Below are 57,160 nucleotides of genomic sequence, written 5' to 3' on the forward strand. Positions count from 1 at the left end.
ACCGAGGACGAGCTGATCGGCACCTGCGTCCTGCTACTCAACGCCGGTCACGAGGCCACGGTCAACTCCACCGGCAATGGCTGGTGGTCGCTGTTCCGCAACCCCGGCGAACTGGACCGGCTCAGGGCGGACCCGTCCCTCGTTCCCACGGCCGTCGAGGAACTCCTGCGCTACGACACCTCGTCACCGATGTTCGAGCGCTGGGTCCTGGAGGACATCACCATCGGGGGCGTCGACATCCCCCGCGGATCCGAGGTCGCGCTGCAGTTCGCGTCCGCCAACCGCGACCCGGAGGTGTTCGCCGACCCCGACAGACTCGACCTGTCGCGCACCCCGAACCCGCACATCACCTTCGGCCTGGGAATCCACTACTGCCTCGGCGCCCCGCTGGGCCGTATAGAACTCGCAGAGTCGTATGGAGCGCTCCTGCGCCGCGTCCCCGACCTCCGACTCTCCGCCGAACCCAAATGGAAACCCGGCTTCGTCCTCCGCGGCCTACAGGCCCTGTACGTAGAAAGCTGACACATCCCAAGCCCAAACCCCAAGAACGAAGCCCCCAACTTTCTCTCGCGGCGGCGCCTACCTAGCCGAAACACCTGGGTAGGCGCCGCCGCACCACCCCACGGCCCCTGACCCAGAACGCCGATGTCGTTGAAGCGCGCAGCTTCGAGGATGGGGCCCGCAATCTTCTCCCCTCAAGTCGCCTGCCTGCCCTGGAGACCGCTGAGCAGGTGTGGCCGTGTATGCCTGCGGCTCTGTGTAGAGCGCTGGCGTTGTTGAAGGGTGCTGCTGCTTGGGGGCGTGGACGTCTCAGACAACGCTGCGCAGGTGCGGTCGTGGATGCCTGCGGCTGCGTGTAGAGCGCTGGCGTTGTTGGGGGTGCTGCTTGGGGAGGGCGGGGTAGTGCTCTGTGGGCTGCCTGGTTTGATGGCGTGCTTCTTAGGCGGAGGTTAGGGCGGATGGGATTGGGATCTGGACTGTTTGGGTCAGCCAGCCGAAGCTGCCCAGGCCGGAGGGGTCGGTTAGTTCCGCGTCTTCGCCTGCGCGGCAGAGGGCCGTGACGTAGGCGCGGGGGTCGCTGTGGGCCAGGGTTATTGGGGGGCGGGAGCCGGAGAGGCCCAGGGCGCGTAGGGCGTCGCGTTGGGTTGTGAGGAGGGTGGATGTGGCGCCTGCGCGTTCACCCGCCGTGGTGCAGGCGTCCAGTGCGACGTGGGCGGTGACGTCGCAGGAGCCGTCTGGGACGGCGGGGACGGTCAGGCCGTCGCGGTAGCCGGTCAGGGTTCCGTACACCGGGCGGGACACGCGGGAGTGCGAATAGTCGACGGCGAGCGCGAGGCCGCGGGACAGGCGTCCGACCACGGAGGCCCAGGCGGCGCAGCGGGGGTGGCCGATCTCGGCGCGGTCGCCGGGTTCGCGGAGGGGCCACCAACGGTCGAGCCAGTCTTGGTCTTCGGGGGACGGGGCGGGTCCGGGACGCTCGCTGCCGGTGGACGGGTGGACCAGGACGGTGCGGATGCCGTCTGGGGTGCGTTCGACGACGTCCAGGGGCACGTTGTCGAGCCATTCGTTCGCAACGGCTAGGCCCGTGATGGTGTCGGGCAGGTCGGGGCGCCAGGTGATCCGGTCGGGGCAGTCGGGTGGACGTGGCGCGATCTCCACGGCGGTCGGTGCGAGCCGGGGCGCCAGGTCGGCGGGGACGCAGGCCAGGATGTTGGTCAGCAACCCTCCCGAGCCGGCGCCGATGTCGACGACGTCCAGGTGGTCGGGGTGGCCGAGTAGGGCGTCCACCTCGACGAGTAGGCGGGCGATGGCGGCGGCGAACCGGGGTGAGGCGTTCACGGAGGTGCGGAAGTGTTCGGCGGGGCGTTCCCCACGCCGGTAGAAGCCGTTATCGCCGTACAACGCCCGCTCCATCGCGCTGCGCCATGGCAGCCACTCCGTAACCAACGCCTCCACGACAGTGACGTTACCGTGAGCGATGGTGTCCGGACGGCCATCCTTGAGGTGGACGGGCGTCCGACCTGCGGCTGATCCTGTGATGTGGTGTGGGTCCGTACGCTGGCCGCATGGTCGTGAAGGCGTGGGACTGGCTGCGGCGTCGAAAACCGCTGGTCGACGCCTTCTTCGTCGCGCCGATCATGCTGTTCTCCATCACCGAACTGTGGTCGGACGCCTTCGACATCGGCAGAGGCGCGTTCTTCGCGGTGACGGTCGGGCTGACCGGGCCGATGATCCTGCGCCGCACGTACCCACGCACCATGTTCGCCGCGGTCGCCATGGTCTCGTGCGTCCAGTGTTTGTTGAGCGTGAACCCGGTACCGGCGAATATGACCGTCCTGATGGGTCTCTACACGGTCACGGCGGGCTATTCGTTCCGCTGGGGCTTGGCCGCGCTGACTTGCTCGGTACTGGGCGCCGGCATGTTGACCTGGCGTTACCCGTCCGGCGCGGAGGACAGGGAGTCGACGTTCTTCACGCTGGCGGTGATCGTGGCGGGAGTGTGGCTTCTCGGCCTGCACATGCGGACGCGCCGCGCGTACCTGCGCTCGGTGGAGGAGCGGGCCGAACGGCTGGAACGTGAACGCGACAATGAGGTCAAGGTGGCCATGGCCGCCGAACGCGCGCGTATCGCCCGCGAGCTGCACGATGTCGTGGCGCACAACGTCAGTGTGATCGTGGTGCAGGCCGACGGCGCGTCCTACGCCATCGACACCGATGTGGGACGCGCCAGGCAGGCCCTTGAGGCGATCTCCACGACGGGACGTCTCGCGCTGGCGGAGATGCGGCGGCTCCTGGGCGTCCTGCGTGAGACCGACGACGTGAGTGCGTTCGCGCCACAGCCCGGCGTGGCGCAGCTCGATGACCTGGTGGAACAGGTCCGTTCGTCCGGGCTGGCGGTGACGTTCGAGGTGGACGGCACGCCCGCCGCCATGTCGGAGGGACGCCAGCTCACGGTCTATCGGATCGTCCAGGAGGCGCTGACCAACACGCTCAAGCACGGCGGTCCGCGTGTGGCCGTGTCGGTCCGGCTGCGCTACTCGGAGGAGGCCCTGGAGATCAGGGTGGACGATGACGGACGCGGCGCCGCGGCCATCGACGACGGCCGTGGCCATGGTCTCGCCGGGATGCGGGAGCGTGTCGCCGTGTACGGGGGCAGCATCCGAGCGGGGCCGTGCTCCGGAGGTGGCTTCCAGGTGGTCGCGCAGATTCCCGTACGTGAGGAAGTAGGAGCGGCATGAGCGACATGGGGTCCGACGACGCGGCGCCCATCCGGGTGGTGCTGGTCGACGACCAGGAACTGGTGCGGGCCGGGTTCACGATGGTCCTGGACGCCCAGCCGGACATCGAGGTCGTCGGGGAGGCGGGGGACGGGGTGCAGGCGCTGGAAGTGCTCCGCGGCACGCGGGCGGACGTCGTGCTCATGGACGTGCGGATGCCGCGCATGGACGGCATCGAGGCGACCCGGCGGGTGATGGGCCTCGCGGGGCCGAAGGTCGTCATCCTGACCACGTTCGACCTGGACGAGTACGCCTTCGCGGCGATCAAGGTGGGCGCGGGCGGGTTCCTGCTGAAGGACGCGGGCCCGGCCCAGCTGATCGAGGCGATCAAGGCCGTCCACTCGGGGGACGCCGTGGTCGCGCCGAGCACGACGAAACGGCTGCTCGACCGGTTCGCCGTGCATCTGCCGGAGGCCGAGGAGAAGGCGAACGACGCGCTGGAGAGCCTCACCGAGCGGGAGGGCGAGGTGCTCCGGCTCGTCGCGCGGGGGATGTCGAACGCGGAGATCGCGGATCGGCTGTACGTCTCGGAGGCGACGGTCAAGACGCACATGGGCCGGATCCTGATGAAACTCGGTTTGCGCGACCGGGTCCAGGCCGTCGTCTTCGCCTACGAGACAGGGCTGGTCAAGAGCGGCCAACGAGACGAATCACCGTGACCTCCATGGTCACTTCGTGATCATCATTTGCCGCCCCCGTGGAGATTTCGCTAGCTCCAACTGAAAGTTACCGGGTAGCTACCGTACGCGACGCCGCCTTGTCGTGCGACGTCGGCAGTTGTCCCATCGGGCCTGCTCATCCACGTACGGGAGGATTTCTCGTGTTCAAGAAGCTTGCCGCCACCGGCATCCTCGGCTTCGCCGTCGTCGGCGCCACCCTGGCCTCGACGCCCGCGTACGCCAGCGCTTACGGCGGTGGCCATGACCACCACGGCCACCACGGTCACGGCCACCACGGGCATGGCCACGGCTCGTTCAGCAACAACGAGACCAGTGGCAACTTCTCGATCCTGGGCGGCAACCAGGTGTTCGCGCCGATCTCGGTCCCCGTGAACGTCTGCGGCAACGCGATCGCCGTCCTCGGCGCGGCGCAGGCTGCCTGCAAGGGTGGCGCGTCCGTCGACAACTGAGCCCGTCCCGTCGTGCGGAAGCAAAGACGCTTCTGCGCGACAGCGACGAGGAGGGCTCACTGATCCTCAAACGGGCGTTCACGCCCATGCCGAAGCGCCGGAACCCACGCGGTCTCCGGCGCTTCCGCATGGGGTTGGTCAGTTCGAGGACGGACTGGCCCGTACGACTTTGGTCGTACGAACCGTCGAGCGGTAGCCGCGAGGTGGACGAAGACCGTGGACGCCGGGCTGATGGCGGGGAGAACGCGGATTCCTAGCGTGGTCTGCGACCAGTCCAAGCCACGAAGGAGCCACCGTGATCAGCGCGCATACCGGTCCGCCTGGAGCAGTCCCGACCGCCAGGGCCGTTCCGGCCATCACCGCAGATGGCGTGTCGAAGGTGTACGGGTCCGGCGACGCGGCCGTGCACGCGCTGCGCGGCGTCAGCGTCGGGTTCGCCAGGGGGGCGTTCACAGCGATCATGGGACCGTCCGGGTCGGGGAAGTCGACGCTGATGCACTGCCTGGCCGGGCTGGACACCGTTACGTCCGGCCGGATCATCCTCGGCGACGCGGAGATCACCGGGATGGGCGACCGGCAGTTGACGATGCTGCGCCGCGACCGCGTCGGGTTCGTGTTCCAGTCGTTCAACCTGGTCCCGACGCTGACCGCCGAGCAGAACATCCTGCTGCCGCTGGAACTCGCCGGTCGCAAACCGGACCGGGCGTGGTTCGACCATGTCGTGGACGTGCTGGGCCTGCGCGACCGGCTCCGGCACCGTCCGAGCGAGCTGTCGGGCGGGCAGCAGCAGCGGGTGGCGTGCGCCCGCGCGATCGTCGCCCGTCCCGACGTGATCTTCGCGGACGAGCCCACCGGCAACCTCGACTCGCGGGTGGGCGGCGAGGTCCTGGCGTTCCTGCGCACGTCGGTCCGGGAGATGGGCCAGACGATCGTGATGGTCACCCATGACCCGGTGGCCGCGTCCTACGCCGACCGGGTGATATTCCTGCGCGACGGCGCGATCATGTCGGAGATCGTCGAGCCGACCTCGGACTCCGTGCACGACCGGCTCAAGAGCCTGGGGTCGTGATGCTGCGAACCACGCTGGCGGGTTTGCGAGCCCACAAACTACGGCTGTTGCTAACGGCGGTGGCCATCACGCTCGGAGTCGGCTTCATTTCCGGGACGTTCGTTCTCACCGACACGATGGACAAGGGTGTCGCAAAGACGTGGGAGCGTTCGGCCGACAAAGTCGACTTCGCCGTACTGCCCGGCCTTGACTCCACCGAAGACGAAGTCAGTGCGGACACGCTCGGCAGGGTTCGCGCGGTGCCCGGCGTTACGGACGTGCACGGCATGGTCAAGGGCGATGCCCCTCTCGTGGGTAAAAACGGTAAGCCCGTTGGCGACATCTCCACGATTGGGATGTCGGTGCCTTCCGGACGGTTGCTGCGCTACGACATCGACAAGGGACGTCCACCGTCTGGTGGGCACGAGACCGTCCTCGACAAGGACGTCGCCAAGCGGGAGGGCTTCACCGTCGGAAACACGGTGACGATCCTGGACCACAAGAACAACCCGCACCGGTTCAGGGTGGTCGGCCTGGTCGATTTCGGTATCGACGAGGATGCGAGCTTCCGCGGCGCCGTGGGGTTCGACACCCCGACCACAATGGCGATGACCGGTAAGAAGGGCTTCGAGGAGATCGACGTCGCGGGCGGGAGTGGGACGGCCATCGACGCGGCGGCTGGCCCGTCCAACCTCACGGTCTCCAGCAAGGAACTGGCCGCGAAGATGGCGCGGCAGTCGGGCGGCGACACCGAGGTCATCCGGGCCGGGCTGCTGATCTTCGGATTCGTGGCGATGCTGGTGTCCGCCCTGGTCATCTACAACACGTTCTCGATCCTGATCGCGCAGCGGATGCGGGAGATGGCGCTGCTGCGCTGCGTCGGCGCGACCCGGCGGCAGGTCTTCGGCGGCGTCGTGGTGGAGTCGGCGGTGGTCGGGCTGGTCGGCTCGCTGCTCGGCCTGCTCGCCGGGGTCGGCCTCGGCGCGGCCGCGCTCGTCGCGATCCGCGCGCTGGCCGACGAGATCGCCGGGGCGGACGCGACCGGCGCCTATCTCACCGTCCGGACGATCATCATCGGGCTGGTGATCGGCGTCGCCGTGACCGTCCTGTCCGCCCTGCTGCCCGCGCGTGCCGCGACGCGGGTCGCACCCGTCGCGGCGCTGCGCTCGGAGCTGGAGCCGGGCAGCGGACGGTTCCGCCTCGGCGTGCCGCGCACCATGATCGCCGTGCTGCTCGGCGCCGCCGGGCTCGCGATCGGGGCGCTCGGCTCGGTCGCGATGGAGAAGGGTCAGGCCGCGATGTTCGTCGTGGCGTTCGCGGGCGGCGTGTTCTTCCTCGCGGTCCTCGCGGTGATGCCCGCGCTCGTCCGGCCGCTCGGACGGTTCGCGGGCGCGGTCCCGGCGCGGCTCGGCGGGGTGCCGGGACGGCTGGCGGTCGCGAACGCGCAGCGCTCCCCGCGCCGCACCGCGACCACGACGATCGCGCTGACCATCGGCGTTGGGCTGATGAGCCTGTTCGCGGTGGTCGCGGCGAGCGGTAAGGCGACCGCTACGCACACCATCGAGGAACAGTTCCCCATCGACTTCCAGATCCAGACGCAGAACGGCGATGGGACCGTCCCGCGCGCGCTTGCCGAGACGCTGAGAAAGCGTCCCGAAATCGCCAACGTCATCGAACTGAATGAGCACGAGACCCAGATCGCTGGACAGGACGAGGACATCTCCACTGTCACCGCGTCCGCCCTGGGCACGATCGTGAAACCCACGATGCGGGACGGTTCGTTGGACGCGGCGCAGAAACCGGGCACCGCCATGGTGGACGTGGACACCGCCAAAACGCCCACCATGGGTATGGGGCGGACCGTCCAGGTGAAGACCGCGCACGGCACCGTCCCGGTGAAGATCACCGGTGTGTACGAGCCGATCGCCGGGCTGGAGGGAATCGTCGTCCCAGAAACGGATTTCACCCGCTATTTCGGTGCCCAGGACCCGAGCATGATCTACGTCAAGACCCGCGCGAGCGCCTCGCCGACCGCCGCCCGCCAGGCCGTGGAGAACGCCGCGAGCCCCTACCCGTCCGCGAAGGTGGCCTCGACCGCCGAGTACAAGGAGTCGATGACCAAGGCGGTCGACATGATGCTGATGATCTTCGGCGGGCTGCTCGGCCTGGCGATCGTCATCGCACTGTTCGGCATCGCCAACACGCTGACCCTGTCCGTCGTGGAACGCACCCGGGAGTCGGCGCTGCTGCGGGCCCTCGGCATCACCAGACGCCAGCTCCGCCGGATGCTGTCCATCGAGGCCCTGGTCATGGCCGTGATCGGCGCGCTCACCGGCGTCGTGCTCGGGGTCGCGTTCGGCTGGGCCGCGACGAACGCGATGGCTCCCGACTCGGTGTTCTCGCTGCCCTACCTGCAAGTTCTCGCGTTCGTCGTCCTCGCGGGACTGTCCGGGACGGCCGCCGCCGTGCTGCCCGCGCGGCGCGCCGCGAGGACGTCCATCGTGGAGTCCCTGTCGTATGACTGAATGGGTGCGGGGCGGTGGTGGCCGCCCCGCACCCGCCCGCCGGGCGGCGCGCCCCAGGCCCGCGGGTACCCTGGGTCGCGCACGTCCGGTACCTACAAGGACTGGAACGAACCGATGGATCCACATGTCACGCCCCCCTCCGGCACGCCCGGAAACGGGCTCCCCGCCGGTGAGACGACCCCGGAGGACAGGCCCGCGCGGCTCACGGTCGGCGTCGTCGGCGCCGGCCGCGTCGGGACCGCGCTCGGGGCCGCGTTGTCCCGCGCGGGCCACCGCGTGGTGGCCGCGGCCGCCGTGTCCGAACGATCGCTGGCGCGCGTCGCGGAACGATTGCCCGGTGCCGACATCGTGGCGCCGCCGGACGTCGTGACTGCCGCCGACCTGGTGTTGCTGACCGTCCCGGACGACGAACTGCCCGAACTGGCTTCCGGACTGGTTTCCGCAGGTGTTCCGGTCACCGGGAAACTCGTCCTGCACACCAGCGGACGCTACGGGGCGGCCGTCCTCGATCCGCTGACCCGTGCTGGAGCGCTCCCCCTGGCCGTGCACCCGGTGATGACGTTCACCGGACGTCCGGACGACGTGAACCGGCTCGCGGGCATCTCCTTCGGCGTGACCGCGCCCGACCCGCTCCGTCCGGTCGCGGAGGCGCTCGTCGTCGAGATGGGCGGCGAACCCGTCTGGATCACAGAGGAGATGCGCCCGCTCTACCACGCGGCACTCGCCGGGGGCGCGAACCACCTGGTCACCCTGGTCGTCGAGTCGATGGACCTGCTGCGCGCTGCGGGAGTCGCCGAACCCGGCCGGATGCTCGGCCCGCTCCTCGGCGCCGCGCTCGACAACGGCCTGCGCCTCGGCATCGACGGCCTCACCGGCCCCGTCGCCCGCGGCGACGCCGGAACCGTCACCGACCACGTCGGCGAACTCGGCAAGGTGTCGCCCCAGAGCCGCAGCGCCTACATCGCGCTGGCCCGCCTCACCGCCGACCGGGCGCTCGCCGCCGGAATGCTCAAGCCCGAGGACGCCGAGCGCCTCCTCGAAGCCCTGGCCGACTGACCGCGAGAACCCCCCGAGCGAACGAAAGGACGTGTCGTGCCCCCGATCATCGCGCGGACGCGGGACGAACTGGCCGAGGCCCGATCCCAGGTCGGGGGGACGCTGGCGCTCGTCCCGACCATGGGCGCACTGCACGAGGGCCACCGCTCCCTGATCCGGCGGGCCCGGCGGAGCGCGGACACGGTCGCCGTCAGCATCTTCGTCAACCCGCTCCAGTTCGGACCGGACGAGGACTTCGACCGCTATCCCCGGACGCTCGACGCCGACCTCGACATCTGCGCCGACGAGGGCGTCAACCTCGTATTCGTGCCGCCCCGCTCGGTCATGTACCCGGACGAACCGCAGGTCACGGTGCGATCGGGGCCCATCGGCGAGGTCGTGGAGGGCGCCAGCAGGCCGGGCCACTTCGACGGGATGCTCACCGTCGTGCTGAAGCTGCTCAACCTCGTCCGCCCCGACCTGGCGATCTTCGGGGAGAAGGACGCGCAGCAACTCGCGGTGATCCGCCGGATGGTCGCCGACCTGAACGTCCCCGTGGAGATCGTCGGCGCCCCAACGATCCGGGAACCGGACGGCCTCGCCCTTTCCAGCCGCAACCGCTACCTCTCCGCCGACGAGCGCCAGACCGCCCTCGCCCTCTCCCTCGCCCTCCACGCCGGGTCGGACGCCGTCACCAAAGGACCTGACACGGTCCTCGCCGCGGCGGCCACCGTCCTGGACAAGGCCGCCACCGCCAACCCACCCCTCCTGCTCGACTACGTCGTCCTCGTCGACCCCGCGACGTTCCTGCCGGTCACGCCCGTGTACACCGGGCCCGCCGTCCTGGCCGTCGCGGGCCGCGTCGGCGCCACTCATCTGATCGACAACGTCCCCCTCCAGTTTTCCGAGGAGCCCTGATGTTCCGGACGATGTTCAAGTCGAAGATCCACCGCGCCACCGTGACGCAGGCGGACCTGCACTACGTCGGCTCGCTGACCGTCGACCAGGACCTGATGGACGCCGCCGACCTGCTGCCGGGCGAGCAGGTCTCGATCGTGGACATCGACAACGGCGCCCGCCTGGAGACCTACCTGATCGCGGGTGAACGCGGCTCCGGCGTCATCGGCATCAACGGCGCCGCGGCCCGCCTCGTCCAGCCGGGCGACCTGGTCATCATCATCAGCTACGCCCTGCTCCCCGACGCCGAGGCCCGCGAGTTCGTTCCCCGCGTCGTCCACGTGGACCGCACCAACAAGATCATCTCCCTCGGCTCCGACCCCGCGTCCCCCGTCCCCGGCACCCCCACCACCCCCGGCAACCTCACCCACCCCCACTAACCCCCACCCGCGGGGTGGCGGGGGTTTGTGGGGTGGGGGTTTGTGCGGAATGTGGGGGGCGGGCGTTCGAGCACTCCGGGGTTAGGGTCATAATGACGAGAACCGATTTCCCCTGGAGGGCTCATGATCCCTTCCGTTCTCACCGCCCCCGCGCCCGGCTGGACGACCGAGACCGACGTCGTCGTCGTCGGCTCCGGGATCGCCGGGCTTGTCACCGCGTTGCGCTGCCGCCCGCAGGGGCGGGTGCTGCTCGTCACCAAGGCCCTCCTGGACGCGGGGTCGACCCGCTGGGCGCAGGGCGGGATCGCCGCGGCGCTCGCCCCTGACGACACGCCTGAGGAGCACCTCGCCGACACGCTCACCGCCGGGGTCGGCCTGTGCGACGAGGACGCCGTCCGGGCGCTCGTCACCGAAGGGCCGGACGCCGTCCGCGGCCTCATCGAACTCGGTGCCGCATTCGACCATTCCAACGCCGGGGACATCGAGTTGACGCGCGAGGGCGGCCACCATCGGCGCCGCATCGCCCACGCGGGCGGGGACGCGACCGGCGCGGAGATCAGCCGCGCGCTCCTCGCCGCGCTGAAGGACTCCGGCGTCGAGGTCATCGAGCACGCCCTGGTCCTCGACCTGCTGAAGGACGCCACCGGACGCGCCGCGGGCGTCACCCTCCACGTCATGGGCGAGGGCCAGCCGGGCGGCGTCGGCGCCGTCCGCGCCCGCGCCGTCGTGCTCGCCACCGGCGGACTCGGCCAGGTCTTCTCGGCCACCACGAACCCCGAGGTCTCCACGGGTGACGGCGTCGCGCTCGCGCTACGCGCCGGAGCCGACGTCGCCGACCTGGAGTTCGTCCAGTTCCACCCGACCGTGTTCTGGCTCGGCGAGGGCGCGCGCGGCCAGCAGCCGCTGATCTCCGAGGCCGTCCGAGGGGAGGGCGCGCACCTCGTCGACCACACGGGCGAACGCTTCATGGTCGGACGCCACGAACTGGCCGAACTCGCCCCGCGCGACGTCGTCGCCAAGGGCATCATGAACCGGATGCGCGAGACCGGCGCGTCCCACATGCTGTTGGACGGACGCCACTTCGGCGCGGAGATGTGGGAGAACCGCTTTCCGACCATCCTCGCCGCGTGCAGGCACCACAACATCGACCCGGTGACCCAACCCATCCCGGTCATCCCCGCCGCCCATTACTCGAGCGGGGGCGTCCGCACAGACCTGCATGGACGGACGTCCGTCCCCGGCCTCTACGCCTGCGGTGAGGTCGCCTGCACGGGCGTCCACGGTGCCAATCGCCTGGCATCAAACTCCCTCCTGGAAGGCCTTGTCTTCGCCGAACGCATAGCCACCGCCCTCCAAACCGACCTGACCACCCCGACCACACCCGCCGCCCAGACGTCCGCGCCGCCCGCCGGGTCGGACGGCGAGTTGCCTGGTGCTCCGCTCGCTGGGTCGGATGTTGTGTCGAGCGCCGTGCCGAAGGAGACGGCGAGCGTTGTGGCGGATGGCGAGGGTGGGGTGGTTGTGGGCGTGGCTGACGCCGCGAGCGTGTTGGTTGGGCCTGGGGACGAGGCGGTCGGGGCGGTTGTGCGGGGGGAGGTGCAACGGGTTATGACGGCCTATGCCGGGGTGTTCCGGGGGAAGGACGGGCTGGAGGTCGCCGCTCGTGAGTTGGCCGGGCTGGCGGGGGCCAGCTCGGGCTCCGGGGTTGGGGCGTGGGAGGCCACGAATCTGCACACCGTGGCGTCCGCGATCGTCGCGGCGGCGCGGCGGCGGGAGGAGACGCGGGGTAGCCACTGGCGGGAGGACTTCCCCGACCCGCGTGACGAGGAATGGCGAGGCCATCTCGTCACGCGGCTGGAGGGGAACGTCCTGACGACCACGTACGAATCTCGGGAAGGAAAGCGCTCATGACTCCTGAACTCTCGCAGCTGCTCAGCGACGCCGGGCTCGATCCACAGGTTGTGGATAACCTCGTCCGGACGGCGCTGGCCGAGGACGGCGAGGTCGACGTGACCAGCATGCCGATCTTCGCGCCCGAGGACGTCGCGGCCGGGGACCTCAAGGCCCGCGAGGACGGCGTCGTCGCGGGCGTGCCCGTGGCGTGCGTCGTGTTCGAGGCGCTGGACGTGGCCTATGAGGCGAAGGTCGAGGACGGCGACAGGGTCGTCCCAGGGCAGGTCCTCATCTCGGTGAGCGGGCCCACCCGGGCCGTCCTGCGCGCTGAGAGGACGGCCTTGAACCTGCTCACGCACCTGTCCGGCATAGCCACGGCCACTCGGAAGTGGATGGACGCGATGTCCGGCACCAAGGCCAAGGTCCGAGACACTAGGAAAACCCTCCCCGGCCTTCGTGCCCTACAGAAGTACGCCGTGAAGTGTGGCGGCGGGGTCAACCATCGCATGGGCCTGTACGACGCAGCCCTCATCAAGGACAACCACGTCGCGGCCGCTGGAAGCATCACCAAGGCCTACGAAGCGATACGCGCGGTATACCCGTCGCTCCACATCCAGGTGGAGTGCGACACCCTCGCGCAGGTCGAAGAAGCCATCGCGGTGGGTGCGCGGAGCATCCTGCTCGATAACATGACCGACGCCGAAATGACCGAGGCGGTCCGGTTCGTGGACGGGCGGGCGGAGCTCGAGGCCAGCGGTGGGCTTACCCTGGACCGGGCTCGAGACGTCGCCGTGACCGGGGTGGACTACCTTGCGGTCGGTGCGCTGAGTCACTCGGCCCGCGTGTTCGACATCGGCCTTGACTTCACCTGATCAGCGGGGACCTGATGCTGCTTTCCATCGACGTCGGCAACACCCAGACCGTCCTCGGCCTGTTCGAGGGCGACGAGGTGATCGAGCACTGGCGGATCAACACCGATCCCCGGCGCACCGCCGACGAGATCGCGGTGGTCCTGCAGGGCCTCGTCCAGCAGAGCCCGTTGCTGGCCGAGACCGACATCAGCGGCATCGCACTGTGCTCCACGGTTCCATCAGTCCTGCACGAGATGCGCGAGATGTGCCGCCGGTACTACGGCGACGTGTCCGCGGTGATCGTGGAGCCCGGTGTCAAGACCGGCGTTCCCGTCCGGATGGACAACCCGAAAGAGGTGGGCGCCGACCGCATCGTGAACGCGCTGGCGGCCGTCCACACGCACGGCGGTCCCGCGATCGTCGTCGACTTCGGTACGGCGACCACGTTCGACGCCGTCTCCGCCAAGGGCGAGTACGTCGGCGGCGCGATCGCGCCCGGCATCGAGATCTCGATCGACGCGCTGTCCTTGCGCGGCGCGCAGCTGCACAAGATCGAGCTGGTCAGGCCGCGCAGCGTGGTCGCGAAGAACACCGTCGAGGCGCTCCAGTCCGGGATCATCTTCGGTTTCGCCGGGCAGGTGGACGGGATCGTCGAGCGGATGGCGCGGGAACTGGCGCCCGACCCCAGTGAGGTCACCGTCATCGCGACGGGCGGCCTCGCACCCCTCGTCTTGGAAGAGTCGCGTTGCATCGACGTTTTCGAACCGTGGCTCACCCTCATTGGCCTGCGCCTCATCTACGAACGCAACACCGTGTAGGCAAGGCCATCCGGCGATCCTGGGTAAGTCGTTCGCGGTGCATCGGACGGGCTGGATAGCCTTTGGGCGTGAGTGACGACACCTTCGACGAGCTCCCGGAGCAGATGCGCGTGCGCCGGGAGAAGCTCGACCGGCTCCGTGCGAACGGGATCGACCCCTACCCGGTGACCTTTCCCCGGACGGCGACGATCGCCGACGTCCGCGCGAAACATCCGGACCTGGAGCCGGGCACCGAGACGGGCGAGAAGGTCGGCGTCACGGGGCGCGTCATGCTGGTCCGAAACACCGGGAAACTGTGTTTCGCGACCGTCAAGGACGGCACCGGCGAGATCCAGATCATGCTCTCGCTCGCCAAGGTGGGGCAGGATCAGCTCGACGCCTGGAAGCGCGATGTCGACCTCGGCGACCACGTCGGCGTCGAGGGCGAGGTCATCACGTCCCGCCGCGGCGAGCTGTCGATCATGGCGGACCGGTTCGCGATCACGTCCAAGTGCCTGCGTCCCCTGCCGGAGAAGCACGCGGGTCTGACCGACCCGGAGGCGCGGGTCCGGCAGCGATACGTCGACCTGATCGTGAACGACGAGGCCAGGAGGATGGCCCGGCTCCGCAGCGACACCGTCCGCGCGGTACGGGACTTCTGGCACGAGGAGGGCTACCTCGAGGTCGAGACGCCCATGTTGCAGCCGATCCATGGCGGCGCGACGGCCCGTCCGTTCAGGACGCACATCAACGCCTACGACATGGACCTGTATCTGCGCATCGCGATCGAGCTGTACCTGAAGCGGCTCGTCGTCGGCGGCATCGAGAAGGTCTTCGAAATCAACCGGAACTTCCGCAACGAGGGCGCGGATTCCACGCACAACCCCGAGTTCACGATGCTTGAGGCCTACGGCACGTATCTCGACTACAACGACATGGCCGTTCTGACCCAGCGGATGTACCAGAAGGCGGTTGTCGCGGCTCTGGGCACGACGGTGGTCGTCCATGACGGTGTCGAGGTCGATCTGGGCGTTCCGGAGTGGCCGCGGATCACGTTGTACGGTGCGGTTTCGGACGCGCTGGGCGAGGAGGTCACCCCGCACACGCCGCTGGAGGACGTCCGCAAGCATGCCGACGCTCGCGACATCTCCTGGGACCCGAAATGGGGCCAGGGCAAGCTCGTCCAGGAACTGTTCGAAGAACTCGTCGAACACACCCTCGTGGCGCCCACGTTCGTCATGGACTACCCAGTCGAAACGTCGCCACTGACCCGTCAGCACCGCGCGGAACCACTTCTGACCGAAAAGTGGGACCTCATCGGCTTCGGGACGGAGCTGGGTACCGCCTACTCCGAACTCGTCGACCCGGTCGAGCAGCGCCGCCGTCTCACCGAGCAGTCGCTGCTGGCAGCGGGCGGCGACCCCGAGGCCATGCAACTCGACGAGGACTTCCTGCGCGCACTGGAGTACGCGATGCCGCCCACCGGCGGGATGGGCGCCGGGATCGACCGGATGATCATGGCGTTCACCGGCAAGGGGATCCGCGAGACCATCCTGTTCCCGCTGGTCAAGCCCGAACAGTAACCGGACGGCCGCGCGGGGTCAGGCGCTCTCGCGGATCACCAGGTCGGGTCGCAGGACGACCTGGCGGTGCTGGTGCGACTTGCCCTCGCGGATCTCGGCCAGCGCCAGTTCGGCGGCCTCCCAGCCCAGCTCGCGGCGCGGTTGCCGGATCGTGGTGAGCGGGACGGCGGCGCTCGCGGCCAGCTCGATGTCGTCGTAGCCGATCACGGCGATGTCCTCGGGGACGCGGGCGCCGAGCCGGATCAGTTCGTTGATCAGGCCGATGGCGAGCAGGTCGTTGGCGCAGAACACGCCGTCCGGCCGCGGCGACATCGCCAGGATCTCATGGGCCGCTGCCTGCCCCTCGATGGGGCTGAGCGCGTCCTGGACGAGCGTTGGCGGCTTTCCGAAGCCCGCTTCGACAATTGTGCGGGCGGCGCCCTCACGGCGCTCCACGCACGGCTGAGGTTCGGGGACGCCGGTCACGAAGGCGATCCGCTCACGGTCGATGCCGAGCAGGCGCGCGGCCGCGATCTCGCCGCCCGCGACATGGTCGACCTGGGCGGAGCACACATCGGACGCGTCCCGGTCGATCAGCACCACGCTCATTCCGGCGGCGCGGAGGCGGGAGATGTCCCGGGAGCCGAGCCCGACCGGGATGATCAGGACGCCGGCGGCGTTCTGCTCCTCCAGCAGATCCACCGAGCGCCGCTCCTTGGCGGGCGAGTGGTCGCTGGACAGCCAGAGCGCGTCGTGGCCCGCCGCGTTGAGCGCGGCCTCGGCCCCGCTGACGACGGCGGTCGCGTACGGGTCGGCGAGGTCTTCGACGACGACGCCGAACGCGCGTCGCGGCTCGTTGCCGAACTCTCCGGCGGTGCGTTCCGGACGCTTGCGGAGCCGCCGAGCGGACTCGTTCCGGACGAATCCGAGCTCCTCGATCGCTGCTCGAACACGATTACGGGTAGCTTCGGCCACGAGGTCTGGCCGGTTTAGGACATTCGAAACGGTCCCAACTGAGACTCCAGCACGCCTCGCGACCTCACGAATACTGGTCTGTGGCAACTCGCTCCTCGTCCCGTCCCAGGCGTGTTTCCCCAGGTAGTGGCGTTTTGCATCGTGCATCCGCGAATGGTCGGTCACGTACCGCGACCAATCGGGTGCAGATTGCACTGAACCGGAGCTTGACGGGCCGGATCCGGCCGCCTAGCGTTCCGAGCCGAAGCGTAGCTTGAAACGATTCACGATCTTCGACCACGGCGAGATCTGGCGAGTTCAAGGAGAAGGGGCGGGTGCGGATGGCTGGCGATCTCATCCCGTCTCCCTCTGCTTGCCAACGTGTGAATCGTCACCCGGAGTTCCCCCTGACACCCCCGCAATCGGCCCAACGGCCACCTCCGGCCAAGCGCGTGAGACATAAAAAGGAACCCAACCGATGATCTGAGTCCGGAGGGGCTCCGGACCCGGCAACCCAACGCGCGTACAGATCGAGGCCAACCCGTGCCTGTGCAGCGGACGGCTGCATCCCCGCGGTCATCACCACGGACGAGGGAGGACGGAGTGGAACAGGCCACACTCGCACGTCGTGGCACCGACGATTATGGACTGAACGAGGAGGAGATTCGGCTCCTCGCTCAGATCGCCAGCGGTGTCACCGCCGATGTGGCGGCACGAAAGCTGGAACTGAGCGCCCGGACCTTGCGGCGCCGGTTGCGGACCATCTGCGACCGGCTGGAGGTCAACACCCCTATCGAGGCCGTGGTGTGGGCGGCCCGAAGGCAGCTCATCTAGCAGCAGTACCAATGACGCTCGTCCGGGGACGGCGGGCGTCACCGGAATCCAGGCGGCGAACTCTTCTGAACCTCCGTCCGACCCCGCGGCGGCGGCGCCCACGTCCCGGCAGGTAGGTCCCTGCGGGAGGCGTCGCCGCTGGACGGCGTTCAGAAGACCCTGGTTCTTTCGAATGTGCCCGGAATGTCGTGAACGGGCCCTGGATCCTGTGAAGATTGCCCGGGATCTCTCGAATATGCCCGGGAAATCTCGAATGTGTCCGGAATCGCCTCGGCACTCGTTTCTGTGCTCGCGGCACGCCACAGCGACCTGCCACGGCGACCTGAGGTCGACAAACTCTCAGAAAGACAGACCAGGCGCGCGTTTCCACCGATCCTGAGCCCGGCCGCGCCCGGTCGAAGTCGACGCTGTCAGGCGACCCGGACGCCGCCCGCGAAGGGACGTCCCGACATGGAGGCGATCTTCACGACGTCACCGGTGTGGGGGGCGTGGATCATCTTGCCGCCGCCGATGTACATCCCCATGTGGTGCAGGTCGGAGTAGAAGAACACGAGGTCGCCCGGCTGGAGCTGGCTGCGCGACACGTGCGTGCCCGCGTTGAACTGGCTGCCGGTGTAGTGCGGCAGGTTGATGCCGACCTGCCGGTAGGCCCACATCGTCAGGCCCGAGCAGTCGAAGGTGCTGGGACCCGCGGCGCCCCAGACGTACGGGTCGCCGAGCTTGCCCATCGCGTACCGCAGCGCCTGTGCGGCCTTGCCGGTGCCGATGACGGGAAGCTTGGCGAGCATGCTGGGGTCGCGCTCGACGAGCTTGCCGCGGGTCTTCTCGTAGGCGTCCGTGACCTTCTTGCGCTGCGAGTCGAGTTGTGTCCGCAATTCCTTGACCTGCGTGGAGCGGGCCTCGGCGGACTTGCGCGCGCGCTGTGCGGCCTGCATGGCCTGCATCAGGATGAGGACTTTGCTGCTGTCCCGCTTGGCGAAGTAGCGAAGCGTGGACGCCTGGTCGAGGACGGCCTGCGGGTCCTGCGAGGCGACGAACGAGACTGTGGGGTCGGAGCCGCCCTGCATATAACTGGTCGCGGCCAGAGAGCCGACCTTTTCGCGAAGGCCCTGGAGAGTCTTCTCCTGCCGCTCGGCGTTGTCGGTGGCGACCTTGGCGGCGCGTTGCGACTGCGCGAGCTTGACCTTCAGCCCGTTGTACTGCTCGGTGAGCTGCTCCAGCTGGTCGGCGAGCTTGAACGCCTTCGTCCTGAGTTCCTTGGTGGACGGCTCAGGATCGGCGTTGGCCGTGCCGACCGTCTGCGGTACGACCGAAAGGCCCGCCACTAGGGCGCCGACCACGGTGATCGTCCGGCCACGGAACCATGCCGCGCGACCTGATGACGAGTGCCGGGAGCGTGACCGAGCAGATCGTGAAAAGGAAGCAGGGCGCGATGGCTCCACGAATTCTCCTCTCCTCGTCCGCCTACCGAGTTAGCTGACGGGTTAGGGCTGGAGTAGCCCGTCCACGGGTGGCGCGCGGATCGATTCCACGCGGTCGCGGATTCACCCCTCACGGCGTCAGCCCGGGGGAGGTCCCCGAAGGCTCCGGAAGTGGGTCCCCGGCTCCTCGGGGCACTGGTTGCGACCCGGGGACTCGGCGGTGCGGCCTCCGTCCTGCGGAAGGCCGACGTCAGCGCAGGACACTAACGGAACCGGCAGGGAATGCCAACCAGAACATGCGAAAACGCACGTGGCACGGCCTGTCGGTGGGAAGGAGAGGGCGTGTCGCCGTTCCGAAAGGTGTGGCCCGTCTCACTTTTCGACGGGTCATGGCCCCGCGTGGTCGCTTATAACTAGTTACTTGGTGTGGACGGCGCCTCATGCAAGACCTTGCCAAGCCTCCGTTAAGCCCCTGCCGGAAGTCGGGCAACGCCGCGCGTTCGATAATCTCGCCTGTTTGTGGAGGTCGTGATCCGGCGAGCCCGTACCGCCGACGTTCAAGAGATCCGCAGGCTGGTCGACCTGTACGCGGGTTCGGGACGACGCCTGCTGAAGAAGTCCACGGTGAAGCTGTATGAGGACGTCCAGGAGTTCTGGGTCGCCGAGGACATCCAGGACGGCACTCCTGGGCCGATCGTGGGCTGCGGCGCGCTGCACGTGATGTGGGAGGACCTCGCGGAGGTCCGCTCCGTCGCCGTGGACAAGGAGTACGGCGGACGTGGCATCGGGCACCGGATCGTCGTCCGTCTGCTGGAGACCGCGCGGGAACTCGGCGTGCGGAGGGTGTTCTGCCTTACCTTCGAAGTGGAGTTCTTCACGCGGCATGGCTTCGAGCAGATCCTCGGGACTCCGGTGGCGCCAGAGGTGTACGAGGAGCTTCTCCGCTCTTACGACGAAGGCGTTGCGGAGTTCTTGAACCTCGATCGGGTCAAGCCCAATACGTTGGGGAACACCCGGATGTTGCTTCGCCTGGAGGGCTGACCGAATGAGCGATTTCCCCGACCGTGGGCGGCGACACCAGCCGCAGCAGGGGCAGGGGTCGTACGGCCCGCCGCCCCCGTATCGAGGACCCCAGCAGCAACCGCAACCCCAGTCGCAGCCCCGCCAACCCCAGCCGCAGCATCAACGCCAGCAACAGCCTCAACGCCAGCAACAGCCTCAGCCACGAACCCAACAGTGGCAGCAACAGCAGTGGGGGGACCAGCCCGGGCATGACGAGGCGTACGACTCGTCCTATGACCAGTACGGCGGTTCCAACGGCGGCGACCAGCCGCTGGCTCCGATACTCCGCCGGGCCGCCGCGCGGATCCTCGACAACGCGCTTGTGGCGGTTTTCGGTTTCGCGCTCGTCCTGCCCATCACGATCGGTGCGTTCGGGTTGGGCAAGCCCGGCAGCAAGACAGAGGACGAGGGCGGTGTGTGGAACTGGCCCATCATCTTCACTCTGTTCTGTGTTCTGTCGGTGCTGCCGTTGCTGTACGAGGCCGTCCAACTGACCATGTCGGGACGGACTCTCGGCAAGCGGGTCATGGGTCTCGGCATCGTCCAGGCACCTGGCGGAGAACCACTGACCACCACGCAGGCCATCTGGCGCGCAGGGATCGTCCATGTGGGCTATCAGGTCGGTGTCTTCTTCTTCCTCGTCGTCGCGGTGATGGTCTGGGACTACGCCGCATACGGGATGGTGCTCGTCTGGGCGGGTGCGTTGATGGCCTACCTGTGGGCGATCTGGGACCAGCCTCTGCACCAGTCTCTTCACGACCGCTTCGCCGGCACGCTCGTCATTGACGAGCGGGTCGGATACGACGAGTACGACGAGTACGCGGAATAGACCCGTGACGGAGGCACCGCTCGCCGAACCGGGGCAGCGTCTCCTGGCGCGCATCATCGACACGCTCATCGTTGGTGTGCCGGTCATTGTCGTCGTCCGCGCTGTAGTGGCAGCGCATGCGGTGGACGTGGTCGCTCCGCCCGCCGTGGCCGGGTGCATGCTGCTGTACGAGTCGATTCAGCTGGCGCTCTGGGGACGGACACTCGGCAAGCGCGTCGCCGGTATAGAGGTCGTCGTCGGCGTTCCCGGCGCGAATTCAGTGACCGATTCAGCGATCGCCGTGACTCGCGACGGTGAGGCGGCCGAGCTGGCGCCCCCATCGTCGTGGACCTCGGACGCTGACGCGGGCTCAGCAGCCGCCACAGCGCCGCCCACGGCCGATTCGGACGAGAAGCAGGAGCCTGACGCAGGGCCCGTAGAAGGAGCCAGTACGCGGAACGTCTTCGTCGACGACCAGGCCCCCTTGGACGTCGGACGCGCGGTTCTCCGCGCCGCGATCTATTCGCTGCCGATCGCGGCCCGGCCGATTCCCGTCGCCGGGCTACTCGCCAGCCTCTTCTGGGTGGCGAACGCGGGCGCGATGTACGAGGGCACGAACCGCCAGGCCGTCCACGACAGGATCGCGGGGACGCTGGTCGTAAAACGCCCGCCCACAGATTCATCGGCCTTCTGAGAGCCTCTCGCGCGCGCTCGTCCGAACCGGGGCCCGATCGACCCGACTCCTCCGGCTGAGAGCCCTCCAGGGCGGGCCGGAGAGGCCATGTCCGGCCCGAACCGGCTTTCGTGAAGATGCCCGGTCTGTTTCGGACGCGCCGCGTTCGGACGGCTAAAGCCAGCTCGATCAGGTTACGGCCCCGAATCGGCGCGAGATGTGTCTTGTCCCGGACGCCTCCTCCGGTTTGAGTTGCCTCTTCCGAGCCGTTGACCTTCGGCGCGGCACGCCATGGCAGACCGCGCTCCACATAGCGTTCTGGACTTACTCCGGATGGGGCGACACCTCCCTCTGTACGAACCTTTCGCTCCGCCTGGACGCTTGGATGAGGTCCGAACCGTACGGGCCCGTGGCCGGACTCGGACGCGGCTTGAAGAAGTGGGGCGGAGGTGGGATTGTGTCGCAATCTCCCGATTCCGGGATGGACAGTGCCGGTCGCTTCTAGGTGAGGACCGCGGATGGTGACTTCCCGTCACGAGGCGGTGGCAACCGATTTTCGGCGCCGGTCGACCGGGTGTTATCCGTCCACCTCGCCCGGCGTGGAGGCTGATCACGTCGACGCGGCGGAGGAGCGGCGGCTCCCGGCCGCATTACCGCGCGGGTGTGGTTAGTCCCCTTACGCCAGGGCTAATCGACGGCGACGGTGTCCCCGTGGGCTGCCCGTTAAGGTCGTCCGCGGGATCTTTTTCTCCGGTCCTGTAGCCCGTCCGAAAGCCGGAGGCGTCCGCAAACCCACCCCAATGCGCGAGCGCCCGCCCAGGTCAGCGCCTCGCGAGGTGGCATGGGTCACGCCCGAAAACACCGCACCGGTCGCGCTACCCGGGGACAAATTGACGGGCCGCGTCCGTACCCTGGCGCGCACCGCCGTACTGCCGGGAAACGACGACGCGATTACGCCCGGTCACGGTCGTGAAGACGACTTCGGCGGCAGTGTCGGTTCAAGCCCGGGGTGGAATTGTCATCGGCGCGCTTCTCGGTATATGTTTGTCAACCGAATGCAGTTTGCTCAAGCCGAAAGGTCTGTCCCCATGGCACAGAAGGTTCAGGTGCTTCTCGTCGACGACCTCGACGGTGGCGAGGCGGACGAGACCGTAGCGTTCTCGATCGACGGCGCCTCCTACGAGATCGACCTGAGTGGCACCAACGCAGGTAAGCTGCGGGATTCTCTTAAGCCGTTCGTGGAGAAGTCGCGCAAGGCGGGCACGGCCACCCGTCGCCGCCGGCAGCGCGGAGCGTCCAGCCGTGAGCGCAGCGCCGAGATCCGCGCCTGGGCCAAGAACAATGGCATCAAGGTCAATGAGCGCGGCAGGATCCCGGCCCACGTGATCGAACAGTACGAGGCGGCCAACTGACCGCTCAGCCACCCGACGGCCCGTCTCGGTTCATGAGACGGGCCGTTAGCCTGCCCTCAGTTCGGCTTCAGTTCACCGCACTCGCCATACGTCCGACGAGTTCGTGGTACGGCGCCGTTCCTGTGCCCCGCCTTCGCGTGGCCCAGTTCGCTTGCGCCGCCGTTCTCTAACCCCGCGTCCGCCCGTGGCACTTTCGCTTGCCGCGTTTTTCGGGCGCGTCGCCCTTCTCGGCCCTCCGCCGCGCAGCTCGCTCGAACCCCGGGTCCGTTTGACGTGAACCCGCCCCGCGTTCGCACGGCTCTGTTAGTTGATCTGTAGTTCGCTCTGATCTCTCGCGTGCGTCCGTCCACTCCGGTCCGCCCCGGGCTCTTCTGACGCTGTTCGCCCGCGCGCGCTCTCCGGCCGCGTTCGCTTGTGGCGTAGCGGCGGGGCGGTTTGCCCTAGCGCGTGGTGCGGTGGTGAGGCGGTGGCGATGGCACCTCACCTCATTCGGTGCTCCGGCACGCGCCTTGATCGACCTGCGGAAAGGGCCCGTTCGCTTGGGGCGTAGTGGGAACATGACGCACCGGTGCGGTAGTTGGATGAGACTGAACAGCGCTTAGCTGGGGAACGTCTCCTGGTGGGAGTGCACCAGGGTGGCCTCCTCGGGGCGGGCTAGCATGCGGAAGGACAGTTCCGGACGATCCGGACTCTGCCCAACCGCTCTGTGAGGAGCGACGAGATGTTCGAGAGGTTCACCGACCGCGCGCGGCGTGTTGTCGTCCTGGCCCAGGAGGAGGCCAGGATGCTCAACCACAACTACATCGGCACCGAGCACATCCTCCTGGGCCTGATCCACGAGGGTGAGGGCGTCGCCGCCAAGGCTCTGGAGAGCCTGGGGATCAGTCTTGAGGCGGTGCGCCAGCAGGTCGAGGAGATCATCGGCCAGGGCCAGCAGGCGCCGTCGGGGCACATCCCGTTCACTCCGCGTGCCAAGAAGGTCCTTGAGCTGTCATTGCGTGAGGCTTTGCAGCTCGGCCACAACTACATCGGCACCGAGCACATCCTGCTGGGTTTGATCCGTGAGGGCGAGGGCGTCGCCGCCCAGGTCCTCGTGAAGCTTGGCGCCGACCTGAACAGGGTGCGTCAGCAGGTCATCCAGTTGCTGCACGGCTACCAGGGCAAGGAGCCGGCCGCCTCCGGCGGTCCCTCGGAGTCGGCTCCGTCCACCTCCCTCGTCCTCGACCAGTTCGGCCGCAACCTCACGCAGGCCGCTCGCGAGGGCAAGCTCGACCCGGTCATCGGCCGTGGTAAAGAGATCGAGCGGGTCATGCAGGTGCTGTCCCGCCGTACCAAGAACAACCCGGTGTTGATCGGGGAGCCCGGCGTCGGCAAGACCGCCGTCGTGGAGGGCCTTGCCCAGAAGATCGTCAAGGGCGAGGTGCCCGAGACGCTCAAGGACAAGCAGCTCTACACCCTCGACCTGGGCGCACTGGTCGCCGGCTCCCGGTACCGCGGTGATTTCGAAGAGCGCCTGAAGAAGGTGCTGAAGGAGATCCGCACCCGCGGCGACATCATCCTGTTCATCGACGAGCTCCACACGCTCGTCGGCGCGGGCGCCGCCGAGGGCGCGATCGACGCCGCCAGCATCCTCAAGCCGATGCTGGCCCGCGGCGAGTTGCAGACCATCGGCGCCACCACGCTGGACGAGTACCGCAAGTACCTGGAGAAGGACGCGGCGCTTGAGCGTCGTTTCCAGCCGATCCAGGTCGCCGAGCCGTCGCTGTCGCACACGATCGAGATCCTCAAGGGCCTGCGGGACCGCTACGAGGCGCACCACCGCGTGTCGATCACCGACAGCGCGCTGGTCGCGGCCGCGCAGTTGGCCGACCGGTACATCAGTGACCGGTTCCTGCCCGACAAGGCGATCGACCTGATCGACGAGGCCGGTTCGCGGATGCGCATCCGCCGGATGACCGCTCCGCCGGACCTGCGCGAGTACGACGAGAAGATCGCCGACGTCCGGCGCGACAAGGAGTCCGCGATCGACGCGCAGGACTTCGAGAAGGCCGCGGCGCTGCGCGACTCGGAGAAGAAGCTGCTCGGCCAGAAGGCGCAGCGGGAGAAGGAGTGGAAGGCCGGCGACATGGACGTCGTCGCCGAGGTCACCGACGAGCTGATCGCCGAGGTCCTCGCCACCGCCACCGGCATCCCGGTGTTCAAGCTGACCGAGGAGGAGTCCACCCGGCTGCTGCGCATGGAGGACGAACTCCACAAGCGCGTCATCGGCCAGGAGGACGCCATCAAGGCGCTGTCCCAGTCGATCCGGCGTACCCGCGCCGGTCTGAAGGACCCCAAGCGTCCCGGTGGTTCGTTCATCTTCGCTGGCCCGTCCGGTGTGGGTAAGACCGAGCTGTCCAAGACGCTGGCCGAGTTCCTGTTCGGGGACGAGGACGCGCTGATCCAGCTCGACATGTCCGAGTTCATGGAGAAGCACACCGTCTCGCGGCTGTTCGGCTCCCCGCCCGGCTACGTCGGGTACGAGGAGGGCGGCCAGCTCACCGAGAAGGTGCGCCGCAAGCCGTTCTCGGTCGTGCTGTTCGACGAGATCGAGAAGGCCCACCAGGACATCTTCAACAGCCTGTTGCAGATCCTGGAGGACGGCCGCCTGACTGACGCGCAGGGCCGTGTCGTGGACTTCAAGAACACCGTCATCATCATGACGACGAACCTGGGGTCCAAGGACATCTCCAAGGGCGTGTCGATGGGCTTCGCCCGTCAGAACGACGAGCAGGGCTCGTACGACCGGATGAAGGCGAAGGTGTCGGAGGAGCTCAAGCAGCACTTCCGTCCCGAGTTCCTCAACCGCGTCGACGACACGGTCGTGTTCCACCAGCTCACGCCGAAGGAGATCATCCAGATCGTCGATCTGATGATCGCCAAGGTGGACGACCGGCTCAAGGACCGCGACATGGGCCTCGAGCTGCGCCAGGAGGCCAAGGACCTGCTGGCCCAGCGCGGCTACGACCCGGTCCTGGGCGCCCGGCCGCTGCGCCGCACCATTCAGCGGGAGATCGAGGACAGCCTGTCCGAGAAGATCCTCTACAGCGAGCTGAAGGCCGGCCAGATCGTCATCGTCGGCACCGAGGGCTTCGACCCGAACGACAAGGAAGGCTCGGCCGAGAACGCCAAGTTCACGTTCAAGGGCGTTCCGAAGCCGACCACCGTCCCCGACAGCCCGCCGCCCATCGAGGGCGCGGTCAACTTCAACAAGGACTGAGAACGTCCCTGAGGGGCCCGCACCGGATCCGTCCGGCGCGGGCCCTTCCGCGTTCGTACGCGGCGCGTTGTACGGGACGTCCTTGTGGGACTTGCGGCTAGGGCATGGCCCAGGTGATCGCTACTTCCCTGGAGTCCCCGCCGTCCACGGAGACCTTCTCGGTGAACACGACCTTGGCGGCGCCGTATCCCTCGCCGGTTGTGTAGAGGTTGCAGTGCGTGAAGTGCTCACCGACCGCCAGCTTGTCGAGTTCGCCGTCCTCGCACTCAGGGAAATCGCCCAATTCGGTGGGAGTCTCCGTGGCGTCGCCGTCCCCGTCGTACACCTTGATGTAGTCGAAGGTGCCCTGTGGGTCGATGGGTGCCGTACCGACGTTCTTGACCAACGCCGTGACGTAGACGGGAACCGCATGACCACCGCCCCTCCTCCGCCAGCCGCAGCGTAGTGAGATTGGACGGGGACCAGTCCCGAATGCGCGACGCGGCACCCGCTCGCATCCGAGCGCCCAGACGCGAGCCGCGGGTGGACGGGAGCCCAGCACTTCGGAGGGGGCATCCGGGGCAACGGTCAAGTTATCCACAGGTAGCCGTTCTAGGCCCTCGGGTCGCTGGCGTCCGCCACCGTAGATGTCGGAGGTGGACCATAGTGTTCGAACTTGTGATCGAATGGAGCGAGGTGTCAACGGGATGGGCAGACCCGCGAGACACCCGCGGCGCGGAAGTCTTCTACCGGACGTCCACGCCCCCACCCCCCCGCGAGACGCGTGCGTCCGGGAGAGCATGCATTCCCGCTCCGCACCAACGACCGAGATGCGTCAGTTTCGGCCCTGGGTGTCTCGGCGGACGGGTTCCAGCCACGTGTTGATGGCCTGTCGGAGGCGGGTCTTGGTGGGGGTGGGGGCGAAGGAGGCGTCGACGCTGGAGTGGGCGAGGTCTGCGAGTGTCTGGTCCGTGTAGCCGAAGGCGTCGCGGACGCGGGCGTACTCGGTGGAGAGGGGGGTGCCGATCAGGGCGGGAATGTCGGTGTTGAGGGTGACGATGAGGCCCGCGTCGCGGAGGCGGGGGAGAGGATGGTCTTTGAGCGTGGAGGCGAAGCCCAAGGCGACGTTTGAGGAGGGGCATACCTCAAGGGGGATCTTGCGCTCTCGGACTTCGGCTACCAGGTCCGGGTCGTCGAGTACACGGATGCCGTGGCCTAGGCGTTCTGTGCGGCCTGGGCCCAGGGCGTGGCGGATGCTGGCGGGGCCTTCGCCTTCGCCCGCGTGGTGGACGATGTGAAGGCCCGCGTCGTGGGCGGCGGCGAAGACGTCGTCGAAGGGGGCGCCGGGGTGGGACTCGTCTCCGGCGAGTCCCACGGCTACGACGCCGTCATGGCGGCGGGCGAGGTCCAGGGTTCGCCAGGCCCGTTCGACGGAGCGGCGCCGGGAGTGGTCGAGGATGAGGCGGCACTGGATCCCGAACGCATCCTCGCCGGCGTCCAGACCCTCCAGGACGGCCGTCAGCGGCATGTCGAGGTCGCCGAGCCGTTCGCCATGCCCGGCGGCGGTGAAGGACACCTCGGCGTAGTGGACGCCCTGCGCGGCCTCCTCCTCGCAGAACTCGTAGGCGACCCTCCGGAAGTCGGCGGGACGTTGCAGACACGCGCGGACGAGGTCGTTCTGTGCGAAGAAGGCGGCGAAGCTCCCGAACGTGCCCACGTCGCTGGGCACCTCCACTCCGTTGGCGGCGCCGATCTCGCGAAGCGTGGGCCACCGCACGGTGCTCTCCAGGTGGACGTGTAGATGGGCTTTGGGCAGGCTCGTCACATCGCGCACGCGCGCACGGTACGGGATGCCTGGTCGCCTCGGCCAACCATTATGGATCGGTTGGCCGCTGTACTCCTCGTGAAGTTCCCACACTGGCGGTGGGTCAGGGGAGCATCATGAGCTTGGTGCTTGGGGGCCGTTTGTTGTCGGCCTAGAATGATCAACTTCACTGACCGGGGGAAGGGGAACTGGTGAAACACAGGTGGGTGTACGGGGCCATCGGCACGCTGACCGCGGCGGCGCTGGTGGGGTCTGTCGCAAGTCCCGTCCAGGCCGATGCGGCAAATGTCGCGGAGGGTCAGGGAACGAGCAAGGTCGCGGAGCAGTTGCGCCTGGTCATGGACCAGTTGGGGTTCCAGGAGGTCCTCGATACGGCGCCGCCGTCCACGGCGCAGTTGCGCACAATGCGGAATCCCGTGGACAAGGATGGGAAGCAGGCGCGTGCGTTCGCTGCGGCTGACCCCAAGCCGATCGTGCAGCAGCCGCAGATGGACGCCACCATCATCGAACTGGACAGGCATGGTCGCCCTGTTTCGTCCGGGACTGTGCTGATGAGCCCGACCTACAAGAACGGCGTGGTCGTGCCCGTCGACCGGAACCTGTCCACCAAGAGCGTGCGGTGGCGCCAGTGGGATGACGCGGGCTGGTACAAGAACAAGGGGCAAGGCACCATCGATGTGGTTCCGGGCAGGGAGAATGCTCCGCTCGACCACATGCTGGACTACCCCGCGTCCGTGCTGAAGCTCATGGTCAACTTCGGGGTGCTGCGGCTCGTCGACCAGGGTGAGATCAAGCTCGACGACACCTACGCCTACAACCCGACCGAGATCAGCCCGCTGTGCGGGAACGCGACGAGTAACACCGTGCGGGCTTACATGGACGCCTCGCTCACGTGGTCGTCCAACGGCGCGTCCTGCGCGCTGATCAAGCTGTTGCACGACCACAAGGCCGTCGATCCGCTGAACAAGACGTTCCAGGACCTTGGCCTGGAGACCCTGCAACTCAAGGGGACCAGGGCGTCCAACGGTGGTCGGTGGTCGAACGAGATCACGATGAGTTCGCTCGACACCGCCAAACTGCTGACCCTCGTGAATGGCGCCGCCGGGACCCTGTGGCGGGCCCCGAGCGGCAAGCGGGTGAAGGCTGATGATGTGCTGAGCCCGGCCTCCCGCAAGTTCTTCCGTGACGAGCTGGCGCAGCAGGGTTTCAATGACATGCTCTCCAGCACGAACTGGTGCGGCGGCGATTACCCGGCGCCTGGCCTGCCGAATGCCACCCCGTCTCGGTGGATCGGTGCGGACGGCACCGTGACCGTCGAAGGCAACAAGTTCGGGCGGGACGTCCGTCCCTGCAACAAGAAGGCCGAGGTCACGTTCGCGCACAAGACCGGCTGGGTGAACAATTCGGCCGCCGACGCGGGAATCGTCCACGCTCTGCCTGGTCAGGGCGGACGAAGCTACGTGATCGTCGTCTTCTCGAACCTCGGCACGCAGTACATCGACGCCGGACGCCCGCAGACCCCGCCCGGCATCTACCCGTTCTCCTACACCGAGAAGTTCGCGAAACTCGGCCGGGCCATGGACACCTTCGAAAAGGGCCGCGCCCGCCACTGAGGGCCGACCCCAGAACCAGTTGGTGTTGACGTTCACCCGAATGTGTTGCCGTGCGGCCGATTCGGCTGTCTCGGCGGACGGTCAGGTGGGGAGCGTGTAGCGGCCGTCGTTGAGGGGGTCTATCAGGCCGTCGGCGATCAGGGTGTCGAGGGCGCGTTCTCGTTGGGGGGCGTCGGACCAGGCGATGTCGATGGCCGGTTTTGTGACCGGGCCCTCGGCTTCGCGGAGGACGGCGAGGATGCGGCCACGGCATTGGCGGTCGGTGCCCGCGTACGTCTGGCCGCGACGTGGTGGGCCGGAGTAGGCGGGGCGCCCGTTTCGTTGCCACGTGCATTTGTCCAGCACCGGGCAGTCGGTGCATCGCGGGGTGCGGGCGGTGCAGACCAGGGCGCCCAGTTCCATGACGGCTACGGCCCAGCGGGCGGCCGTGGGCGGGTCCAAGGGGAGGAGGGTTTCGGCCAGCTTCAGTTCGGCCCTGGTCTGTGATTTTGGCGGGTATTCGTCGCCGGACAGCAGGCGGGCCAAGACGCGCCGGACATTGGTGTCCAGGACGGCATGCCGTTGTCTGAACGCGAAGCTCGCCACGGCCGCTGCGGTGTAGGCGCCGATGCCGGGGAGGGCCAGGAGGTCCTCGTGGGAGGACGGGACCTCGCCGCCGTGCCGGTCGGTGATCGCGCGTGCGCTCTCGTGGAGGCGGAGCGCGCGTCGCGGATAGCCGAGCCGTCCCCAGGCCCGGACGGCCTCGCCGGACGGGGCGGCGGCCAGCGCGGCGGGTGTCGGCCAGCGCGCCATCCAGGCGTCCCAGACGGGCAGGACGCGGGCAACCGGCGTCTGCTGGAGCATGATCTCGCTGACCAGGATGCCCCACGGGGTGGCGTCCGGGGCCCGCCACGGGAGGTCGCGGGCGTTCGCCTCGTACCAGTCGAGGATCGGGGCGGTGTAGGTGAAGGAGGTCGTGTTCATGGCGCGCCGCCATTCTGGCACGCGGCGGGTCGTCCACTCTTGCCGGATCACTGAATGCATACTGACCGCATGGGGGCAGATACTGAACGTAACTCGGGGGTCGATCAGTACTGGCGGCGTCGTGCGGGGGGCCTGGCCTGTGTCCTCGGACTCGTCGGTGTGGTCGCCTGGGCTTGCGCGGGGGACTCGGAGCCGGTCAGGAACGCGGGTGCGGTCGCCAAGGCGACTCCCACGTCCGTGCCTACGGCGATGCCGACGGTCACCGTCACCGCGACGGCCACTCCGGAAGCAGCGAACGACGGCGGCCCATGCAAAAGGGACGACCTGGTGTTCAACATGTCGTCCCAGCGGGATTCCTACGCGGGTTCCCAGCGGCCCGAGTTCCGGATCACCGTCGTCAACATGGGCGGAGGGTCGTGTGTGCTCGACAAGGGCGCGCTGGACCTGCGCGTCACGTCCGGCGACGACCGGATCTGGTCGTCTCGCGCATGCCACCGGGGCGGCCCGTCCAAGGTGACGCTAAGGCGGGGTGTTCCGCTGGTCGACACCGTCACCTGGAACCGCAGGCGCGGCTGCGAGCGCGGTACCGCCGCCCGGCCCGGGACCTATGTGGCCGAGCTTCGGCACCACGACGTCGAGCGGCGGATCTTTCACCTCCGCTGACGGACGGGCCGTCAGACGTAGCGTTCGAGGATGGAGGACTCGGCGAGGCGGGAGAGGCCCTCGCGGACGCTGCGGGCCCGGGACTCGCCGACGCCGCCGACGGCCTGGAGGTCGTCGATGCTGGCGGCGAGGAGTTTCTGTAGGCCGCCGAAATGCTCGACGAGCCGTTCGACGACCATGCTCGGCAGGCGCGGCACCTTGGCGAGGAGCCGGAAGCCCTTGGGGCTGACGGGCAGGTCGAGGGCGTCGGGACCGGCGAAGCCCATCACCTCGGCGACCGTGGACAGGTCGAGCAGATCGTTGGCCGACAGCGTGTCGAGCGCGGACAGGATCGCGGCGACGCCGCGGGCGCGGGTGTCGTCGGACGGGTAGTCGCGGACGATCAGCTCCCGGTCGACGTCGACGCCCGAGACCAGCTCGTCGAGTTGGAGGGACAGCAGCCGACCGTCCGTACCCAGTTCGACGACGTAGCCCTCGATCTCGTCGGCGATGCGGCGCACCATCTCCAGCCGCTGGACGACGGCGCTGACGTCCCGCACGGTGACCAGGTCTTCGATCTCCAGCGCGGACAGCGTGCCGGACACCTCGTCCAACCGCAGCTTGTAGCGTTCGAGGGTCGCCAGGGCCTGGTTGGCCTTGGACAGGATGGCCGCCGAGTCTTCGAGGACGTAGCGGATGCCGTCGAGGTACAGCGCGATGATGTGCATCGACTGGCTCACCGAGATGATCGGGAAGCCGGTCTGGCGGGCGACGCGCTCGGCGGTGCGGTGGCGGGTGCCCGACTCCTCGGTGGGGATGGTGGAGTCGGGCACGAGGTGGACGGCGGCGCGGACGATGCGGTTGCGGGTGTCGTCGAGGACGATCGCGCCGTCCATCTTGGCGAGTTCGCGCAGCCTCGTGGCGGAGAACTCGACGTCGAGCTCGAACCCGCCCGTGCACAGGGCCTGGACGGGTTTGTCCCAGCCGAGCACGATCAGGCCGCCGGTGTGGCCCCGCAGGATCCGCTCCAGTCCGTCGCGGATCTGGGTGCCCGGGGCCACCGCTGCCAGGGTGGCGCGGCGGCGTTCGTCATAACTCTTGTCGTGTGATGGCACCTGACCCCCGGAGGTCGCTGGACGGCGTCAGTTTACCGAGGAGGACCGCCCGCCGGTTCCTCCCCTGGTCGCAAGCGCGCGTCGCGCTGCGTAATACTCTGGTGCCATCCACGTTACGGCGCGGTGAAGGCTACTTGCAGTGCCTGCTGCAAGCTGTCCACTTCCATCACCTTCATCCCCTCGTAGCTGGTGAGCTGGGGATCGGCCCGGCGCAGCGGCCCGTCGGTGAGTTCGAGGGAGCCGCGCGGAATGACCGCGTGCTTGAACCCGAGCCGGGCGGCCTCGGCGAGCCGCCGCTGGACGCCGGGCACGATGCGCGCCTCACCGGCCAGCCCGACCTCGCCGAGCGCGATCAGGCTGCTCGACAGCGCCTGCTCGACGGTGGATCCGGCGACGGCGAGCGCGAGGGCCAGATCGACGGACGTCTCGCTGAGCCGCACGCCGCCGACCGTCGACACGTACACGTCCTGCTCGTGCATGGAGATCTTGCAGCGTTGCGTGAGGACGGCGAGGACCATCGCGACGCGGGAGGTGTCGAGCCCGGACGTGGCGCGCCGCGGCGAGGGCAGGTGCGACTTCGCGACGAGCGACTGCACCTCGGCGACGAGGGGGCGGCGGCCTTCGAGCGTCACGGTCACGCAGGTGCCGGGGACGGGTTCCTCGCGCCGGGTGAGGAACAGCCCGCTCGGGTCGGGCAGCCCGACGATGCCGACCTCGGACAGGTCGAAGCAGCCGAGTTCGTCGGTGGGCCCGTACCGGTTCTTCACGGCGCGGATCATGCGGAGCCGGGAGTGCCGGTCGCCCTCGAAGTAAAGGACGACGTCGACGAGATGTTCCAGCAGGCGGGGCCCGGCGATCGCGCCGTCCTTGGTGACGTGGCCGACGAGCACGACGGTGACGCCGCGTTCCTTGGCGACGCGGATCAGGTTGGCGGCGACCTCCCTGATCTGGGTGACGCCGCCGGGCGCGCCGTCCACCTCGGACGTCCCGACCGTCTGGATGGAGTCGACCACGAGCAGCGAGGGCCCGACGGTGTCGACGTGCCCGAGGATCGCGGACAGCTCCGTCTCCGCCGCCAGATACAGGGTGTCGGTGATCGCTCCGACCCGGTCGGCGCGCAGCCGCACCTGCTCGGCCGACTCCTCACCCGTCACGTAGAGGACGCGCTGCTCCTCCGCCCCGTCCTTCCCGGTGGACGAGGCGAGCGCGGCGACCTCCAGCAGCAGCGTCGACTTGCCGATGCCCGGCTCGCCCGCCAGCAGCAGGACGGCCCCGGGGACGATGCCGCCGCCGAGGACGCGGTCGAGCTCGTCCAGCCCGGTGGCCTTCGTCTGCGACGACCGCACGTCCACCTGCCCGATCGGACGCGCCGGTGAGCTGACCGGCCCGGCCGACACGACCCGTGCGGGGGTCGCGGATGCCGCCTCGGTGACCGTCCCCCACGTCTGGCACTCGCCGCAACGTCCGACCCACTTGGACGTCTGCCACCCACACTCCGAACACCGATAGGCCGCCTTGGCCGTCTTGGCCTTGCTCATCGCAGCGCACCCCTCATCCGGGCATGGTCGGGTCGCGCTGAGGGCTGGTGTGGGCGGAGCCGGGTCATGAGCGGAAGCGTAGGACTCGCCGGTGACATTCGGTGGGCGATCAGCCGGTCGAGGGGAGTGACGTCAGGAGCTTCTGGAGGTGGTCGGTGACCAGGTCCGGACGTTCCATCATGACCATGTGGCCCGCGGCCGGGACGATCTCCAGCCGCGCGTCCGGGACGCAGGACGCGATCTTGAGGCTGTGTTCGGCGGGGGTGAGCAGGTCGTGCTCGGCGCCGATGACGAGGTTGCGGGCCCCCGCGAGGGACGCGCAGTCGCTGATCAGCTCCGTGGTGATCATGGAGCGGAGGAAGCCGGCGAGGGCCTCCAGGCGGGTCTCGACCATCATCTGCTCGGCGAAGGCGACGGCGGCGGGACTGCCGTCGGGGCCGAACGCGATCATGTCCTCCAGGAGGGTGGCTGCCTCGCGCCCCAGGTGGCGGACCTTTTCGGCGGCGGCGGAGCCGACCCCGAGCGCGCCGAGGGCATGGGGCAGGACGCGCCGGGTGGTGCGGGCGAGCAGGGCGGGGGCGCCGAAGGTGATCTCGCCGAGGCCGCCGGACGAGCTGCACACCAGCCCGGTCGCGACGATCTTGTCGCCGATGAGGTCGGGGTACTCGTCGGCGAAGCGCAGGATGGTCATGCCGCCCATGGAGTGGCCGACGAGCACGACGGGCGTGCCGGTGGGGACGGTCGCGTCGATGACGGCGGCGAGGTCGGCGGCCAGCCGGTGCAGCGCGTAGCCGTCGCGGGCGCCGCCGTCGGAGCGGCCGTGGCCGCGTTGGTCCCAGAAGACGAGGCGGCCGTGGCCGCGCAGGGCCTTGCGCTGGAAGTGCCAGGAGTCCTGGGTGAGGGTCCAGCCGTGGCAGAACACGACGGCGAGGTCGGTGCGGTCGGTCCCGTCGATCTCGGCGTGCAGGCGGGTCCCGTCGTCGGCGCGGACGGAGACGGGACGCCCCCGCAGCGACCCGAACGGCTCCCCGGCGAACGGGTCGGGACGCAGTTGCAGGCGGCGCAGAGCACGGCGCTGGACGGCGAGCCCGGTCAGCCCGGCGAGTCCGGCGCAGGCCCCGGCGGCGCCGAGCGCGGTCACGGCGAGCGCTCCGCGCAGCGCCCTTCCCCGGGGAGCGGCGGGGTTCGACTCGGCGGCACGGCCCATGGCCGGTTCCTCCCGTTCCTCAAGGTCGCGACACGCCAGCGGGCTCGTCGTTAACTCAGGGGGCGTCGTTAACTCAGGGGCAACGCCACCACAAATTGACCGCATAGTCCACCTCCAGGCCCGAGTGCTCGCGCAGGCACTCGTCGGCCAGTTCGGGTGGGAACTCGATGCGCAGGACGGCCGCCAGATCGTCCCTGTTCTGGAACGACCAGCGGATCGTGAGGGGTTCGCGGGCGAAACCGCGCCGCGTCCAGAACCGTTCGACGGCGCCCGGGTCGTATTTGGGCAGGCCGCGCCGGAACCAGCGGCCGAACGTGGAGCGCGTCGCGTCGTTGTCGATGATGAAGATCGCGCCGCCGTGCCGGACGACCCGGTGCAGCTCGGCGAGGCCGGGTTCGCAGCCTGGGCCGAAGAAGTACGCCCATCTGGCGTGGACGACATCGACGGAGGCGTCGGGGAGCGGCAGCGTCTGGGCGGTGCCGACACGGACGGTGACGTTGGTCAGATCACGGGTCCGCCGCGTGGCGGCAGAAGCGAGTGCCGCGTGTGGTTCTACACCGAACACGTGACGGGCGTCCGCCGCGAAGAACGGCAGGTGGAAGCCTGTGCCGCAGCCCACGTCCAAGACGTCGGCACCTTTCCAGGGGCGGATCGCGCGCATCGCGTCGGCGAGGACACCGTCCGGGTCCACGGCACGGTTCTCCAGCTCGTAGACCTGGGGTGAGTTCCAGATGTTGGGGCTCGGCACGGCGCCCGGTGCGATCTCAACCACGGGGACAGAGGGTAGCCACCGTCGCCGTGGGGGAAATCAGGATCACGCGAGGCGAGGGTTTCATCACCGCGTCGGGCGCATAGGCTTTGCTTTGCGTACAGCACCTTTCGACCCGTCGGCCCGACGAATACTGCCGAGCGACCATTCCTGGCGAGGAAGCCTTGACCGCGCAGCACAACGGCGTCTTTTCACCGGCCCTCCGCGTCCCGGACGCGCCGATCACGCTGTCCACGGCGTCGGTGTACCCGGAGAAGGTACCGAGCGCCTTCGAGATCGCGGCGCTGCTGGGCTACGACGGCATCGAGGTCATGGTCTCCACGGACGCCTCCTCGCAGGACCTGAACGTCCTGCGGCGCCTGTCGGACTACCACCAGGTCCCGATCAAGTCGATCCACGCGCCGTGCCTGCTGCTGACCCAACGGGTCTGGGGACGCGAGCCGTGGGGCAAGCTGGTGCGCTCCAAGGAGGTCGCGGAGCAGCTCGGCGCCGAGGTCATCGTCGTCCACCCGCCGTTCCGGTGGCAGCGCGACTACGCGAAGGAGTTCGTCGACGGCATCGCCCGCATGCAGGACGAGACGGACGTGCTGTTCGCGGTCGAGAACATGTTTCCACTCAAGGCGCGTGGTGCCGAGGCGGGCATGTACCTGCCCGACTGGAATCCCGTCGACCAGGACTACGCGCATGTGACGCTCGACCTTTCCCACACGGCCGTCTCTGGTTCCGACGCGCTGGAGATGACGGAGAGCCTGGGCGACAGGCTGCGGCACGTCCACCTCGCTGACGGCGTGGGCATCACGAACAAGGACGAGCATCTCGTCCCAGGCCGGGGCAACCAGCCGTGCGCGGAGATGTTGGAGAACCTCGCGGACGGCGGTTTCCGCGGCCATATCGTCATGGAGATCAACACGCGCCGCGCGTCGAGCCGCGTCGAGCGGATGGAGGATCTCGCCGAGGCGCTCGCGTTCGCCCGCCTGCACCTCGCCGCCGCCGACCGGACCTGGCAGGTCACCCCAGCCGGTGAGATCACTCGCCGAGGGTCGCGGTGACGGACGCCTCCGGAAGCGAGTCCGAACAGGAGACGCCGCCCGCCGAGCAGGAGCCGCAGGCTTCGGGCAACGGCGGCGGCCGGTCCGGGCGTGGCCCGGGGCGGCGGCCGGGGCCCACGGAGACGCGCGAACGGATCCTCGCCGAGGCGCGCGACCTGTTCGCCGAGAAGGGCTACGACGGGACGTCGCTGCGCGCCATCGCCCGCGCCGCCGGTGTCGATCCGGCGCTCGTCCACCATTTCTTCGGCCACAAGGAGGGCGTGTTCGTCGAGGCGCTGCGCTTCCCCGTCGATCCGGCGGTCGCGCTCGCCCACGTCACCGCCTTTCCGCGGGACCGGTTCGGTGAGCTGCTGGCCCGCACGTTCCTCGGCATCTGGGGGGACGAGGAGCGCCGGGCGCCGCTGCTCGCGATCCTGCGGTCGGCGATGACGAACGAGCGGGCGTCGGCGCTGCTGCGTGAGTTCGTCACGTCCGTCCTGTACGGGCATGTCGGGAAGGTCACGGGCGCCCCGCAGATCCAGGTGCAGGCCGCCGCGAGTCAGCTGATCGGGATGATGATCCTGCGCTATGTCGTGCGCGTCGAGCCGCTCGCGTCCGCCTCGGAGGAGGAGCTGGTGGAGCTGGTGGCCCCGGTCATCCAGCACTACTTCGTGGCCTGACGCTTTCGTCGGCGGGAACGACCCTCACGCCGACGTTTCGGTTTACCTGAAAACGCGGGATCGCCTTATTGGGACAACCGACGCGACTCGGGCTTCTCGGAGTGTTCGGGCTGGTAGCTTCTGCGCATGTCCTCGGCAGATCTTCCTGGCGCATCAGCGCCGCAGCAGTCCGGCGAGGAGCCCCGGCCCCCGGACACCCCGGGCAACAGCGGCGCCCCGGGCACAGGCGGCGTCCCGGGCCACGGCGGCGGCCTGGGTGCAGGCGGCGTCCCGGGCGTGGGCGGCGCTCCGGGCGGGGGCGGCGAGGCCGGGACGGGTGACACGGAGAACGCGGCGTTCTGGGGCGAGGGCGGCGGCGACGGTGGGGACCGTCCGCGCAAGCGCCGCTGGCCCCGGGTGCTGATCGCGGTCGGGGTGTTCTTCACGCTGATCGTGGCCGGGCTCGGCGGGCTGGTGTGGCAGCGGCAGTCGGCCTACAACGGCAACATCGACCGCATCAAGGGCGTGATGCCGGACGGGCCCGCGCGGCCCGGGCCGAACGTGGAGGGCACCGAGAACTGGCTGCTCGTCGGGTCGGACTCGCGGGCGGACGCGGCCACGACCGGCGAGGGCAACAAGGTGTGGAAGCCCGGCCAGCAGCGCACCGACACGATCATGCTGCTGCACCTTCCGGCGGATCGGAAGAAGGCCTACGTCCTGTCCTTCCCCCGTGACTCGTGGGTCGACATCCCCGGCTACGGCAACCAGAAGATCAATGCGGCGTTCTCGTTCGGCGGGCCGAAGCTGCTGATCGAGACGGTCGAGGGCCTCACCGGCATCCGGGTCGACCACTACGGCGCCATCGACTTCGAGGGCTTCAAGTCGATGACGGACGCGCTCGGCGGCGTCACCGTCAACATCAAGCAGAGCGTGTACGACCCCGCGCGCAAGAAGCAGTGGACGGCCGGTAAGCAGAAGCTCAACGGCGAAGAAGCGCTGCTGTTCGTCCGGCAGCGTTACAACCTGCCGAACGGCGACTTCGACCGCATCAAGCGGCAGCAGGCGTTCCTCGGCGCCCTCGCCAAGCAGGCCGCGGACCGTGGGACCCTCACCAACCCGCTCAAACTCGACCGGTTCCTTTCCGCGCTCACCAAGTCGATCAGCGTGGACGAGGGCGTGTCGGGCGGCAACCTGCGTTCGCTGGCGCTAAGCATGCGCAGTGTGCGGGCGTCGGATGTGATGTTCATGACGACCCCGCACAAGGGCACCGGCATGCGCGGCAAGCAGAGCGTCGTGTTCCTGGACGGGCCCAAGTCGAAAGAGCTGTTCGAGGCTGTCAAGACGGCGCGCATGGCGGAGTACGTGCAGCAGCACGGCGGAGGAAGCAACCTCGGCACGGTGTCCTGACCACCTGGGTTTCGGTCCCGCATCTTGGCATGGTGTCCTGACAGCCTGGGTTTCGGTGCCGCATACCCTGGTCGTTGGGGCCGTGAACGGCAGGGAAACGGCGTCCGTCAACGGTGTAGGTGAAACCGTGTCCGTGAACGGGGCCTGCCAGACAAGGGGTTCGCAGAGTGCTTCGTCAGGCGTTGCTTGTCGCGTCGCGCAGCGGGGGCGCACGCAAGGTCGTGGAAACCGCGCCGTTCACCGGTGACCTTGTCCGCCGGTTCATCGCCGGTGAGACGATCGACGACGCGGCGCGCGTCACGAGCGACCTGACCAGTGACGGGTTGCTCGTCTCCCTCGACGTCCTGGGCGAGGACACCCACGACAAGGGGCATGCTGAAGCCAACGTTCAGAACTACGTCGAGCTTCTGGAACGGCTGGGCGCGGCCGGTCTCGGCGCACGCGCCGAAGTGTCGCTGAAGCTTTCGGCTGTCGGGCAGACGTTCGGAGAAGACCTCGCCTTGGAGAACGCGCGCAGGGTGTGCGTGGCGGCGAGTTCGGCTGGTACGACGGTCACGCTCGACATGGAGGAACACACCACCGTCGACTCGACACTGCGGATCGTGCATGAACTGCGGCGCGAGTACCCCGACGTGGGTGCCGTCGTCCAGTCGTACCTGCGTCGGGCAGAGGAACACTGCGCGGAACTGGCGTATGAGGGTTCGCGCGTGAGGTTGTGCAAGGGCGCGTATGCCGCGCCCGCGCCCATCGCGTTCACCGACAAGGAAGACATCGACAAGTCGTACGTGCGGTGCATGAAGGTGTTGATGGCTGGTAAGGGCTATCCGATGCTCGCGACCCACGATCCGCGTCTCATCGACATCGCCGGTGCGTTGTCCGTACTGGACGAACGCGACGCCAACACGTTCGAGTACCAGATGCTGTACGGAGTGCGTCCGCAGGAGCAGCGCAGGCTCGCCGCGCATGGCGCGCAGGTCCGCGTGTACGTCGCGTACGGCCGCGAGTGGTACCAGTACGTGATGCGCCGTCTGGCGGAGCGCCCCGGCAACCTTCGCTTCTTCATGCGCGCCCTGGTGGGACGATCCTGAACGGCGCGGCTATAGGCTGGATCGGTCCGTGTCCTCCAGTGAAACCCCACGTCAAGGTATGTCGATGATCGCGATTCTGGGTGCCGGGAAGATGGGCGAGGCGCTGCTGTCCGGGGTGCTCCGGGCCGGGCGACGCCCGTCCGAGCTGATGGCGACCGCGCGCCGCGAGGAACGGGGCGCGCTGCTGCGCGAGCGGTACGGCATCGAGATCGTGCCGAACGCCGAGGCCGCCGCGCGCGCCGAGACGCTGGTCCTGGCCGTGAAACCGCAGGACATGGGCGTGTTGCTGGACGAGATCGCGCCGCATGTGCCGTCCGACCGGCTCGTGATCTCGATGGCGGCGGGCATCACGACCGCCTTCCTGGAGGCGCGGCTGCCCGAGGGCGTGCCGGTCGTCCGCGTCATGTCGAACACGCCCGTCCACGTGGACGAGGCGATGAGCGTGATCTCGCCCGGTTCGCACGCCGGTGAGGAGCACCTGAAGCTGACCGAGGAACTGCTGTCCCCGGTCGGGAAGGTGCTGCGCATTCCCGAATCACTCCAGGACGGTGCGACGGCCCTGTCCGGCAGCGGCCCCGCGTACTTCTACTACCTGGTCGAGGCGATGGTGGACGCGGGCATCCTGCTCGGGATGCCGCGCGCCGCCGCGCTGGAGATGGTCATCCAGTCGGCCGTGGGCGCCGCCGTGATGCTCCGTGACTCCGGTGAGCATCCGGTGCTGCTGCGCGAGGCCGTCACGTCCCCCGGCGGGACGACGATCTCCGCGATCCGGGAGCTGGAGCGGCACGGCGTGCGCGCCGCCGTCCTGGAGGCGATCGAGGCGGCCCGCAACCGCGGCAGCGAACTCGCCTCCGGCTGACCCCGACGCGACCCCGACCTCGACCGGACGCGACCTCCGGATAAAGTTCAGCTTTCAACATTGATCCGATCCGGGGGTCTCGTTCGTGTAGGGAGTATGGGACTCATACTCCGACTGCTCGTCGCCGCCGGACTGGCGGCCGACGCGATCGTGCACTGGAGATTCGCGCCGGAGATGGCTTTCGTCCAGGGCGGTTCCATCGACGGTGAACTGCTCTTCCGCGTCCAGGCGGCGGTCGCCGGGGTCGCCGCCGTGGTGATCCTCACCTACGCGGTCCGCTGGGCGTACGCCCTCACCTTCCTGATCGCGGCCAGCGCGGTCGGCGCGCTCGTCTTCTACTACTTCGTCGACGCCGGGGCGCTCGGCCCGCTCCCCGACATGTACGAACCCGTCTGGTACACCGAGAAGACCATCAGCCTGGTCGGAGAGGGGATCGCGGCCGTCGCCGCGCTGGCCGGACTCCTCACCGCGAACCGGGCGAAGCGCGCGGACGACGACGCCCTCGAACCCGAACACGCCGGTCACATCTAGCCGATTCCGGCGATCAAGGTCATTACGGTCCCCTACGATTCCCTCGTGCCCTCCCGGCCCCACGGAAAGCGCCCTGTCAGGAAGCGTTATGTCGCCGTCCTGGTGGCCGGTGCCATGCTCGCCGGTGGCCTCAGCGCGTGCGGCGGGGGAGGCGGCGACGGCAAGATCCGGCTCGGCAGCGTCCAGCGGGGCGACGTCGCCGAGGTCGTGGAGGCGCCCGCGACCGTGTCCGCCCGCGCCACGGCGGTGCGCCGCGCACCCGCCGAGGGGACGATCAAGCACCTGGACGTGGCGGACGGCGACGAGGTCCGCGAGGGCGACGTCCTCGCCACGATCTCCGCGCCGGAGGCGCGGGAGCGGCTCGCGCAGGCCCGCGAGGCCGACCGTGCCGCGTCCGCCGGGGCCGGGGGACTGCCCGCCGGTCTCAACGTCTCCGGCTACCAGCGCAGCGCGGACCGGACGGCCCGCGAGGGCTTCGCCGCCGCCCGCGCCGTCGCCCTGAAGATCGCGGACCTGCGGCAGCGCGCGCTCGTCCTCGCCGGGATCACCCGCGCCGAGGCCGAGTACCGGACGGCGGCCGCCGCCGCCCGCACCGCGGTGACCAGGCTGAACGCGGGCATCGGCAGCCTCGGCGCGACGCTGTCCTCGATCACCGCCGCGCAGCGCGTGCAGACCAGGGCGGCGGTGCGGGCGGCCGAACGCACCGTCCGCGCCCTGACGATCAAGGCGCCGTTCGACGGCGTCGTCGGCCTCGGCGGTCCCGCGAGCGGCGCCGGGGGCGGTCTCGGCGACCTCGTCGACCAGCTTCCGCAGGGCGCGCAGTCGCAGGGCGGCCTCGCGGGCCTGAACCTCGGGAACCTCGGTGGCGGCGCGGCCAAGGACGCCTCCGCCATCGCGACCGGCGCGCCCGTGGCCAGCGGCGACGCCGTCGTCACGGTCACCGACGTCTCGAAGCTCTCCCTGTCCGCCGACGTGGACGAGACAGACGTCCTGCAAGTGAAGAAGGGCGTCCAGGCCGATGTCGAGTTCGACGCCGTCCAAGGGGGCTCCTACAAGGCGGAGGTGACGGGGATCGGCGTCACGCCCAAGCAGTCGAACGGCGGCGGCGTCACCTACAAAGTCACCCTCACCCTCGGACAGGGAGCCCTGTCGGGCGGCGGAATCGCTCCGCGACCGAAACCCGGCATGAGCGCCGTGGTCTACCTGCGGGTTCGCGATGTTCAGAACGTTCTGGCCGTGCCGTCGTCCGCCATTGTCAGCAGCGGACGCGAATCGGTCGTGTGGGTCGTGTCAGGCGGACACGCCCAACGGCGTGTAGTCGGCCTGGGGGCACAAGGCGACACGTCCGTGGAAGTCACGCGCGGCCTACAGGAAGGCGAACGGATCGTCGTTCGCGGTGCCGACTCCGTGAAGCAGGGCCAGGAGTTGAACTCGTGACACCCTCCGCGCTAGAAGCGGTGGACGTCACGCGCACGTACCGCATGGAAGGCGTCGACGTCACCGCCCTACACGGCGTCAGCCTGCGCATAGACGACGGTGAATTCGCAGCCATCCTCGGACCGTCCGGGTCAGGGAAATCGACGCTGATGCACCTGCTCGGCTGTCTCGACCGTCCAACAACAGGGACACTGCGCATCTCCGGACGGGACGTCTCCAAACTCTCTGACGGAGAACTGGCCGAACTACGCAACGCCCACGTGGGTTTCGTCTTTCAGTCATTCCACCTCTTGGCCCGCACCAGCGCGCGCGACAACGTGGCCCTGCCGCTCGTCTACCGTGGAGTGTCCCGAACGGAACGGCGCCGCCGCGCAGCCGAGGCCCTCACGACGGTCGGCCTCGAACACCGGCTCGGGCACCGTCCAGGCCAGCTTTCGGGCGGCGAGCAGCAGCGCGTCGCGGTCGCCCGCGCGCTCGTCGGCGACCCTGGCGTCGTCCTCGCCGACGAGCCGACCGGCAACCTCGACACCCGCACCGGCCACGATGTGATGGACCTCCTCGAACGCCTCAACGCCGAACGCGGCGTCGCCGTCGTCCTCGTCACGCACGAACCCGACATCGCGGCCCGCGCCCGCCGCCAGATCCACATCCGCGACGGCCGCGTCGAACGCGACGAGCGGGCCGAGTGAACCGGCGATGAGGTTCGTCGAGTCGTTCCGGGTCGCCGCCGACGCGCTGCGCGTCAACCGGCTCCGCAGCGCGCTGACGATGTTCGGCGTGGTCGTCGGCGTCGCCGCCGTCGTGGTGCTGGTCGCGATCGGCACCGGCGCCCGCGACCTGGTGCGCTCGGAGATCGAGGGTCTCGGTTCCAACATCATCTTCGTGGCGCCCGGCGAGGTCTCCTTCGGGTCCGCGCCGTCCATCAGCCGCATGCGCCTGGACGACGTCGGCTACCTGGGCCGCGTCACCGGCGACGAGGAGGACGTCGCGGTCGCGCTCAGCTCCGGCGAACGGGTCAGGGCGGGGCACGAGGAGGCGTTCGCGAACGTCGTCGGCACGAACGACCACTACCCCAACGTGTTCGACCGTCCGATGCGCCGTGGCCGGTACCTCAGCCGCGTCGACGTGGAGACCCGCCGCCGGGTCGCCGTCCTCGGCGCCGGTACCGCCCGCCGCCTGTTCGGGGACGTCGACCCGGTCGGACGGCAGCTCACCGTCGCGGGTGGCACCCGGTTCCGCGTCATCGGCGTCCTGGCGGAGATCGGGTCGACGTTCGGGCAGGCCCGCGACACCGAGGTGCACATTCCGGTTACCACCGCGCAGCGCATGTTCGGCGTGGACCGCATCGACTTCATCGCCGTCCGCGCCCAGTCCAAGGACGACGTGCCGCGCCTGCAAACCGAGATCGTGACCGCGTTGGAGAGCCGCTACCGGGGCGAGAAGTTCTCCGCGATCACGCAGACGCAACTACTCGGGACGATCGGCACCGTGCTCGGCGCGCTCACCGGCGTCCTCGCCGCCATCGCCGCGATCTCGCTGCTCGTCGGCGGGGTCGGCGTCTCCAACATCATGCTCGTCGGCGTCCGGGAACGGACGCGCGAGATCGGCCTGCGCAAGGCGCTCGGCGCGCGGCAACGCGACATCCTCGCCCAGTTCCTGGTGGAGGCCGTCCTGCTGACGACCCTCGGCGGCGTCGCGGGCATCCTGCTCGGCATCGGCGCGGCGTTGACGATCTCCGCGCTGTCGCCCGTCCCGGCCGCGATCACCTGGTGGTCCCCGGCGGTCGCGTTCGTCGTCTCCGCCGGGGTCGGCGTGTTCTTCGGCGTCGTCCCCGCACGGAGGGCCGGCCGTCTCGATCCGGTGGTCGCGCTGCGCGCGGAGTGACGGCGAGTGCGCGCGATACCGTGAGGTCATGAGCAGCGCCGCGCCAGCCGAGCCGCCGTGCGGTCTTGAGGTCTTCTGGGACGAGCGGCTCGTCTCCTACGACTTCGGCTCCGGACACCCCATGAACCCCGTGCGCGTCGAGCTGACCATGGCGCTGGCCAGGGAACTCGGTGTTCTGAACCGCCCGAACGTGCGGGTGTCGAGGTTCGAGGGCGCGGACGACAAGCTGCTCCGGCTCGTCCACGAGGAGCCCTACATCGCGGCCGTCAAGCAGGCGGGCGCGACCGGGCAGCCCGACCTCCGGCACGGTCTCGGGACGGCCGACAATCCCGTGTTCCCAGGCATGCACGATGCGTCCGCGCTGGTCGTGGGCGCGTCCGTCGCGGCCGCCGAGGCGGTGTGGACGGGACGCGCCGAGCACTCCGCCAACATCTCCGGCGGCCTGCACCACGCGCTCAGCGGCGCCGCCAGCGGGTTCTGTGTCTACAACGACCCCGCCATCGCCATCGCGTGGCTGCTGGAGAACGGCGCCGAGCGCGTCGCGTACGTCGACATCGACGTCCATCACGGCGATGGCGTTCAGGACGCCTTCTACAACGATCCGCGCGTGCTGACCATCAGCGAGCACGAGACACCCCGCACGCTGTTCCCCGGCACCGGTTTCCCGGACGAGACGGGCGCTGACGGGTCATCCGTCAACATCTCATTGCCGCCCGGCTCCGGCGACGGTCCGTGGCTGCGCGCGTTCGACGCGATCGTCCCCCCGCTGCTGCGCAGGTTCCGCCCGCAGATCCTCGTCACCCAACACGGCGCCGATGGCCATGCCCTAGACCCGCTCGCGCACCTCACCCTCAGCGTGGACGGTCAGCGCACGGCATACGGCCTGCTGCACGGGCTCGCGCACGAAACGGCGGGGGGCCGTTGGGTCGCGACCGGGGGCGGCGGCTACGAACTGGTGCAGGTCGTGCCCCGCGCATGGACGCACCTACTGGCAGAGGCGTCGGGCGGGCCGATCCCGCCGGATACCCCGACGCCGGACGACTGGCAGGAGTTCGTCCTACAGCGGATGGCGGAAGTGGCCCCCCGCGTGATGACGGACGGCACGGAGACCGTGACGTTCGCCAGGTGGGCGGACGGCTACGACCCGGCGAGCCCGATCGACCAGGCGATTCTGGCGACGCGGCGAGCGGTGTTCCCCGAGCACGGTCTCGACCCGATGACCGACGAGTAACGTCCCGTCCTCTGTGGTGATCGCCGTGGTCACACCGATGCTTCGAGCGCGGCCCACTATCGCTTTTGCGGGTTTCTAGGAAGCTAAACCTGATTTTTGGCCGGATCCGGCCAAAGGTGTAGCGGAGCGTCAGAAGACCTGAACCTCAACGCCCACGGCCTCGCTCACCGTGACGATCCGGCGCCGTCACCAGGAGCCGTCGCAGACCAGATTGCCCCGATCGTCCCGCTGGACGACGGGATGCTCCCGCCGCGTAACGAGCCGCTGACCTGGAACAACCTTGATCGCGCGTTCTCGCGCTCGTCCAAATGGCCCTGCGCGCCCGCAGCCCGAGGAGTCGGTTACCGTGCGTGAGTGGCCGTCAGCTCTGTCGCGGCGTGTGACGCGGCAGCGGTACAGGGACACATGGGCTGCGCGATGCCATCGGGAACGCCGGAACCGCAGCTCAACAGGTGATTCTGGTTGACAACCGTTCGTCCTGCCACTCCTCGTACCGTTCCGTCCACGCTCCGTGTGGGAGTAGGACTGTGTCCTTCGGGTGAGGTCGGGATACAGAAATGTGCGGAACTCCCCTCTTGCGACTGTCGATACGCGATTTACGCTGGAGAAGTACACGTGCGTGATCAAAGTCACCCGAAGGGCCGGTGCGCGGCACGTGTGGAAGAGGGCGTCCGATGACCTCAGGCGAGCGACCTCTGAGCGAGGTCAGGTTCCTGACCGTGGCCGAAGTGGCGGCGGTGATGCGGGTGTCCAAGATGACCGTCTACCGCCTCGTCCACTCGGGCGAGCTTCCCGCGATCCGCGTGGGCCGCTCGTTCCGGGTTCCCGAGCAGGCCGTTCACGACTACCTGCGCGACGCGTACATCGAAGCCGGATAACGGGTAAGGGCGGGGGATGAACCATGGCCCCGCCACCTACTCCATACCCGGCCGTGCAGGGGGCGTCGAGACGGCCTTAGGGACCGTCCCGAAGCTGGGGAAGGAAGACGAGGACCGTCCGGCGGACGGTCTGGACACTGGGTGGTGCGATCGGTGGTGCCGACAGGGGCCACCGGACCATACCGCCCGTACGGAACGGTGCCCGGCGCCGTGCGACGCGCGGTGCCAGGCTCCGTACACTCTCGCGCCCCAAAGCGTGATACGCCTCGGTACAGCGGTACCCTTGGGCGGCGGACCGTGCGCGCGTTACGAGTGATGCTCGACTGCGGCACGCCGTCTCCTGCACATCACCGGAAATGCCGAGCGAGGTCCCGTGGGCTCTGTCATCAAGAAGCGTCGCAAGAGGATGGCCAAGAAGAAGCACCGCAAGCTTCTGAAGAAGACGCGCATCCAGCGTCGCAACAAGAAGTAGCCGTCACGCCGTAAGGGGTGGGGCCGCACGTGTCCTCTATGCCCGCCGCCGCGGCCCGTGTCGTCCTCGTCACGGGTGTGTCCCGTTTCCTGGGGGCGCGGGTCGCGAGCACTCTGCAAGCCGACCCCGGTATCGAGCGCGTCATCGGGGTGGACACCGTGCCGCCCGATTTGTCGCTCGGCGTGCCCCTCGGACGCACCGAGTTCGTCCGCGTCGACATCCGCACACCGAGCATCGCGAACATCATCACGTCGGCCAGGGTCGACACCGTGGTGCATCTCAGCCTGGACACCTCCTCGTCCGCTCCCCGGGCGAAGGTGAAGGAGCTGAACGTCATCGGCACGATGCAGCTGCTCGCAGCGTGCCAGCGTTCGCCGGACATGCGCAAGCTCGTCGTGCGATCGTCCGCCGCCGTATACGGCTCCTCGCCGATGGACCCCGCCGTGTTCACCGAGCGGGACGAGCCGGTCGAGGCGCCCAAGCACGGGTACGCCAAGGACGCGGCGGAGGTCGAAGGCTACGTCCGCGGGCTGTCGCGGCGCCGTTCCGACCTCACGGTGTCAGTGCTGCGGTTCGCGAACTTCCTCGGCCCGGGCGTGGAGTCGCTGCTCACCCGGTATCTGCGGCTGCCCGTCGTCCCCACGGTGCTCGGCTTCGATCCGCGGCTCCAGTTCCTCCACGAGGACGACGGCATCGAGGTGCTGCGGCGCATGACCGTCGAGGACCACCCCGGCTGCTTCAACGTCGCCGGTGACGGCGTCCTGCTGCTGTCGCAGGCCCTCCGCCGCGCCGGACGGCCGTACGTGCCCGTCCCGTCGCAGTCCCTGTCGGTGCTCGGCGACATGGGACGCCGTTTCGCGGGCCTGTCCGGCTTCTCGCCGGAACTGTTGCGGTGGTTGATGTACGGCCGCGTCATCGACACGACGGCGTTGGGGGACGCGCTGTCGTGGAGCCCCAAATACAGCTCCGAGGCTGCCTTCGCCGACTTCACCGAAGCCCAGGGCCACGGCCCGCTGACGGCGCTTCTTGGACGGACACCCGGATGACGGACGACGCGAAGGTGATCGACCTCAACGCGGCCCGCGAGGACGGCCCGTCCGAACCCGGCACGTGGGAAAGCCGCCTGGCGTCCGGCCTGGCATTCCTGCGCCGCCGCCTCTCCGGCGACTACGAGGTGGACGAGTTCGGCTTCGACCCCGAATTCAACTCAACGGTATTGCTCCCTTTGGCCCGCGCCCTCTACGACCACTGGTTCCGCGTCGAACTCAGCGGCGTCGGCAACATCCCGGACGGCGGCGCCCTCCTCGTCGCCAACCACTCCGGTACCCTCCCGCTGGACGCGATCATGCTGGCGGTCGGCCTGCACGACCACGCCGACCGGCACGTCCGCCTCCTCGGCGGCGACCTCGTGTACCAGATTCCGCTTCTCGGACACCTGTCCCGCAAGGCGGGCCACACGCTCGCTTGCAAGGCCGACGCGGCACGCCTCCTCGCCAAGGGCGAACTGGTCGGCGTCTTCCCGGAAGGGTTCAAAGGCGTCGGCAAACCGTTCTCCGACCGCTACAAACTCCAGCGCTTCGGCCGTGGCGGATTCGTGGGCACGGCCCTGCGCGCGGGCGTCCCGATCGTCCCGTGCGCCATCGTCGGCGCCGAGGAGATCTACCCCAAGATCGCCGACCTCCCCCCACTGGCCCGCCTGCTCGGCCTCCCATACTTCCCGATCACACCGACATTCCCGCTGCTCGGCCCCGCCGGGCTCGTCCCGCTCCCGTCCAAGTGGATGATCCGGTTCGGTGAGCCCATGACCCTGGACGAGTACGACGCCGACAGCGCGGACGACCCCATGACGGTCTTCAACATCACCGACCATGTGCGGGAGAACGTGCAGCAGATGCTCCACGAGACCCTCCTGCGCCGAGGCCCCGCGTTCCTCTGACAAAGTGAGCGCATGCAGCCGCTTCGTAGCCGCATGGTCGCCCGTGACGTGGACGAACCGCACCGCGCCTCCAGCCCTCTCGAACTCCTCTTCGACCTGACGTTCGTCGCCGCCGTCTCCCAGGTGGCCGCACGGCTGGCCCACGCCACCGAAGAAGGACACGTGGGCGACGCCGTCCCACCCTTCCTCATGGTGTTCTTCGCCATCTGGTGGGCGTGGATGAACTTCACGTGGTTCGCATCGGCCTACGACACTGACGACGTCCCGTACAGGGTCATGACGTTCGTCCAGATGGCAGGCGTCCTACTCCTCGCCGCCGGAGTACCCGACGCCTTCGACGGCGACTACACGATGGTCACCTGCGGCTACCTCGTCATGCGCGTCGGCCTAACAGCCCTATGGGTGCGAGCCGCCATAGCCCACCCAGAATCACGCGCCACAACGATCCGCTACGCGGCGGGCGTCGTGATCCTCCAGATCCTCTGGCTGGGCCGCCTCGCCCTACCCGGCAACGGCTCCGCCTGGACGTTCCTCGTGCTGGTGCTACTCGAACTCGCCGTCCCCCGCGTCGCCGAACGAGCCGGGGCAACAGCCTGGCACCCACACCACATAGCCGAACGCTACGGCCTGTTCACCATCATCCTGCTTGGCGAAAGCGTCCTAGCCTCAACGAACGCCGTCCAGGACGCGGTCGAACACGGCCTGAGCGTCGAACTGGTCACCGTCGCCTTGGCGGGCCTGGCGATCCTGTTCATCCTCTGGTGGATCTACTTCTCCGAACCAGCAGGCGAGGGCCTGACCGCCCGTCGCGACTGGTCCTTCATCTGGGGCTACGGCCACTACGTAATCTTCGCGGCCCTGGTCGCCATCGGCGCGGGCCTGGAAGTAGCCGTAGTAACCGCAGGCAACGAGCACACAGAGGTAAACGAGCGAACCGCAATCGCCGCGGTAGCGATCCCAGTGGCCGTAGTCCTGGTAATGCTGTGGGCCCTACACGCCCCAATGCGCCGCACAGCCGCCCGCCCCGAACTGATAGGAGCCACAGCCCTCCTGGTACTCCTAACCACGTTCGCAGCCCCCATCCTGGGCGTCCCCGCGACCTTGGTAGTCCTCGCGGCCCTCCTAGCCCTACTCCTAACCGCGACCCTGCTCACCAACCGGACGGAAACAGCCGCCGCTTGAGCACCCGATCAATCTGCGCCGCAGCACCTTCGACGTTCCCGCAGAGACAGAGATAGCCATTCCGCCCCCACTGCGCCTCGTGGTAACTCCACGTCCCTCCAGACGTGGCAAGCACGCTGACCACGATCCCGACGTCCTTGGTCGCCCGCGCGTGGATCCACAACAACGGCACAGGAACAGGAAACTCCTCACGCCGGTAGAGCTTCTTGAACCGCCACCCCTGAGGTTCGAGCGCTATGGAGAGCTCGTCTAGGTACCGAACCGCGGTCGCCTCCCCACGCCGCGTACGCCATCGCAGCAGCAGGCGCTCCGCCCGAACGGCTAGATCCCGCACTTCGCCCACACGACCTTCCCTCCATCCGCCAGCGGCCGCGTCCCCCACTCCCGCGCAAGCCCAGCCACCATCACCAACCCACGCCCACACGTAGCGGCAAAGTTCTCCGGCCGAACAACCGGCAACAGATCCCCATCGTCCTGAACCTCGATCACCGGCAGCCCATCGACCTCGTCCCGAAACACCCGAAGAACGATGCGCCCTTCCCCGTGCACCAGTGCATTCGTAACGAACTCAGAAACGATGATCCGCCCGTCGTATTCATCAGAGACGCCCCACTCAGCGAACCGCTCGGCCACAAACCGCCGAGCCACCCCCGGAGCCCCCTCCTCTCGCTCAAGAACGCGCTCGTCCCGCGCCCGAACGCCCCCTTTTGTGAATTCATACATCACGCGCCGCCCCGTTCTGTCCGTTTTGTGTAACCGGTGGTGAAATAACCCCTTCGAGTGTCCTGCCCTCCATTCTTGTTGACATATCTTGATCCTCTGCGCCATCGTGTAGACGATTGGACTGAGGGCCACAGAGTGGTTCACATGTCCATTAGAATTCAAGGAATTCAAGCACCGAGAATCGTGGAGGGCGCGTGTCGCATCACGTAAGACCCCTCGACCCGGACCGCAGCACCGCCGACTGGGTGGCCCATGAGCTGCGAAGACTCCGGCAACAGCGGGGAGCGACGCTCAAGGAGCTCAGCGAGATAACGGGCAAGCATCTCTCGCTGTTCTCGAAGATTGAATCGGGCGAGACCCCGCTCCGCGAGGCGGACGCGGACAAGATCGACAAAGCCTGGGAGACAGAGGGCCTGCTCGGACGGATCATCCGCACAGGCCGCACCCGCCACTCTTCGCAGTGGGAAGACGAGATCGACGCCATCGCCTCAGTGGCCGCGCAGGCCCGCATCTGGTCTCTGGGGTGGGTGCCTGCCTTGCTTCAGACTCCCGAGTACGCGCGAGCGTCCTTCGTCGCGGCTGGGCACACTGATGTAGAAGGCGCGGTCCAAAGGCGGGTCAGGCTACTGGAGACCTTGACCAGGAAACCGGCCCCCCTCGTGCGGGCCATAATCGACCGGTCCGCTCTGGAGCTACCCGTGGGAACCCCCGAGGAGTACCGAGCGCAGCTCGACCGTCTGATTGGCCTGGCGGCTGACCTCACGATTCGCGTGGTAGAACGCAGATCAGGGCCCCACGTCGGACGAGAGGGGTCCTTCCTGATCTATACGACCTCGGATGGGAAGGACTACCCATACACATCCACGGTGGGTCCTGGCAGACTGATCAGGGACCCCAGTGAGGTGGCCACGTACCGTGTAAGTTTCGACCGGATCAGTGACATAGCCCTGAACCGGGCTGATTCGCTGACTGTACTCAAACAGATCAGGGAGTGCGTAGATGACTAAGTGGCGTAAGTCGTCGTACAGCGACAATCATCAGGGTGCCTGTGTTGAACTCGCAGGAGCAAAAGATGCCGTGGCAATCCGAGACTCCAAGGACCCGGGTGGCCCGGTACTGGTCGTCCCTCGTGCCGCACTGCGTGCCGCGATCCGGTCGGCGGACGAGTGAAGCAGCCATGCCCAAGTTGACCTGGCGAAAGTCGTCGCACAGCGACGACTATCAGGGTGCGTGTGTTGAGGTCGCCGAGGTGACTGCGGGCGTAGCGATCCGGGATTCGAAGGATCCGGATGGCCCGGTGCTGGTCGTCTCCCACGCGGCACTGCGTATCGCGATCCGGTCGGCGGACGAGTGAGGCGGCCCTGAACGGGCCCGCTGTGGCGCAGGACTTGTGCTGAAGTGGAATGCGCTAGGAGACGTGCATTCGGGTGATGAGGGTGAGCACGGGCAACCCCTTTATGGTGCGCAACCGCCCAGACATGGCTCTGTGCCGATCGTGGAGCCAGCCCAGCGCAAGGGCGTCCGGCCAGCCGAGCCGGTGGCGGACAGGCTCAGGACGGAGTCTTCGGGGCGGACGAGGAACTAGGGAATTTCACGCACGTGTACGTCTCCCGGCACGCTGACCTCGGGCAGTGCATGACTAACGTCGTGTTGGACGCGATCGTCTTGGTTGTGGACGTCTCCGCTTAAAGCATCAGGCGTCGGTTCAAGGCCGGTCGGATCGACGTCGCCGCCATGGTGATCGCTGAGGACGGCGTGTCCGAGAGAGAAGCGGAAGTGATCCAGGTTCGGGACATGGACTCCACTGAACAAGCCGAGGTCCCGACCGACGAGCTTGCCGCGTACTTCACCGGAAGGTACGCGCCGTCGAAGCAACTTCGTGACCGGAGCCAAAGATAGGCGTGCCAGGGAAGCGCATCTTTCGCCGCAATGAAGCAGAGAGGTTCCGCGCCCCCTAATCCGCCTTATCGCTCTGCTCTCAGCTGCCTACCCACCATCGTGCAGACCATCCTCACCCTCCACCACCAGGACCGATGAGGATGGAATCAGCTCAAGGTTCGCGGCAGGGCGCTGGCATCCCACTCCGCGCGCCTGCGGTTCGGCGAAGTCTGGGTTCCATAGATTCGGCGACGTACGCGGCACCGATTTTACGTCGTCCCAGTACGGGCACTAGTGAGGTCGCGAAAAGCCCGAGGTCCCGGCCCCAGCTGCGTAGCTGGGGCCGGGACCTCGGATGATTGTCGGCAGGTGCTCCGTAACGCACTAACGTGGAGAATCGTTCCTCGGGGTCACCGACAGTATGTGACCACTCTCGGGATCAATAACCACGTTCGTGGGAGCACCTGAATCCAACAGATCCTGCTCCGCCCTGGGCAAGGCGACCTGTTGGCCCGGCGACGGCGGTTCCGCGCAGACCGAGCCCACGTGGACCAGCGCCAATGCGCCCACAGCAACCAGCGCGACAACCAGGGCCCTGATCCCAATAATCATACGATCAACATTACCACTATTTCGAGAGAGTCATAAAGGTATTGACTCTAATGAATAGCGAACGACTCTCCGATCACCAGTGCCCCACCAAAGGTGACACGGAGTTGCGCTAGCCAAAGCTGACCACGCCGTTGCGAGCCCTTCAGGGGTGATGAGCGACCACTTGTTGGGGGCTCCGCCCCTCCACTGGGCCAGTTGCGAGCCCTTCAGGGGTGATGAGCGACCCGACGGTAAAGTCGCAGGTCAGTGGTGTGGCTGCGGCGTTGCAGCGGGACCATTTTGCAGCGACTCGACGGTAGTGCGAACGTGCAGGTCACAGCGTTGCCGTGGGGCCTTGTGATCATTGAAGTCTCGGCCTTCCAGACCACCCAGGTCCAGCACCATGCGCCCGCACTCTCGATAGTGAGCAATCTACCGGCTTTGCTCGACTGGGGTTTCGTCGACCCGAAGGGCCGTTGGCTCAAGGCAGCCTACTCGGATGGTTCCACGGCCCGGCGCACGGCAGACGGACCCCGGAAGTCGGCGGGGATGGCGTCCATCAGGGTTTCGTCGGCCGGTTGTCCGAACCAGTACCCGGACTGTCTGCGCTCGCCGATCCTGCGGAATCCGGCTTTCTCGTAGGCGCGGATTGCTGCTGTGTTCGGAGTCAGTACCGACAGGTGGACGCACCGCAGGTTCGTGATGTGAAAGGCGTAGTCGAGTGTCAGGCGGGTCGCCTCGGTGCCTATGCCCTTCCCCCGGCTGGTGGGGCTGAGTTGAATGATGAATTCGCCGGTGCGCACATGGTGATCTATGAGGATGGCGGTGGTTCCCACCGGGGTCGCCGGTGCGGTAGTCATGTCGTGGACGGTGAACCGTAGCTGATCGTCGGTGCCACGCGCCTGGTGTTGGAATCCCTCCCGCCGGTTGTCCAGGGAATCTGGCGTCTGACGGCCGTACCCGACCAACGCGCCAGGGTCCTGCTCCCATTGCCAGTACAGGTCGACCAGGTCAGCGGAGAACGGGCCCAGCCCGGCGCGTTCTCCGCTGATCCAGATGGTCGGTTCATCGTGTTCGGTGATCGCTCTCGCCTCCGTTGGTCCGTTCCGGGATGGTGAGCAGCACGGCGAACCGCGCCGTGGACGGCGGCTCGGCCACCCGGTGCCCGTCATCAGTCTCTACCCATGCGTGAAGCCGGACGGGGTCAGCTGCCGCGCCGTGGCACCACGTCACCCGTCGGTGGGAGACGGCCAGCAGCACCACGACCGCAGCCGATTCCTCCAGGCAGGCCACCCGGCCCGGCACCACAAGCCCAACGCGGCGTACCGAGCGTATGGCCTGATGAACTTGTGCGACCGTCGCGGGGACATCACCGCGCCGGGCCGCGCGACTCAGCAGATGTAAAAGTCGGGCCATGCGGCGGTGGCCGCGACCCGCCCTCAACACACCGAGCACGACGGCCAATGCCACCGCCGCACTCATCGTCGCGTTCAGCGGAACCCGGACAGAGTCGGTGCGCCCGGCTGGTATCTCCTGTGTGCCCCAACTCGGCACCCACCGGGGCCCGTTTGCTATCTCGTGTCCCGGCCGGTGCCGCCGTACCGGCACGATCAACCCCGCCTTCAACAGTTGGTCATGCAACTCTTGCGCGTGCTGCCTGTCTAGAATGCCTGGGACATAGGCATAGCCGCTGGCCGTCGCCTCGGTCCACCACTGCGCCGCCGGGCCGATCAGCGTCTCTACACGACCGTTGCGGTAGTTCACGATCACTGTGGTAGGGCCGACGTTGACCGTGCGGACGTACTTGGGAACGGTGATATGCCTGGGCAGGTTCATCGGCCCGCTCCCGTGTTCCCGGTGGGGACCCACCTCACACCTGGCGTGTTGTCCAGGGAACGGAGCCACGCTTCCGCCGCGACGGCAGGTTCCACTGTGGAGAACGGCACTGGCAAGCCCGCTGCCGTCATGGTGAGTGTGCGCTGGAGCTTGGTCCGATCCACAAGGCCCGAAGAAGCCAAACGTCCATCTGCCAAGGCGTGCAGTTCTGTAAGGTTCGCGCGCATCCCATTGTAGTGGTCGGGATTGAAATCACCCTTGGTGCGCCGTGCGGCCAACTCGCTGGGAAACAGGTTCGTCAGCGCCTCCCGCAGTACTGGTTTGTAGTCGGCCGGGCCGGGCCGCTCGGCCAGTGGTATTGACAGGTATGCGTCCACAACGCGGGAGTCGGTGAATGGATTGTGGAGCGGCACTCCGATGGCTTCGGAAAGTTGGATGTCGGCGCGTGCTGATCGTCCCACCTCGACCATTCCTTCAGTTGCGAGAGTCGCAGCAAATGAACCGATGGCGGGCTCTTGTTTCCATTCGGGAAATGACGCTATGGCGGTGGCGGCTCGGGTCCGCGATTCTTGGGTGGCCCAGGGGGGAACGGAATCCGATGCGTACCAACCCACATCCCCTTCCATGGCTGAATTGTTGATGTCGGCGATCAGGCTTTGTGATAGACTCCGCAATGTCTCAGTATGGGTAGTGTGGGCCACTTGATAAGCGGATTTGAGCAGTGGCCAAACCGAAACTCGCCTCAACCTGGCCCAACGGATAGCTTCGAGCGCGCCGCGCCGGTAGCACTTGGTGGCCAACAGATCAGCCAGCATGATCGGTGGAGAACACAGCAGGCTGTCCCCGCCGTCGCCTGTCATGTGACAGTCGGTGCTCAGCGTCTCCCGCATCCATCGGAGCTGACCGGAGAACCGAGCGTACGCGATCGTAGACGGCGCGGGCTCGTCCGTTGCGGGGAGCACGTTCAACCCGGTGTACGGGACGTGGTCGGCGTCCAACGGCATGAGCCGGTGCACGATCCCGGATCGCGCAGCGGCCAACCGCGCGTAGTCCAGGTCCCCGCCTGCCGCGCGGCCCACCGGGTAGACGGTCACTCCGATCAGCGTCTTATCGGCGCTGGTGGCTGCCTGCCCTAGCAGCGCCAGCGCGGTCGAGTCGTATCCACCGGAAAGATCCACGGTCGGTGTTGAGGCGGTGTCAACCCGGACCGAAACCGCGGCCGACAGCTCGGCTCTCAGCCGTTCGCTGACCCTCCCTGAGCGAGGCCGGGGCGACCAAACCCGTGTCATCTGTACCCCGTTGTCTGGAGTGATGGTCACGCGGTGCCCGGCGGGCGCGAGACCAATCTCCTCGAAGTGGGGCGGACCTGCCGGGAGCAGTACGGAAGGGGCTACCAGCCAGGTGGCTAGTCGGTCCAAGTTCGGTTTGGTGCCGGTCAGTCCGGCCAATGCCAGGGAGCTGGACGCCCAATAGACCCCATCATCCGCTGCGGCGACATAGATCGGCCACGCTCCGCCGAGGTCCGTCCAGACCCGGGTGCGCTGCGGGGTGATCTCCATGACCGTGTAGCTGCCGGGCCAGCGCCACGCCACCTGATCCGGGACGCCGAATGTTCTCAACCTTTCCATGTCGCCAGGCGGCATTGTGCAGGGGCCGATCACAGCCACGAACCGATGGTTGTGGCGTGTCGCGCGGAGTTCATAGTCCGGCCATTGGCCCACCGTCCAGCACCCTGGTGCGTCCGACCAAATGGGTGTGTGGTCAGCCGGGCTCCGGCTTGGTGCCATGGGCTTGTGGAACCCTCCGAACCAACGCATGCGCCGCAGTCCCGTGATCTTGGCTGGTGCCCGGATCAAACCGACGCCGGGCACCAGCGCAACCGACTAGTTGTAGGCCCGCCGCTTATCCTCCGAGCTGCCCCTACCCTGACCGAGTGTCACCTTGGACGCCTCGCCAATGCTGGTCAGTAGCATGGGCGGGCTGGCCGCCGGCTTGCCGTGTTGATCGTCTT

The 57,160-nt window shown here is 68.1% G+C and carries 55 protein-coding genes and 1 riboswitch (2 of these 56 only partly in view); of the genes, 39 read left to right on the top strand and 16 right to left on the bottom strand.

Features of this window, described 5'->3' with window-relative positions:
* Positions 1–522, top strand: the end of a protein-coding gene (locus ABD808_RS00255; RefSeq protein ID WP_344887592.1) for a cytochrome P450. 687 nt of this gene lie to the left of the window's left edge; the window shows 522 of its 1,209 coding nt (coding positions 688–1,209); its start codon lies beyond the left edge, outside the window; its stop codon occupies positions 520–522.
* 417 nt (positions 523–939) lie between these two features.
* On the opposite strand, the gene ABD808_RS00260 is transcribed toward ABD808_RS00255, so the two are convergent.
* Complete coding sequence (locus tag ABD808_RS00260) at positions 940–1,956, bottom strand: SAM-dependent methyltransferase (protein WP_344887596.1); 1,017 nt, start codon at positions 1,954–1,956, stop codon at positions 940–942.
* 110 nt (positions 1,957–2,066) lie between these two features.
* Here ABD808_RS00260 and ABD808_RS00265 point away from each other — a divergent pair, with 110 nt between their 5' ends.
* From ABD808_RS00265 to lysX, 12 genes are all read left to right on the top strand, one after another.
* Positions 2,067–3,239 (top strand): sensor histidine kinase, encoded by a 1,173-nt coding sequence (locus ABD808_RS00265; protein WP_344887599.1) that lies wholly within the window; start codon positions 2,067–2,069, stop codon positions 3,237–3,239.
* Entirely contained in the window at positions 3,236–3,937 is a 702-nt protein-coding gene (locus ABD808_RS00270; RefSeq protein ID WP_344887602.1) for a response regulator, read from the top strand. The genes ABD808_RS00265 and ABD808_RS00270 overlap by 4 nt, the downstream gene beginning before the upstream one ends.
* Before the next feature lie 161 nt (positions 3,938–4,098).
* Positions 4,099–4,407, top strand: a complete 309-nt coding sequence (locus ABD808_RS00275) for a chaplin family protein (protein WP_344887605.1) — start codon at positions 4,099–4,101, stop codon at positions 4,405–4,407.
* A 298-nt stretch (positions 4,408–4,705) separates the two neighbouring features.
* A complete protein-coding gene (locus ABD808_RS00280) occupies positions 4,706–5,476 on the top strand; it encodes an ABC transporter ATP-binding protein (protein ID WP_425548869.1) in 771 nt (256 codons plus the stop codon).
* Positions 5,476–7,980 (top strand): ABC transporter permease, encoded by a 2,505-nt coding sequence (locus tag ABD808_RS00285; protein WP_344888309.1) that lies wholly within the window; start codon positions 5,476–5,478, stop codon positions 7,978–7,980. The genes ABD808_RS00280 and ABD808_RS00285 overlap by 1 nt, the downstream gene beginning before the upstream one ends.
* 114 nt (positions 7,981–8,094) lie before the next feature.
* The gene (locus ABD808_RS00290) at positions 8,095–9,036 is read left to right on the top strand and encodes a Rossmann-like and DUF2520 domain-containing protein (protein ID WP_344887608.1); all 942 of its coding nucleotides are present in this window, start codon (positions 8,095–8,097) and stop codon (positions 9,034–9,036) included.
* A 36-nt stretch (positions 9,037–9,072) separates the two neighbouring features.
* Complete coding sequence (panC, locus tag ABD808_RS00295) at positions 9,073–9,933, top strand: pantoate--beta-alanine ligase (protein WP_344887611.1); 861 nt, start codon at positions 9,073–9,075, stop codon at positions 9,931–9,933.
* Entirely contained in the window at positions 9,933–10,352 is a 420-nt protein-coding gene (gene panD, locus ABD808_RS00300) for an aspartate 1-decarboxylase (RefSeq protein WP_344887614.1), read from the top strand. Before panC ends, panD begins: the two co-directional genes overlap by 1 nt.
* A 123-nt stretch (positions 10,353–10,475) precedes the next feature.
* Positions 10,476–12,263, top strand: coding sequence for an L-aspartate oxidase (locus ABD808_RS00305; protein WP_344887617.1), 1,788 nt, complete (start codon positions 10,476–10,478; stop codon positions 12,261–12,263).
* Positions 12,260–13,117: a carboxylating nicotinate-nucleotide diphosphorylase gene (gene nadC / locus ABD808_RS00310; protein WP_344887620.1), complete on the top strand. Its 858-nt coding sequence runs from the start codon at positions 12,260–12,262 to the stop codon at positions 13,115–13,117. Before ABD808_RS00305 ends, nadC begins: the two co-directional genes overlap by 4 nt.
* A 14-nt stretch (positions 13,118–13,131) precedes the next feature.
* Positions 13,132–13,914 carry a type III pantothenate kinase gene (locus ABD808_RS00315; RefSeq protein ID WP_344887623.1) on the top strand — a complete coding sequence of 261 codons (783 nt, stop codon included), beginning with the start codon at positions 13,132–13,134 and terminating at the stop codon, positions 13,912–13,914.
* A gap of 68 nt (positions 13,915–13,982) precedes the next feature.
* Positions 13,983–15,476, top strand: a complete 1,494-nt coding sequence (gene lysX, locus ABD808_RS00320; RefSeq protein WP_344887626.1) for a bifunctional lysylphosphatidylglycerol synthetase/lysine--tRNA ligase LysX — start codon at positions 13,983–13,985, stop codon at positions 15,474–15,476.
* An 18-nt stretch (positions 15,477–15,494) separates the two neighbouring features.
* Here lysX and ABD808_RS00325 read toward each other — a convergent pair whose 3' ends face one another.
* Positions 15,495–16,517 (bottom strand): LacI family DNA-binding transcriptional regulator, encoded by a 1,023-nt coding sequence (locus ABD808_RS00325; protein WP_425548870.1) that lies wholly within the window; start codon positions 16,515–16,517, stop codon positions 15,495–15,497.
* A 495-nt stretch (positions 16,518–17,012) separates the two neighbouring features.
* Here ABD808_RS00325 and ABD808_RS00330 point away from each other — a divergent pair, with 495 nt between their 5' ends.
* Entirely contained in the window at positions 17,013–17,243 is a 231-nt protein-coding gene (locus ABD808_RS00330; RefSeq protein WP_344887632.1) for a transcriptional regulator, read from the top strand.
* A 410-nt stretch (positions 17,244–17,653) separates the two neighbouring features.
* Here the strand turns inward: ABD808_RS00330 and ABD808_RS00335 are convergent, their stop codons facing one another.
* Positions 17,654–18,583 (bottom strand): C40 family peptidase, encoded by a 930-nt coding sequence (locus ABD808_RS00335; RefSeq protein ID WP_344887635.1) that lies wholly within the window; start codon positions 18,581–18,583, stop codon positions 17,654–17,656.
* A 105-nt stretch (positions 18,584–18,688) separates the two neighbouring features.
* Positions 18,689–18,894, bottom strand: a riboswitch (cyclic di-AMP (ydaO/yuaA leader).
* A gap of 289 nt (positions 18,895–19,183) precedes the next feature.
* Between ABD808_RS00335 and ABD808_RS00340 the strand changes: the two genes are divergently transcribed.
* The 5 genes from ABD808_RS00340 (at position 19,184) to ABD808_RS00360 (ending at position 25,878) form a co-directional block, all read left to right on the top strand.
* Entirely contained in the window at positions 19,184–19,705 is a 522-nt protein-coding gene (locus ABD808_RS00340; protein ID WP_344887639.1) for an amino-acid N-acetyltransferase, read from the top strand.
* Between the two features lie 4 nt (positions 19,706–19,709).
* Positions 19,710–20,555 (top strand): RDD family protein, encoded by an 846-nt coding sequence (locus tag ABD808_RS00345; protein WP_344887642.1) that lies wholly within the window; start codon positions 19,710–19,712, stop codon positions 20,553–20,555.
* Positions 20,556–20,559: 4 nt separating this feature from the next.
* Positions 20,560–21,228, top strand: a complete 669-nt coding sequence (locus ABD808_RS00350; protein ID WP_344887645.1) for an RDD family protein — start codon at positions 20,560–20,562, stop codon at positions 21,226–21,228.
* A 1,067-nt stretch (positions 21,229–22,295) separates the two neighbouring features.
* Positions 22,296–22,619, top strand: coding sequence for a histone-like nucleoid-structuring protein Lsr2 (locus ABD808_RS00355; protein ID WP_344887648.1), 324 nt, complete (start codon positions 22,296–22,298; stop codon positions 22,617–22,619).
* Between the two features lie 721 nt (positions 22,620–23,340).
* Positions 23,341–25,878 (top strand): ATP-dependent Clp protease ATP-binding subunit, encoded by a 2,538-nt coding sequence (locus tag ABD808_RS00360; RefSeq protein WP_344887651.1) that lies wholly within the window; start codon positions 23,341–23,343, stop codon positions 25,876–25,878.
* A 97-nt stretch (positions 25,879–25,975) separates the two neighbouring features.
* Here ABD808_RS00360 and ABD808_RS00365 read toward each other — a convergent pair whose 3' ends face one another.
* A complete protein-coding gene (locus ABD808_RS00365; RefSeq protein WP_344887654.1) occupies positions 25,976–26,263 on the bottom strand; it encodes a hypothetical protein in 288 nt (95 codons plus the stop codon).
* 429 nt (positions 26,264–26,692) lie between these two features.
* Positions 26,693–27,691 carry an adenosine deaminase gene (add, locus tag ABD808_RS00370; protein ID WP_344887657.1) on the bottom strand — a complete coding sequence of 333 codons (999 nt, stop codon included), beginning with the start codon at positions 27,689–27,691 and terminating at the stop codon, positions 26,693–26,695.
* A 182-nt stretch (positions 27,692–27,873) separates the two neighbouring features.
* Between add and ABD808_RS00375 the strand changes: the two genes are divergently transcribed.
* Positions 27,874–29,295, top strand: coding sequence for a serine hydrolase (locus ABD808_RS00375; RefSeq protein WP_344887660.1), 1,422 nt, complete (start codon positions 27,874–27,876; stop codon positions 29,293–29,295).
* 81 nt (positions 29,296–29,376) lie between these two features.
* Here the strand turns inward: ABD808_RS00375 and ABD808_RS00380 are convergent, their stop codons facing one another.
* Positions 29,377–30,258, bottom strand: a complete 882-nt coding sequence (locus ABD808_RS00380; RefSeq protein ID WP_344887663.1) for an HhH-GPD family protein — start codon at positions 30,256–30,258, stop codon at positions 29,377–29,379.
* A gap of 249 nt (positions 30,259–30,507) precedes the next feature.
* Between ABD808_RS00380 and ABD808_RS00385 the strand changes: the two genes are divergently transcribed.
* The gene (locus ABD808_RS00385) at positions 30,508–30,921 is read left to right on the top strand and encodes a hypothetical protein (RefSeq protein ID WP_344887666.1); all 414 of its coding nucleotides are present in this window, start codon (positions 30,508–30,510) and stop codon (positions 30,919–30,921) included.
* Between the two features lie 11 nt (positions 30,922–30,932).
* On the opposite strand, the gene disA is transcribed toward ABD808_RS00385, so the two are convergent.
* From disA to ABD808_RS00405, 4 genes are all read right to left on the bottom strand, one after another.
* Positions 30,933–32,015: a DNA integrity scanning diadenylate cyclase DisA gene (gene disA, locus ABD808_RS00390; RefSeq protein WP_344887669.1), complete on the bottom strand. Its 1,083-nt coding sequence runs from the start codon at positions 32,013–32,015 to the stop codon at positions 30,933–30,935.
* Positions 32,016–32,128: 113 nt separating this feature from the next.
* Positions 32,129–33,553, bottom strand: coding sequence for a DNA repair protein RadA (gene radA / locus ABD808_RS00395; protein ID WP_344887672.1), 1,425 nt, complete (start codon positions 33,551–33,553; stop codon positions 32,129–32,131).
* A 109-nt stretch (positions 33,554–33,662) separates the two neighbouring features.
* Positions 33,663–34,760: an alpha/beta fold hydrolase gene (locus ABD808_RS00400; protein WP_344887675.1), complete on the bottom strand. Its 1,098-nt coding sequence runs from the start codon at positions 34,758–34,760 to the stop codon at positions 33,663–33,665.
* Positions 34,761–34,833: 73 nt separating this feature from the next.
* Positions 34,834–35,532: a class I SAM-dependent methyltransferase gene (locus tag ABD808_RS00405; RefSeq protein WP_425548865.1), complete on the bottom strand. Its 699-nt coding sequence runs from the start codon at positions 35,530–35,532 to the stop codon at positions 34,834–34,836.
* Between the two features lie 161 nt (positions 35,533–35,693).
* Here ABD808_RS00405 and ABD808_RS00410 point away from each other — a divergent pair, with 161 nt between their 5' ends.
* From ABD808_RS00410 to ABD808_RS00480, 15 genes are all read left to right on the top strand, one after another.
* A complete protein-coding gene (locus tag ABD808_RS00410) occupies positions 35,694–36,578 on the top strand; it encodes a sugar phosphate isomerase/epimerase family protein (RefSeq protein WP_344887678.1) in 885 nt (294 codons plus the stop codon).
* Complete coding sequence (locus tag ABD808_RS00415) at positions 36,575–37,237, top strand: TetR/AcrR family transcriptional regulator (protein WP_344887681.1); 663 nt, start codon at positions 36,575–36,577, stop codon at positions 37,235–37,237. Before ABD808_RS00410 ends, ABD808_RS00415 begins: the two co-directional genes overlap by 4 nt.
* A 126-nt stretch (positions 37,238–37,363) precedes the next feature.
* A complete protein-coding gene (locus tag ABD808_RS00420) occupies positions 37,364–38,623 on the top strand; it encodes an LCP family protein (RefSeq protein WP_344887684.1) in 1,260 nt (419 codons plus the stop codon).
* Between the two features lie 167 nt (positions 38,624–38,790).
* Positions 38,791–39,711 (top strand): proline dehydrogenase family protein, encoded by a 921-nt coding sequence (locus ABD808_RS00425; RefSeq protein WP_344887687.1) that lies wholly within the window; start codon positions 38,791–38,793, stop codon positions 39,709–39,711.
* 58 nt (positions 39,712–39,769) lie between these two features.
* Positions 39,770–40,570 carry a pyrroline-5-carboxylate reductase gene (gene proC / locus ABD808_RS00430; RefSeq protein WP_425548866.1) on the top strand — a complete coding sequence of 267 codons (801 nt, stop codon included), beginning with the start codon at positions 39,770–39,772 and terminating at the stop codon, positions 40,568–40,570.
* Positions 40,571–40,666: 96 nt separating this feature from the next.
* Entirely contained in the window at positions 40,667–41,101 is a 435-nt protein-coding gene (locus tag ABD808_RS00435) for a hypothetical protein (RefSeq protein ID WP_344887693.1), read from the top strand.
* A gap of 45 nt (positions 41,102–41,146) precedes the next feature.
* Positions 41,147–42,538 (top strand): efflux RND transporter periplasmic adaptor subunit, encoded by a 1,392-nt coding sequence (locus tag ABD808_RS00440; protein ID WP_344887696.1) that lies wholly within the window; start codon positions 41,147–41,149, stop codon positions 42,536–42,538.
* A complete protein-coding gene (locus ABD808_RS00445) occupies positions 42,535–43,227 on the top strand; it encodes an ABC transporter ATP-binding protein (protein WP_344887699.1) in 693 nt (230 codons plus the stop codon). The genes ABD808_RS00440 and ABD808_RS00445 overlap by 4 nt, the downstream gene beginning before the upstream one ends.
* Positions 43,228–43,234: 7 nt before the next feature.
* Positions 43,235–44,422 carry an ABC transporter permease gene (locus tag ABD808_RS00450; RefSeq protein WP_344887702.1) on the top strand — a complete coding sequence of 396 codons (1,188 nt, stop codon included), beginning with the start codon at positions 43,235–43,237 and terminating at the stop codon, positions 44,420–44,422.
* A 28-nt stretch (positions 44,423–44,450) separates the two neighbouring features.
* Positions 44,451–45,653, top strand: coding sequence for an acetoin utilization protein AcuC (locus ABD808_RS00455; protein ID WP_344887705.1), 1,203 nt, complete (start codon positions 44,451–44,453; stop codon positions 45,651–45,653).
* A gap of 674 nt (positions 45,654–46,327) precedes the next feature.
* Positions 46,328–46,531 carry a helix-turn-helix domain-containing protein gene (locus ABD808_RS00460; protein WP_021591693.1) on the top strand — a complete coding sequence of 68 codons (204 nt, stop codon included), beginning with the start codon at positions 46,328–46,330 and terminating at the stop codon, positions 46,529–46,531.
* Positions 46,532–46,904: 373 nt separating this feature from the next.
* Positions 46,905–47,003, top strand: coding sequence for a 30S ribosomal protein bS22 (locus tag ABD808_RS00465; RefSeq protein ID WP_018654693.1), 99 nt, complete (start codon positions 46,905–46,907; stop codon positions 47,001–47,003).
* A gap of 38 nt (positions 47,004–47,041) precedes the next feature.
* A complete protein-coding gene (locus ABD808_RS00470; RefSeq protein ID WP_344888315.1) occupies positions 47,042–48,049 on the top strand; it encodes an NAD-dependent epimerase/dehydratase family protein in 1,008 nt (335 codons plus the stop codon).
* Positions 48,046–48,939, top strand: a complete 894-nt coding sequence (locus tag ABD808_RS00475) for a lysophospholipid acyltransferase family protein (RefSeq protein ID WP_344887709.1) — start codon at positions 48,046–48,048, stop codon at positions 48,937–48,939. Before ABD808_RS00470 ends, ABD808_RS00475 begins: the two co-directional genes overlap by 4 nt.
* 12 nt (positions 48,940–48,951) lie before the next feature.
* On the top strand, positions 48,952–50,121 hold the full coding sequence (locus ABD808_RS00480) for a low temperature requirement protein A (RefSeq protein WP_344887712.1): 1,170 nt from the start codon (positions 48,952–48,954) through the stop codon (positions 50,119–50,121).
* Here the strand turns inward: ABD808_RS00480 and ABD808_RS00485 are convergent.
* Both ABD808_RS00485 and ABD808_RS00490 read right to left on the bottom strand, forming a co-directional pair.
* Positions 50,090–50,464, bottom strand: coding sequence for a hypothetical protein (locus ABD808_RS00485; RefSeq protein ID WP_344887715.1), 375 nt, complete (start codon positions 50,462–50,464; stop codon positions 50,090–50,092). The two genes, ABD808_RS00480 and ABD808_RS00485, sit on opposite strands and share 32 nt — an antisense overlap.
* On the bottom strand, positions 50,443–50,754 hold the full coding sequence (locus ABD808_RS00490; RefSeq protein WP_344887718.1) for an ATP-binding protein: 312 nt from the start codon (positions 50,752–50,754) through the stop codon (positions 50,443–50,445). Before ABD808_RS00490 ends, ABD808_RS00485 begins: the two co-directional genes overlap by 22 nt.
* Before the next feature lie 284 nt (positions 50,755–51,038).
* On the opposite strand from ABD808_RS00490, the gene ABD808_RS00495 reads away from it, so the two are divergent.
* The 3 genes from ABD808_RS00495 to ABD808_RS00505 are packed head-to-tail and all read left to right on the top strand — an operon-like array spanning position 51,039 to position 52,198.
* Entirely contained in the window at positions 51,039–51,851 is an 813-nt protein-coding gene (locus ABD808_RS00495; protein WP_344887721.1) for a helix-turn-helix domain-containing protein, read from the top strand.
* Positions 51,844–52,014, top strand: a complete 171-nt coding sequence (locus ABD808_RS00500; RefSeq protein WP_344887724.1) for a DUF397 domain-containing protein — start codon at positions 51,844–51,846, stop codon at positions 52,012–52,014. Before ABD808_RS00495 ends, ABD808_RS00500 begins: the two co-directional genes overlap by 8 nt.
* 7 nt (positions 52,015–52,021) lie before the next feature.
* Positions 52,022–52,198 (top strand): DUF397 domain-containing protein, encoded by a 177-nt coding sequence (locus tag ABD808_RS00505; protein ID WP_344887726.1) that lies wholly within the window; start codon positions 52,022–52,024, stop codon positions 52,196–52,198.
* A gap of 1,606 nt (positions 52,199–53,804) precedes the next feature.
* Here ABD808_RS00505 and ABD808_RS00510 read toward each other — a convergent pair.
* The 4 genes from ABD808_RS00510 to ABD808_RS38405 all read right to left on the bottom strand — a co-directional run.
* Positions 53,805–54,485: a GNAT family N-acetyltransferase gene (locus ABD808_RS00510; protein WP_344887729.1), complete on the bottom strand. Its 681-nt coding sequence runs from the start codon at positions 54,483–54,485 to the stop codon at positions 53,805–53,807.
* Positions 54,379–55,149: a lasso peptide biosynthesis B2 protein gene (locus ABD808_RS00515; protein WP_344887732.1), complete on the bottom strand. Its 771-nt coding sequence runs from the start codon at positions 55,147–55,149 to the stop codon at positions 54,379–54,381. The genes ABD808_RS00510 and ABD808_RS00515 overlap by 107 nt, the downstream gene beginning before the upstream one ends.
* Positions 55,146–56,966, bottom strand: coding sequence for an albusnodin/ikarugamycin family macrolactam cyclase (locus ABD808_RS00520; protein ID WP_344888318.1), 1,821 nt, complete (start codon positions 56,964–56,966; stop codon positions 55,146–55,148). Before ABD808_RS00520 ends, ABD808_RS00515 begins: the two co-directional genes overlap by 4 nt.
* 66 nt (positions 56,967–57,032) lie before the next feature.
* Positions 57,033–57,160, bottom strand: partial view of an albusnodin family lasso peptide gene (locus ABD808_RS38405; RefSeq protein WP_425548867.1) — the 3' portion only. Its footprint extends 13 nt past the window's final position; only the last 128 of its 141 coding nucleotides appear in the window; its start codon lies beyond the right edge, outside the window — the gene reads right to left on this strand; the stop codon is at positions 57,033–57,035.

The organism is Actinomadura meridiana, from assembly GCF_039537545.1.
Taxonomy (GTDB): domain Bacteria; phylum Actinomycetota; class Actinomycetes; order Streptosporangiales; family Streptosporangiaceae; genus Spirillospora; species Spirillospora meridiana.

What these genes read in the sequence shown, in the direction of transcription:
- ABD808_RS00345 (WP_344887642.1), top strand. Translation starts at nt 19,710, where the DNA reads ATGAGCGATTTCCCCGACCGTGGGCGGCGACACCAGCCGCAGCAGGGG.
- ABD808_RS00355 (WP_344887648.1), top strand. Translation starts at nt 22,296, where the DNA reads ATGGCACAGAAGGTTCAGGTGCTTCTCGTCGACGACCTCGACGGTGGC.
- ABD808_RS00380 (WP_344887663.1), bottom strand. Translation starts at nt 30,258, where the DNA reads ATGAACACGACCTCCTTCACCTACACCGCCCCGATCCTCGACTGGTAC.
- ABD808_RS00480 (WP_344887712.1), top strand. Translation starts at nt 48,952, where the DNA reads ATGCAGCCGCTTCGTAGCCGCATGGTCGCCCGTGACGTGGACGAACCG.
- nadC (WP_344887620.1), top strand. Translation starts at nt 12,260, where the DNA reads ATGACTCCTGAACTCTCGCAGCTGCTCAGCGACGCCGGGCTCGATCCA.
- ABD808_RS00270 (WP_344887602.1), top strand. Translation starts at nt 3,236, where the DNA reads ATGAGCGACATGGGGTCCGACGACGCGGCGCCCATCCGGGTGGTGCTG.
- ABD808_RS00505 (WP_344887726.1), top strand. Translation starts at nt 52,022, where the DNA reads ATGCCCAAGTTGACCTGGCGAAAGTCGTCGCACAGCGACGACTATCAG.
- ABD808_RS00290 (WP_344887608.1), top strand. Translation starts at nt 8,095, where the DNA reads ATGGATCCACATGTCACGCCCCCCTCCGGCACGCCCGGAAACGGGCTC.
- panD (WP_344887614.1), top strand. Translation starts at nt 9,933, where the DNA reads ATGTTCCGGACGATGTTCAAGTCGAAGATCCACCGCGCCACCGTGACG.
- ABD808_RS00285 (WP_344888309.1), top strand. Translation starts at nt 5,476, where the DNA reads ATGCTGCGAACCACGCTGGCGGGTTTGCGAGCCCACAAACTACGGCTG.
- radA (WP_344887672.1), bottom strand. Translation starts at nt 33,553, where the DNA reads ATGAGCAAGGCCAAGACGGCCAAGGCGGCCTATCGGTGTTCGGAGTGT.
- proC (WP_425548866.1), top strand. Translation starts at nt 39,770, where the DNA reads ATGTCGATGATCGCGATTCTGGGTGCCGGGAAGATGGGCGAGGCGCTG.
- ABD808_RS00460 (WP_021591693.1), top strand. Translation starts at nt 46,328, where the DNA reads ATGACCTCAGGCGAGCGACCTCTGAGCGAGGTCAGGTTCCTGACCGTG.
- ABD808_RS00400 (WP_344887675.1), bottom strand. Translation starts at nt 34,760, where the DNA reads ATGGGCCGTGCCGCCGAGTCGAACCCCGCCGCTCCCCGGGGAAGGGCG.
- ABD808_RS00265 (WP_344887599.1), top strand. Translation starts at nt 2,067, where the DNA reads ATGGTCGTGAAGGCGTGGGACTGGCTGCGGCGTCGAAAACCGCTGGTC.
- ABD808_RS00420 (WP_344887684.1), top strand. Translation starts at nt 37,364, where the DNA reads ATGTCCTCGGCAGATCTTCCTGGCGCATCAGCGCCGCAGCAGTCCGGC.
- ABD808_RS00435 (WP_344887693.1), top strand. Translation starts at nt 40,667, where the DNA reads ATGGGACTCATACTCCGACTGCTCGTCGCCGCCGGACTGGCGGCCGAC.
- ABD808_RS00360 (WP_344887651.1), top strand. Translation starts at nt 23,341, where the DNA reads ATGTTCGAGAGGTTCACCGACCGCGCGCGGCGTGTTGTCGTCCTGGCC.
- ABD808_RS00455 (WP_344887705.1), top strand. Translation starts at nt 44,451, where the DNA reads ATGAGCAGCGCCGCGCCAGCCGAGCCGCCGTGCGGTCTTGAGGTCTTC.
- ABD808_RS00385 (WP_344887666.1), top strand. Translation starts at nt 30,508, where the DNA reads ATGCCGACGGTCACCGTCACCGCGACGGCCACTCCGGAAGCAGCGAAC.
- ABD808_RS00305 (WP_344887617.1), top strand. Translation starts at nt 10,476, where the DNA reads ATGATCCCTTCCGTTCTCACCGCCCCCGCGCCCGGCTGGACGACCGAG.
- ABD808_RS00520 (WP_344888318.1), bottom strand. Translation starts at nt 56,966, where the DNA reads ATGCGTTGGTTCGGAGGGTTCCACAAGCCCATGGCACCAAGCCGGAGC.
- ABD808_RS00515 (WP_344887732.1), bottom strand. Translation starts at nt 55,149, where the DNA reads ATGAACCTGCCCAGGCATATCACCGTTCCCAAGTACGTCCGCACGGTC.
- ABD808_RS00450 (WP_344887702.1), top strand. Translation starts at nt 43,235, where the DNA reads ATGAGGTTCGTCGAGTCGTTCCGGGTCGCCGCCGACGCGCTGCGCGTC.
- ABD808_RS00470 (WP_344888315.1), top strand. Translation starts at nt 47,042, where the DNA reads ATGCCCGCCGCCGCGGCCCGTGTCGTCCTCGTCACGGGTGTGTCCCGT.
- ABD808_RS00500 (WP_344887724.1), top strand. Translation starts at nt 51,844, where the DNA reads ATGACTAAGTGGCGTAAGTCGTCGTACAGCGACAATCATCAGGGTGCC.
- ABD808_RS00315 (WP_344887623.1), top strand. Translation starts at nt 13,132, where the DNA reads ATGCTGCTTTCCATCGACGTCGGCAACACCCAGACCGTCCTCGGCCTG.
- ABD808_RS00510 (WP_344887729.1), bottom strand. Translation starts at nt 54,485, where the DNA reads ATGACGGGCACCGGGTGGCCGAGCCGCCGTCCACGGCGCGGTTCGCCG.
- ABD808_RS00475 (WP_344887709.1), top strand. Translation starts at nt 48,046, where the DNA reads ATGACGGACGACGCGAAGGTGATCGACCTCAACGCGGCCCGCGAGGAC.